Source organism: Pseudoduganella namucuonensis, from assembly GCF_900116645.1.
In the GTDB taxonomy this organism is placed as follows: Bacteria; Pseudomonadota; Gammaproteobacteria; order Burkholderiales; family Burkholderiaceae_D; genus Rugamonas; species Rugamonas namucuonensis.
In genome coordinates, this window is sequence record NZ_FPBO01000052.1 from 1 (window position 1) to 50,053 (window position 50,053).

The 50,053-nt window shown below is 69.5% G+C and carries 37 protein-coding genes; 17 read left to right on the forward strand and 20 right to left on the reverse strand.

Annotation, left to right across the window (positions count from 1 at the left end):
* The 4 genes from BM436_RS32865 to BM436_RS32880 form a co-directional block, all read right to left on the reverse strand.
* On the reverse strand, positions 1–516 hold a 516-nt coding region (locus tag BM436_RS32865), incomplete at its 3' end, for a phosphopyruvate hydratase family protein (protein WP_503826276.1).
* Positions 517–615: 99 nt separating this feature from the next.
* A complete protein-coding gene (gene pyk / locus BM436_RS32870) occupies positions 616–2,205 on the reverse strand; it encodes a pyruvate kinase (protein WP_093560812.1) in 1,590 nt (529 codons plus the stop codon).
* The gene (gene ppc, locus BM436_RS32875; protein ID WP_093560814.1) at positions 2,171–4,939 is read right to left on the reverse strand and encodes a phosphoenolpyruvate carboxylase; all 2,769 of its coding nucleotides are present in this window, start codon (positions 4,937–4,939) and stop codon (positions 2,171–2,173) included. The genes pyk and ppc overlap by 35 nt, the downstream gene beginning before the upstream one ends.
* A 330-nt stretch (positions 4,940–5,269) precedes the next feature.
* A complete protein-coding gene (locus tag BM436_RS32880; protein WP_093560816.1) occupies positions 5,270–6,544 on the reverse strand; it encodes a PepSY-associated TM helix domain-containing protein in 1,275 nt (424 codons plus the stop codon).
* Between the two features lie 78 nt (positions 6,545–6,622).
* Between BM436_RS32880 and BM436_RS32885 the strand changes: the two genes are divergently transcribed.
* The gene (locus tag BM436_RS32885; RefSeq protein WP_093560818.1) at positions 6,623–8,776 is read left to right on the forward strand and encodes a TonB-dependent receptor; all 2,154 of its coding nucleotides are present in this window, start codon (positions 6,623–6,625) and stop codon (positions 8,774–8,776) included.
* Between the two features lie 78 nt (positions 8,777–8,854).
* Here BM436_RS32885 and BM436_RS32890 read toward each other — a convergent pair whose 3' ends face one another.
* The gene (locus tag BM436_RS32890; protein ID WP_229490960.1) at positions 8,855–9,982 is read right to left on the reverse strand and encodes a mechanosensitive ion channel family protein; all 1,128 of its coding nucleotides are present in this window, start codon (positions 9,980–9,982) and stop codon (positions 8,855–8,857) included.
* A gap of 201 nt (positions 9,983–10,183) precedes the next feature.
* Between BM436_RS32890 and BM436_RS32895 the strand changes: the two genes are divergently transcribed.
* From BM436_RS32895 to BM436_RS32920, 6 genes are read left to right on the forward strand one after another with little or no spacing between them, the layout of a single operon-like run.
* The gene (locus BM436_RS32895; protein ID WP_093560820.1) at positions 10,184–11,710 is read left to right on the forward strand and encodes an iron-containing redox enzyme family protein; all 1,527 of its coding nucleotides are present in this window, start codon (positions 10,184–10,186) and stop codon (positions 11,708–11,710) included.
* On the forward strand, positions 11,703–12,719 hold the full coding sequence (locus BM436_RS32900; RefSeq protein ID WP_093560822.1) for a methyltransferase: 1,017 nt from the start codon (positions 11,703–11,705) through the stop codon (positions 12,717–12,719). Before BM436_RS32895 ends, BM436_RS32900 begins: the two co-directional genes overlap by 8 nt.
* Before the next feature lie 6 nt (positions 12,720–12,725).
* A complete protein-coding gene (locus BM436_RS32905; RefSeq protein ID WP_229490962.1) occupies positions 12,726–13,652 on the forward strand; it encodes an isoaspartyl peptidase/L-asparaginase in 927 nt (308 codons plus the stop codon).
* Positions 13,645–14,508, forward strand: coding sequence for a cyanophycinase (locus BM436_RS32910; protein ID WP_093560824.1), 864 nt, complete (start codon positions 13,645–13,647; stop codon positions 14,506–14,508). The genes BM436_RS32905 and BM436_RS32910 overlap by 8 nt, the downstream gene beginning before the upstream one ends.
* Complete coding sequence (gene cphA / locus BM436_RS32915; protein WP_093560826.1) at positions 14,505–17,138, forward strand: cyanophycin synthetase; 2,634 nt, start codon at positions 14,505–14,507, stop codon at positions 17,136–17,138. The genes BM436_RS32910 and cphA overlap by 4 nt, the downstream gene beginning before the upstream one ends.
* 16 nt (positions 17,139–17,154) lie before the next feature.
* Positions 17,155–17,556: a hypothetical protein gene (locus BM436_RS32920; RefSeq protein WP_093560828.1), complete on the forward strand. Its 402-nt coding sequence runs from the start codon at positions 17,155–17,157 to the stop codon at positions 17,554–17,556.
* A gap of 108 nt (positions 17,557–17,664) precedes the next feature.
* On the opposite strand, the gene BM436_RS32925 is transcribed toward BM436_RS32920, so the two are convergent.
* From BM436_RS32925 to BM436_RS32940, 4 genes are read right to left on the reverse strand one after another with little or no spacing between them, the layout of a single operon-like run.
* Entirely contained in the window at positions 17,665–18,288 is a 624-nt protein-coding gene (locus BM436_RS32925; protein WP_093560830.1) for a 2-dehydro-3-deoxy-6-phosphogalactonate aldolase, read from the reverse strand.
* Between the two features lie 5 nt (positions 18,289–18,293).
* Positions 18,294–19,373, reverse strand: coding sequence for a 2-dehydro-3-deoxygalactonokinase (locus BM436_RS32930; RefSeq protein ID WP_093560832.1), 1,080 nt, complete (start codon positions 19,371–19,373; stop codon positions 18,294–18,296).
* Between the two features lie 14 nt (positions 19,374–19,387).
* The gene (locus BM436_RS32935) at positions 19,388–23,221 is read right to left on the reverse strand and encodes an NAD(P)-binding protein (RefSeq protein ID WP_229490965.1); all 3,834 of its coding nucleotides are present in this window, start codon (positions 23,219–23,221) and stop codon (positions 19,388–19,390) included.
* Between the two features lie 9 nt (positions 23,222–23,230).
* A complete protein-coding gene (locus tag BM436_RS32940) occupies positions 23,231–24,991 on the reverse strand; it encodes a glycoside hydrolase family 2 protein (protein WP_093560834.1) in 1,761 nt (586 codons plus the stop codon).
* Between the two features lie 182 nt (positions 24,992–25,173).
* Here BM436_RS32940 and BM436_RS37355 point away from each other — a divergent pair, with 182 nt between their 5' ends.
* Both BM436_RS37355 and BM436_RS32945 read left to right on the forward strand, forming a co-directional pair.
* On the forward strand, positions 25,174–25,338 hold the full coding sequence (locus BM436_RS37355) for a hypothetical protein (RefSeq protein WP_177307717.1): 165 nt from the start codon (positions 25,174–25,176) through the stop codon (positions 25,336–25,338).
* Between the two features lie 80 nt (positions 25,339–25,418).
* Entirely contained in the window at positions 25,419–25,937 is a 519-nt protein-coding gene (locus tag BM436_RS32945) for an Lrp/AsnC family transcriptional regulator (RefSeq protein ID WP_093560877.1), read from the forward strand.
* A gap of 12 nt (positions 25,938–25,949) precedes the next feature.
* Here the strand turns inward: BM436_RS32945 and BM436_RS32950 are convergent, their stop codons facing one another.
* The gene (locus BM436_RS32950; protein WP_093560836.1) at positions 25,950–27,155 is read right to left on the reverse strand and encodes a serine hydrolase domain-containing protein; all 1,206 of its coding nucleotides are present in this window, start codon (positions 27,153–27,155) and stop codon (positions 25,950–25,952) included.
* Positions 27,156–27,469: 314 nt separating this feature from the next.
* Between BM436_RS32950 and BM436_RS32955 the strand changes: the two genes are divergently transcribed.
* Together BM436_RS32955 and BM436_RS32960 are read left to right on the forward strand one after the other, a co-directional pair.
* A complete protein-coding gene (locus tag BM436_RS32955) occupies positions 27,470–28,438 on the forward strand; it encodes a transporter (protein WP_093560838.1) in 969 nt (322 codons plus the stop codon).
* Positions 28,439–28,538: 100 nt separating this feature from the next.
* Complete coding sequence (locus BM436_RS32960; RefSeq protein ID WP_229490967.1) at positions 28,539–29,564, forward strand: AraC family transcriptional regulator; 1,026 nt, start codon at positions 28,539–28,541, stop codon at positions 29,562–29,564.
* A 39-nt stretch (positions 29,565–29,603) separates the two neighbouring features.
* Here BM436_RS32960 and BM436_RS32965 read toward each other — a convergent pair whose 3' ends face one another.
* The 3 genes from BM436_RS32965 to BM436_RS32975 form a co-directional block, all read right to left on the reverse strand.
* Positions 29,604–35,009 (reverse strand): beta strand repeat-containing protein, encoded by a 5,406-nt coding sequence (locus BM436_RS32965; RefSeq protein ID WP_143133416.1) that lies wholly within the window; start codon positions 35,007–35,009, stop codon positions 29,604–29,606.
* A 172-nt stretch (positions 35,010–35,181) separates the two neighbouring features.
* Positions 35,182–36,891, reverse strand: coding sequence for a methyl-accepting chemotaxis protein (locus BM436_RS32970; RefSeq protein WP_093560842.1), 1,710 nt, complete (start codon positions 36,889–36,891; stop codon positions 35,182–35,184).
* Positions 36,892–37,067: 176 nt separating this feature from the next.
* On the reverse strand, positions 37,068–37,841 hold the full coding sequence (locus BM436_RS32975; protein WP_093560844.1) for an IclR family transcriptional regulator domain-containing protein: 774 nt from the start codon (positions 37,839–37,841) through the stop codon (positions 37,068–37,070).
* Between the two features lie 153 nt (positions 37,842–37,994).
* Here BM436_RS32975 and pcaH point away from each other — a divergent pair, with 153 nt between their 5' ends.
* From pcaH to pcaCD, 4 genes are read left to right on the forward strand one after another with little or no spacing between them, the layout of a single operon-like run.
* A complete protein-coding gene (pcaH, locus tag BM436_RS32980; RefSeq protein WP_093560846.1) occupies positions 37,995–38,687 on the forward strand; it encodes a protocatechuate 3,4-dioxygenase subunit beta in 693 nt (230 codons plus the stop codon).
* An 11-nt stretch (positions 38,688–38,698) separates the two neighbouring features.
* Positions 38,699–39,217 carry a peptidase associated/transthyretin-like domain-containing protein gene (locus BM436_RS32985; RefSeq protein ID WP_093560848.1) on the forward strand — a complete coding sequence of 173 codons (519 nt, stop codon included), beginning with the start codon at positions 38,699–38,701 and terminating at the stop codon, positions 39,215–39,217.
* 9 nt (positions 39,218–39,226) lie between these two features.
* Positions 39,227–40,594: a 3-carboxy-cis,cis-muconate cycloisomerase gene (gene pcaB / locus BM436_RS32990; protein ID WP_093560850.1), complete on the forward strand. Its 1,368-nt coding sequence runs from the start codon at positions 39,227–39,229 to the stop codon at positions 40,592–40,594.
* Between the two features lie 42 nt (positions 40,595–40,636).
* Positions 40,637–41,896: a bifunctional 4-carboxymuconolactone decarboxylase/3-oxoadipate enol-lactonase PcaCD gene (gene pcaCD, locus BM436_RS32995; protein WP_093560852.1), complete on the forward strand. Its 1,260-nt coding sequence runs from the start codon at positions 40,637–40,639 to the stop codon at positions 41,894–41,896.
* Between the two features lie 46 nt (positions 41,897–41,942).
* On the opposite strand, the gene BM436_RS33000 is transcribed toward pcaCD, so the two are convergent.
* The gene (locus tag BM436_RS33000) at positions 41,943–42,905 is read right to left on the reverse strand and encodes a GlxA family transcriptional regulator (RefSeq protein WP_093560854.1); all 963 of its coding nucleotides are present in this window, start codon (positions 42,903–42,905) and stop codon (positions 41,943–41,945) included.
* A 114-nt stretch (positions 42,906–43,019) separates the two neighbouring features.
* Here BM436_RS33000 and BM436_RS33005 point away from each other — a divergent pair, with 114 nt between their 5' ends.
* Positions 43,020–43,628, forward strand: a complete 609-nt coding sequence (locus tag BM436_RS33005; RefSeq protein ID WP_093560856.1) for a cysteine hydrolase family protein — start codon at positions 43,020–43,022, stop codon at positions 43,626–43,628.
* Positions 43,629–43,632: 4 nt separating this feature from the next.
* On the opposite strand, the gene BM436_RS33010 is transcribed toward BM436_RS33005, so the two are convergent.
* The 6 genes from BM436_RS33010 to BM436_RS33035 form a co-directional block, all read right to left on the reverse strand.
* A complete protein-coding gene (locus BM436_RS33010) occupies positions 43,633–44,988 on the reverse strand; it encodes an MFS transporter (RefSeq protein WP_093560858.1) in 1,356 nt (451 codons plus the stop codon).
* Positions 44,989–45,026: 38 nt separating this feature from the next.
* A complete protein-coding gene (locus BM436_RS33015; protein ID WP_093560860.1) occupies positions 45,027–46,157 on the reverse strand; it encodes a porin in 1,131 nt (376 codons plus the stop codon).
* 65 nt (positions 46,158–46,222) lie between these two features.
* The gene (gene aroQ, locus BM436_RS33020) at positions 46,223–46,678 is read right to left on the reverse strand and encodes a type II 3-dehydroquinate dehydratase (protein ID WP_093560862.1); all 456 of its coding nucleotides are present in this window, start codon (positions 46,676–46,678) and stop codon (positions 46,223–46,225) included.
* A 22-nt stretch (positions 46,679–46,700) separates the two neighbouring features.
* Complete coding sequence (locus BM436_RS33025) at positions 46,701–47,588, reverse strand: sugar phosphate isomerase/epimerase family protein (RefSeq protein ID WP_093560864.1); 888 nt, start codon at positions 47,586–47,588, stop codon at positions 46,701–46,703.
* Entirely contained in the window at positions 47,585–48,430 is an 846-nt protein-coding gene (locus BM436_RS33030; protein WP_093560866.1) for a shikimate dehydrogenase family protein, read from the reverse strand. Before BM436_RS33030 ends, BM436_RS33025 begins: the two co-directional genes overlap by 4 nt.
* Positions 48,423–49,298: a 4-hydroxyphenylpyruvate dioxygenase gene (locus BM436_RS33035; protein ID WP_093560868.1), complete on the reverse strand. Its 876-nt coding sequence runs from the start codon at positions 49,296–49,298 to the stop codon at positions 48,423–48,425. The genes BM436_RS33030 and BM436_RS33035 overlap by 8 nt, the downstream gene beginning before the upstream one ends.
* 131 nt (positions 49,299–49,429) lie before the next feature.
* On the opposite strand from BM436_RS33035, the gene BM436_RS33040 reads away from it, so the two are divergent.
* A partial coding sequence (locus BM436_RS33040; RefSeq protein WP_093560870.1) for an IclR family transcriptional regulator domain-containing protein occupies positions 49,430–50,053 on the forward strand: 624 nt, incomplete at its 3' end.

Genomic DNA, 50,053 nt, shown 5'->3' on the forward strand with positions numbered 1-50,053 from the left:
GGCGCCGACCGGGATGATCATGAATTCCTGGATGTCCAGGTTGTTGTCGGCGTGCGCGCCGCCGTTGATGACGTTCATCATCGGCACCGGCATTTCCATGCCGCCCGAGCCGCCGAAGTAGCGGTACAGGGGCAGGCCCGCGTCCTCCGCGGCGGCGCGCGCCACGGCCATGGACACGGCCAGGGTCGCGTTGGCGCCCAGGCGGGACTTGTTCTCGGTGCCATCCAGGTCGATCAGGGTGCGGTCGATGAAGGCTTGCTCGGAAGCGTCCAGGCCGATGATGGCCTCGGCGATCTCGGTGTTGATGTTCTCGCAGGCGCGCAGCACGCCCTTGCCGAAATAGCGCTTGGCGTCCCCGTCGCGCAGCTCGATGGCCTCGCGCGAGCCGGTCGAGGCGCCGGACGGCACGGCCGCGCGGCCGGTCACGCCGGATTCCAGCAGCACATCGCATTCCACGGTCGGATTGCCGCGCGAGTCGATGATTTCACGGGCAATAACGTCAACAATAGCGGTCATGATTTAGTCTCAGATAGGTGGGAACGCCGAAGGATGAAAACCAACGGCGAAAGGCTGGGGTCAGACCTGGCGGGTCAGCCCCCGGAATTTGCATCGGGTTTAAGCCGGCGCGCCGATCTTCATGATCTTCAGCGCGTTGGTGCCGCCCACCAGCCCCATGGGCTCGCCCCAGGTCAGCACCACGGTGTCGCCGCGCTGAACGACGCCGCGCGCGATCAGCAGTTCCTCCACCGAGCGCAGCACCGTTTCGCGGTCGCGCGTCTGCTTCAGCTCCAGCGACACCACGTTGCGGTACAGCGCCAGCTTGCGCTGCGTGGCCACGCTCGGCGTCAGCGCGATGATGGGCACGTTGATGTTGTTGCGGCTCATCCACAGGCAGGTGGAGCCGGACTCGGTCAGCGCGGCGATCGCCTTCACGCGCAGGTGGTGCGCGGTGAACAGCGCGCCGTAGGCGATGGACTGGTCGATGCGGCTGAAGGTGGTGTTGATCAGGTCCACGTCCGGATTGGACGGGTTCCACTTCTCGGCGTCCAGGCAGATCGCGGCCATCGCCTCGACCGTCTCCACCGGATACTTGCCGGAGGCGGTTTCGGCCGACGTCATCACGGCGTCGGTGCCGTCCAGCACCGCGTTGGCCACGTCCGACACCTCCGCGCGGGTCGGCACGGCGTTGACGATCATCGACTCCATCATCTGCGTGGCCGTGATGGCCAGCTTGTTGGAGGCGCGCGCCATCTTGATCATGCGCTTCTGCAGCGCCGGCACGGCGGCGTTGCCCACCTCGACGGCCAGGTCGCCGCGGGCGACCATGATGCCGTCCGACGCGTCCAGGATCTCCTGCAGCGCCGGAATCGCCTCGGCGCGTTCGATCTTGGCGATCATGAACGGCTTGTGCGCCCACGGCTCGCCGGCGATGTTGGCCAGTTGGCGCGCCATCACCATGTCGGTCGCGTTTTTCGGGAACGAGACGGCGATGTAGTCGGCCTGGAAGGACATCGCGGTCTTGATGTCCTCCATGTCCTTGGCCGTCAGCGCCGGCGCCGACAGGCCGCCGCCCTGGCGGTTGATGCCCTTGTTGTTCGACAGCTCGCCGCCGATCTTCACGGTGGTGTGGATCTCGCTGCCAATGATGCGGTCCACGGTCATCACGATCAGGCCGTCGTTCAGCAGCAGCACGTCGGCCGGACGCAGGTCGCGCGGCAGGTCCTTGTAGTCCAGGCCCACGCGTTCCTGGTTGCCCAGTTCACCGTTCTCGCCCCACTTCGCGTCCAGCACGAACTTGTCGCCGTTCTCCAGGTGGATGCGGCCTTCCTCGAATTTGCCGATGCGGATCTTCGGGCCCTGCAAGTCGGCCATGATGGCCACTTCACGCCCCACGCGGGCCGCCGCCTCGCGCACCATGCGGGCGCGCTCGACGTGGTCCTGCGCCTTGCCATGCGAGAAGTTCAGGCGCACGACGTTGACGCCGGCGTTGAACATCCGGACCAGGGTTTCCAGGTCGTTCGAAGCCGGGCCGATGGTGGCCACGATCTTCGTTGCGCGGTGGGTGGTGGCTACTTGCACTGTGTCTCTCACGGGTATCTCTTTCGCAGGTTGGTGGTTATATGCCGGACGTCGCTGGGCGGGGGTTGGGAACTTCCCGGGGGGAGTCCCTTTAACCGCTGTTGCGCAAGCCGGCGGCAATGCCATTGATAGATAAATGTATGCCCTCGCGCGTCGTCGCGTCGCTGTCGCCCTCGCGGAAGCGGCGCAGCAGCTCGACCTGCACGTGGTTCAGCGGGTCGATGTAAGGGAAGCGGTTGCGGATCGAGCGTTGCAGCAGCGGATTCGCGTCCTGCAGCTCGGCCTGGCCGGTGATCTGTTTGAGCGCCTCCACGGTGCGCTCATGCTCGGCGCGGATGCGGCCGAAGATGGATTCGCGCAGCGCCGGGTCGCTGACCAGGGTGGCGTAGCGGCTGGCGATGGCCATGTCGCTCTTGGCCAGCACCATGTCCATATTGGACAGCACGGTGTTGAAGAACGGCCAGTCCCGGTACATCTTTTGCAGTTGCTGGAGGCCGTCCGGATGCGCGGCCAGGAACTTGGCCACGGCGGAGCCGAAGCCATACCAGCCCGGCAGCATCACGCGGCACTGGGCCCAGCTCAGCACCCAGGGAATGGCGCGCAGGTCCTCGATGGAGGTGGACTTCTTGCGCGAGGCGGGGCGACTGCCGATGTTCAGCGCCGCGATCTCCGCGATCACGGTCGACTCCCAGAAATAGGTCTCGAAGCCCTCGGTCTCGTAGACCAGCGAGCGGTAGGAGCGCAGCGCCTCGTCCGACAGCGCCTGCATGGCGGCCAGTTGGGCGGCGTCCGGCTCGGCCGAACGGGGCGCCAGCAGCGTCGCCTCCATGGTCGCGGCCACCATCACCTCCAGGTTGCGGCGGCCCACCTCGGGGTTCGCGTACTTGGCGGTGATGACCTCGCCCTGCTCGGTCAGGCGGATGCGGCCCTGCACCGCGCCCCGCGGCTGCGCCAGGATCGCCTCGTAGCTCGGACCGCCGCCGCGGCCGACGGAACCGCCGCGGCCATGGAACAGGCGCATCTTGATGCCGTGCTTCTTGAACACGCCCACCAGCTCGATCTCGGCCTTGTACAGTTCCCAGCCCGAGGTCAGGAAGCCGCCGTCCTTGTTGGAGTCCGAATAGCCCAGCATGACTTCCTGCAGGCTGCCGCGCGACTGCAGCAGGTCCATGTACAGCGGGATCGCGAAGGCGCGCGCCATGATGTCCGGGCCGGCGCGCAAGTCGTCGATGGTCTCGAACAGCGGGATGATGTTGACCGCCATGTGGGTCGGATCGGTCACCGAGCCGGCGCGCAGCAGGCCGTGCTCCTTCAGCAGCAGCGCCACCTCCAGCAGGTCCGACACGCTGGCCGCCTTGGAGATGATGTAGTTGGTGACGCAGTCCTGGCCGTAGGCGGCGTGGGCCTCCTTCAGCGCGCGGAAGATGGCCAGTTCGCCGGCGGTGTCCTCGGTGTAGCTGGTGTAAGGGGAAATCAGCAGGCGCGGCGTGTGCAGCTCCTCCAGCAGCAGCTTGCAGCGCGCCTCCTCGTCCAGGCCGAGGTAGTCCACGCCGGGACGCGCGGTGGCCAGCAGTTCGCCGACCACGCGCTCGTGCACGTCCGAGTTCTGGCGCAGGTCGATCGGCGCCAGGCTGAAGCCGAACACCTTCACGGCGCGGCGCAGATGGCGCAAACGGCCGCGCGCCAGCACCTGCGAGCCGTTCGCCACCAGCGAGTGGTTCACGATTTCCAGGTCCGCCAGCAGGGCCTCGGCCGAGGCGTAGGGCTCGGCGCCGGCCGCTTGCGCCGCGGCGCCGGTCTGCTGGGCGAAACGGGCGCGCGTCGCGGACAGGCGGGCGTGGATGCCGTAGATGGCGCGGCGGTAAGGCTCGTCCACGCGGTGCGGCGACAGGTCCGGCGACGCGTCGGCCAGCTGGCGCAGCTGCTCCGAGCAGCCCGTCATGTTCTGCGCCAGCGACAGCTGGGAGGCCAGCTTGTGCAGCTCGGCCAGGTAGTGTTCCAGCGCCACGTCGGACTGGCGCTGCAGGGTGCCGCGCAGAACGGACGCGGTGACGAAGGGGTTGCCGTCGCGGTCGCCGCCGATCCAGCTGCCGACCTTCATGAAGGTCGGCAGTTCCTCGGCCGTCCAGCGCTGGTCCAGCTTGGCCAGCATGTCCTGCAGGGTGCAGTACAGCTGCGGCAGGCCGCTCAGGATGGTGCGGTCGAAGAAGGACAGGCCGTTGTTCACCTCGTCCATCACGGACAGCTTGGCCCGGCGCAGCAGGCGCGTGTTCCACAGCGTGTGGATGCCGCGCGCCAGCGCGTCGTCGTTGAGTTCCCGCTCCTCCGGCGTCATTTGCACGCGGTCGCGCTCATCGAGGATGCGGGCGATCGCCATCTGGCAGTTGAGCGTGGACTTGCGCTGCACCTCGGTCGGGTGCGCGGTGAAGACGGGGCTGATGTGGGCGTCGGCGAAGAAATCGCCCAGCGCGTCGGTGCAGCCCGCGTTCACCACGTTCTGCACCGCCTTGGCCATGCTGCCCACGCGCGGCGCGGAGCCGGCGATCAGGTGGGCGCGGCCGCGGCGGGTGTGGTGCTGGTCCTCGGCGATATTGGCCAGCAGCGAGAAGTAGCTGAAGGCGCGTATCAGTTGCCGGGTTTCCTCCTGCGACAGCGCGTGCAGCGCCTGGTCCAGCTCTTCCTGCGCCTGCACGTCGGCCTCGCGGCGGAAGCGGATCGCCACCTGGCGAATGTTCTCGATGCGGTTGAACGCCTCGTCGCCATGCTGCGCGCGTATCGTATCGCCCAGCATTCGGCCCAGCTGGCGGATGTCCCGCCCCAGCAACTCGTCCTTGAACTCTACCGCTTTCGACCCGTCCATATCGCTGCACCCCGCTGATTTGTAGTAATTTTACAGATTAGAAGAAGAATTACACCAAATTGCGCATGCGGGAACCATAAGCCGCCGCATACACCTGGTATAAGGTAAATTTACTACATTATCAGTAAAAAAGCGGCAACAGGCAACTGGAAATTCAATGGAAACCTATTACGTTTTGACATAGCGCAAGCAAATGCGACGATGTATAGACAGCTTCATGAGCCCGCGCAAGAGACCTGCTATGGCGTGATGGCGATAGAGGATGGGAACGAAAAAACGGCCAACCCGCCGGGAGGCGGGTTGCGGGGGGCTTGCCGCGCAAGCCCCTCCTCAGGCGCTCCGCGCCGGCGCCAGCGCGGGCGCCTGATGATCCGGCTCGGCGGTCGCGCGCGGCGGCTGGGCCCTTGCGCCCGATTTGACGCGCGGATGGCGGCGGCGCCACCACATCAACAGGCCCGTCCACATGAACAGCAGCGGCGTCACGCCGGCGAGGGTGATCAGCACGCGGCCCGGAACCCCGAACGCCTCGCCGGTATGCAGGGGGAACTGCCAGCCCAGGAAGCGGTCTCCCGGCGCGGCCGTGAGGGGATCGCGCACCTTCAGGATGGTGCCCTGGTAGGCATCCACGCTGACACGCGTATTGCCGGAGCCCTTGCGCACCTCGCCGGGCTGGCGCATGCGTAGCTCGTATGGCGTTTTCGGTCCGGCGGGCAGGCCGACGCGCGACAGGCGCGCCTCCGGGAAGCGGGCCTGCGCCACCCGCATGGCCTGCGCCACGCCGATCGGCGCCGGCCTGGCGGCGCCTCCGGCCACCAGCGCCGGCGCGTTGGCCACCTTGTCGTTCGGCGCCATGGCCGCCACCGCGCCCACCAGCGGCGTCACCCAGGTGGGCAGGTTGAAGTACCAGCCCGAGAATCCCAGCACCGCCAGCACCGGCAGGGCGAAAATACCCACCGCCCGGTGCAGGCTGTAGTTGAAGGCGGCCGGTGATCCGCCCACGCGCACCGTGACCGCCTTGCCCAGCGAAGACCAGGTGGCCTTGGGCCACCAAAGCGCCAGCCCCACCAGCGAGGTCAGCAGCATGGCCAGCCCGCTGACGCCCATGACGGTCTTGCCGGTTTCACCCAGCAGCAGATAGCGGTGGGTGAAGAACAGCGTCGGCATCAGCAGCGGACGCGACACGCCGATCTCGCCCCAGGTGCGCTCGCCGGTCGCGCGCATCCGGTACGGGTCCCACATCACCTGGCGCGTGCGATCCAGCTCGACGAGCGAATCGGGGTCGCGCTTGACGCGGTAGCCGAACACCCAGGCGCGGTCCGCCTCCCCGCCCAGGGACAGGCTGTCGGGCCGGCCGTAGCGCGGATCGGCGCTGATCGTTTCCACGGCCCGCTGCACCAGCTCCGGCCGCCACCGTCCCGGCGTATCGCCCGCCCGGCCGTCGGGTGGCGCCACGTGGAACAAGGCCGGATTCAGGACGCCGTCCAGCTCGTCCACCCACGCCAGGGGTATGCCGGTCAAGCCGGCCAGGACGAACATCAACCCGAACACCAGGCTCGATACCAGGTGCGCCTGGCGTAAGCCCGACCGCAATCGTCCGTGAACCATGTCTGTCCTGTTCGCAATCTGGAGCGGCCGGGCAATACGGGCTTGCCTTATCGGTCCGGCTCGTGAATAATAATGAGAATGAATCTCATTATCACAAATATAGCCAGGCGCGTCAACGTCACGCTGCTGGCGGGCGCCGCCGCGAGCACGCCCCTCCTCCACGCACAAACCGCCACCCGGACTCCCGACGCCGAGCCTCTCCCGGACGTGGTGATCACGGCCACCCGCGCGCCCAAGGCCATCGACAAGATTCCCGGCGCCGTGATGGTGATCGGCCAGCGCGAACTGGAAGGCCAGTACACCCTGGCCGACGACCCGTCCCAGGCCCTGGCCATCCACGTGCCGAGCTTCTCGCCCAGCCGCCAGAAGATGTCCGCCGCCGGCGAATCGCTGCGCGGGCGCGTGCCCCTGATCTTGCTGGACGGCGTCCCGCAATCGAACCCGCTGCGCGCGGGCATGCGCGAGGGCTATTTCGCCGACACCGCCGTGATCGAGCGCGTCGAAGTGATCAACGGCGCCTCCGCCATCCAGGGCATGGGCGCCACCGGCGGCATCATCAATTACATCACCCGTTCGCCCAAGAAGAACGGCACCGAACACACGGCGCATGTCCGCATGTCCAACCAGTTCCGCTCCGACAGCCTGGATTGGAAGACCGGCTACTCGCTCGCCCACAAGTCGGACAGCTTCGACCTGTTCGGCTACGCGGGCGTGCAGCGGCGCGGCGTGGGCTATGACGGCAGGGGCCGCCGCCTGGGATTGGAAACGGTCCAGGGCGACACCAACGACGCCGGCGGCCACGACCTGTTCCTCAAGATCGGCAAGAGCTTCGGCGACCAGCGCGTGTCGGCCAGCTACAACCGCTTCAAGATGGAGGGCGACGGCGACTACCGCAACGTCAACGCGGTGCTGGCCCAGGGCATCCCGACCACCGCCGTCGAGGGCACGCCGCCCGGCGCGCCGGCGCGCAACGCGGTCGAGACGGGCAGCGTCGAATACCGCCACGACGCGTTGGCGGGCGGCCGCTTCACGGCCCAGCTGTTCAAGCAGGACTTCGCCTCGCTGTACGGGGCGACCAACACCGCCACCTTCCAGGACGCGCGCATCGCGCCGGTGGGCTCGCTGTACGACCAGTCCGAGATCATCGCCGACAAATACGGCGCCAAGCTGACCTACGTGCGTCCGGACACCCTGGTCCAAGGCCTGGAAGTCACGGCGGGCTTCGACCTGCTGCACGACAGCACGCGCCAGCAGCTGTCCGGCACCAACCGCACCTGGGTGCCCGAACTGAACTTCACGTCGCGCGCGCCGTTCGCGCAGTTCGAATACGAGGTCGGCCCCGTCACCTTGCGCACCGGCGTGCGCCGCGAGGACGCCAAGCTGGATGTGGACAGCTACACCACGCTCGCCTCGTACGGCGGCCGCCTGGTGCTCGGCGGCCAGCGCAGCTTCACCAGGAATGTCAGGAACATCGGCGCGGTGTGGCGCTTCGCCCCGCAATGGTCGATGTTCGTCAGCAGCGCGGAGGGCTTCGGCCTGCCCGACGTCGGCCTGGTGCTGCGCGCGGTGAACCGGCCGGGCCAGTCGGTCGCCTCGCTGTTCGACATGGAACCGGTCGTCACGCGCAACAACGAGATCGGGGTCAACTGGCGTGGCCGGCAAGGCAACCTCGGCGGATCCTATTACGACTCGCGCTCCAAGCTGGGCACGGCGCTGCGCATCAACTCCGCCGGCATCGGCCAGCTGGACCGCGTGCCGACCCACGTCCACGGCTGGGAACTGGTGGGCGACTGGCGCCTCGATCGCGCCTGGACCTTCACCGGCAGCCACGCGCGCGCCATCGGCAAGACCGCCACCACCGCCGGCGCACCGATCGACGTGGAACTGGGCGGGCGCCAGATCGGCCCGGCCAAGACCGTACTGGGTGCGAACTGGCGGTTGAGCCCCGACGGCCAGCTGCGCCTGCAGGCCACCCACCTGGCCGACCGCGACATCAACGCCGGACGCATGGCCGGCACCGCCATCCTCGAGGAGCACTTCAAGGGCTACACGCTGCTGGACCTGGTGGGCGGCCTCCAGACGCGCTGGGGCAAGGTGGGCGTCGGCATCGACAACCTGCTCGACCGCCAATACATCCACTACTACTCGCAGTCGGCCAATTCGCGCGAAGCCACCGCCTACTTCGCCGGCCGCGGCAGGACACTCTCGGTCAACTGGTCGCGTGGTTTCTGACCGGACGGCCAGCGCCCGTCGGCGCCCTACGCGAAACGACATCGCGCCGCGAGCCTATGGCTCGAAATCTGTCACGGCTCACTTCTTCAGATAGCGCAGGGTGCGGGCGGATTGGGCCTCCTTGTCCCGCTCCTCCGCGCTGTCCACCAGCACGCGCTGGCTGGGGCGCGAAACGCTGGCGCCCACCTCGTCCACCAGCTTCATGGCCGCCAGCAGGATGCGCTGCTGGGTGTCCATGAACACGCCGTAGGACGGATTGAGCACGAAATACACCACCTCGAACTCGAGCGCGTCCTGCGTCACGTTCTTCAGGTGGGCGCGGTCGAAGCGCACGGTGTCCTGCCGCTCCACCACGCGCCGCAGCGCGGCCGGGATGCCCTCGGCCACCGACACCGGCGTGGCCGGATCCAGGTTCAGCGAAAACTGCACGCGCCGGTTCTGCATGCGCTTGAAGTTGCGCACGGTGTTTTTCAGCAGGTCCGCGTTGGCGATGACGATCTGCTCGCCGCTGTCGGCGCGGATGCGCGTGGTCTTCAGCCCCACGTGCTCGACGCTGCCGGAGAAGCCGTTCACGCTGATCGCGTCGCCCACCTCGAAAGGCTTGTCGACCGCGATCGACAGCGACGCGAACAGGTCGCCCAGGATGTTCTGCACCGCCAGCGCCACCGCCACGCCGCCGATCCCCAGGCTGGCGACGAAGGCGGAGATGTTGATGCCGAGGTTGGACAGCATGGCCAGCAGCAACACCACCCACAGCACGGTCTTCATGCCCCAGCCCATCAAGGTGCGCGCCACCGTCGGCTGCGCCTCGGATTCGCCGTGGCGCTTGAAGTAGCGGGTCGCGCAGATGGTGATCAGCTGGTTCAGCCAGAAACCGATCTGCAGGCCCAGCGTGATGAACCACAGGTGCTTGACGCGGTCCGCCCAGGGCTGCGGCAGGTCCAGCACGGTCAGGCCGATCAGCAAGGCGGTGACGACCACGACCAGGTTGCTGGTCTTGGCCAGGGTGCCGCTCAGCAATTCGGCCACGGGGCGGCTGCTGTGCTCGTCGGATTTGATCTTCTTGAGGCGGCAGCGGCACAGCACCAGCACGCCATGGATGACGATGAAACTGAGGACGGCCACACCCACGCTGAGCAGCCAGTTGCTGGCCGCGATGCCTTCGAACACGCCGTCGAACGAGTTGATGAACTTTTTGAAATCCAAATTCCGCTCCCTGTGCGCCTGGCGGGCTCCGCCGCGCGGCAAAACCGCACCTTAGCCCAATCAGGCGGGGCCGGCCGTGCGTTGACGCACATAGGGTGTCAGCCGCCTCTTACATGCGCACGGCGCGCCCGCCGCTGGGGCGCGACGCTCCCGGCACGCATACTCGTGGCATCCCTCTTCACTCAGCAATGCAAGGACCACATGACTTCCACCCTATGCCTGGCCGGCCTGGCCCAGGCGGCCAGCACGGCAACCCAGGCGGCCCGCGCGGCCGCCGCGGCGAACGACGCGGCGGCGGACACGCGCCGCCACACGGAAACCGATGGCGCCCGCTGGATCCACCACCATCTGGCGTCGGCCGGCGACCCGGCCGCGCAGCGCGGCGTCGCGCGCGCCTGGCTGGCGTCCCGGCTGGACGAGGCCGCCGGCCTGCCATGCGACTTTCCGGACCACCCGTCCGGCGCCGCCGCGTGGATACAGGCCAACACCGACCGCGTCGGCGTGGCCTACCAGCAATACCTGACGGAACGCAGGGCCGGCGCGCCGCGCCGCTATTTCAGCAACAAGTCGCACGCGCTGCACTTCCTGCGCGGCGCCGCGCCCACCAAGCTGGTCGATGGCGCATGGCTGTACGGCATGCTGCAACGCTGGCGCGACGACGACGTGCGCCCCTTGATCGACATCTACATCGAGGAACTGGGCAACGGCGTGCCGGACAAGAACCACGTGCTGCTCTACCGCCAGTTGCTCGAGGCGCACGGCATCGCCGCCGACGCGCCGCTGCCCGACGACCACTATGTGCAGGGCGCCATCCAGCTGGCATTCGGCCATTGCGGCGATGAATTCCTGCCGGAACTGGTGGGTTTCAACCTGGGCTACGAACAGTTGCCGCTGCACCTGCTGATCACCGCCTACGAGCTGAACGAACTGGGCGTCGATCCCTATTACTTCACGCTGCACGTCACGGTGGACAACGCCGCCACCGGCCACGCGGCCGGCGCGCTGAACGCCATGCGCCGCCTGCTGGCGCGCGGCGCCTGTCCCGCCACTTTCCTGCGCCGCATGGTGGCGGGAATGCGCCTCAACGAACTGGGCGCGGGCACCCTCTCCATCATCGAAGGTTTCGACCTGGACCGGGAAGTGGCCGCCATGCTGGCCGAGAAGTCGCGCCACGGCCGCAATATGCACTCGGACTACTGCCGCGTGGGTGGACGCACCGTCAACGAATGGCTGGCCAGCCCGGACCAGGTGCCCGCCTTCCTGCGCCAGCTGGAACAGCAGGGCTGGATACGGCGCGGCGAGGAGCCGCGCAACAGCCGCTTCTGGCGCCTGATCGAAGGCGAGCGCGCCGAGATGTTCGGCGTGTTCAGCGTGGCCGAACAGCAGTTGCTGCGCGACTGGATCGGCACCGGCGCGGACGGCCGCACGGCCGGCCCGGGCCGCGCGCCCAGTTTCCGCGCCACCCTGCGCAGCATGGAGGGCGATGGCGCGGCCCAACGCGCCGCGGCCCAGGCGCCGCGCGGCGTGCTGCGCCGCCGCTCCGGTCGGGGGCGGGACGATGAACAATGGCTGGGCTGCGAGCTGCGCCAGCTGGAGGCGCAACTCGCCACGGTTGGCAAGGACGAGGCGATGGCCATGCTGATCCCGCTGATGGCCCCGTCCCGCCACCACACCGCGCCCGGCCTGATGGCGACGCGCATTTTCACGAGGATGTACAACCATGGCTGAGAGCGACCAGTATCACGCCCCGAATTGCAATCCAATTCACCATCCATTTCACGACCAGGCCACCAGCCCGCGGCCGGGCGGCTTGGACCGCTCGGCGCTGCTGGAGGCGGGCCGCATCCTGCAAGCCCTCGACTACCGCTTCACCACCGTCACCCCCGCCACGCAGGCGCGCGTGCTGGCGCGCGAACCGGACGCCTGGGCGCGCGGCTTGCGCGACGTGTTCGGCTGGAGCCGGCCCTACCACGCCGGCGTGCTGCCGCCCGAACTGGCGGCGCTGATGTCGCTCACCGGCCTGGCCAAGCCCCACGGCGACGGCTGGCGCAGCACCGTGCGCTGCTCGTCGCTGGGCGAACGCCTGTACTTCCACAGCGCCTACCCCACCGGCGACGCCGACGCCGTGTTCTTCGGTCCGGACACCAGCCGTTTCATCCGCGCCCTGAACCATGAGCTCACGATGTGGCCCTGCACCCCGCAGCGCATCGCGGACCTGGGCTGCGGCTCCGGCGCCGCCGCCATCGAGCTGGCGCGGCGCTTCCGCACCGCCGAGGTGCTGGCGGTCGACATCAACGACGCCGCGCTGGCCATCACCGAAGTGAACGCCGCGCTGGCCGGCGTGTCCAACGTCTGGCTGCTGCACAGCGACCTGCTGGCCCAGGCCGAGGGCGGCTTCGACCTCATCGTCGCCAACCCGCCCTACCTGCTGGACGCGGCCGAACGCAGCTACCGCCACGGCGGCGGCGCGCTGGGCGAGGGCCTGGCGTTGCGCATCGTGGACACTGCACTGCGGCGCCTGCGTCCCGGCGGCACGCTGATGCTCTACACCGGCGTGGCCATGGTGGACGGCGAGGATCCCTTCCTGGAGCACGTGAAGGCCCGCCTGGCGGGCGCGCCCTGCCGCTGGCGCTACCAGGAGATCGATCCCGACGTGTTCGGGGAGGAACTGGAACTGCCGGCCTACGCCGGCGCCGAGCGCATCGCCGCGGTGTGGCTGACCGTCACCCTGGATTGAGAGGAGATGATGCAACACGCAACGGATTACGCTCCGGTGATCGTCGTACATGGCGGCGCCGGCGCCAACGAACTGGATAAGGATGGCTGCCTGGCCGCCGCGCGCGCCGGTCTCGACGCGCTCGGCGATGGCGGCCTGGCGGCGGCGGTCGCCGCGGTCGCCGCGCTGGAGGACGATGGACGCTTCAACGCCGGCAGCGGCGCGGTGCTTTGCCTGGACGGCAAGACGGTTGAAATGGACGCCGCCGTCATGGACTCGCTGGGCGCGCTGGGGGCGGTGGCCTGCGTCCGCCATGTGAAGAACCCCGTGTGGCTGGCGCACGCCGTGTCGCGCACGCCGCACTGGCTGCTGGCCGGCGAAGGCGCCGACAGCCTGGCGCGCACGCTGGGTTTGCCGCCCTCCGGTCCGCCGGGGGAGCGCGCGCTGCGGCGCCACGCCAAGCTGCTCGAACGCCTGCGCGGCAAGATACCGGAACTGCCGGGCATCGACAACGGCGCTTTCGAGCGTTTCTGGAATTACGAAACGCCCGCCGGCGCCGCCGGTTCCGGTGGAGCCAACGACGGCGCCTGCGATACCGTCGGCGCCGTGGTGCGCGACGCGTCCGGCGCATTCGCGGTGGCCAGCTCCACCGGCGGCTCGGCGCCCTCGCTGCTGGGCCGCGTGGGCGACACGCCCATCATCGGCGGCGGCTTCTACGCCGGTCCGGCGGGCGCGGTGGCGGCCACCGGCCTCGGCGAACACATCGTGCGGCACCTGCTGGCGCACACGGTCTACCGCTGGATCGAGGGCGGCGTGCCGCTGGCGCAGGCGCTGGAGCGCGGCGTCGGCCTGTTCGAGCCGCGCGTCCCCATCGGCCTGATCGCCGTCGGCAAGACCGAATCCGGCTGGCGCAGCAACCGCGACATGCCCGTGGCGGAGCTGCGCCATGACTAGAGCGGCGGGCGGCTGCCTGCTCGTCATCGGCGGCCACGAGGACCGCGAGCACGGCAAGGACGTGCTGGACCGCTTCCTGGAACTCTCCGGCGGCGCCGGCGCGCCCATCGTCGTCGTCACCGCCGCCAGCACCGCTCCGGACAAGGTCTGGGCCATCTACAAGCGGGCCTTCGCCGCGCTGGGCGCCACCGACGTGCGCCCCCTGCACCTGGGCGGCCCCGGAGAGGCGGGCTACGCGGCCATGGCGCAGGCCATCCACCGCGCCGGCGGCGTGTTCCTGTCCGGCGGCGACCAGAAGCGCCTGTTGCGATGCCTGGCCGGCACGCCCGTGGAGGCGGCCCTGCACGCGGCGCTGGAACGCGGCGCCTGCATCGCCGGCACCAGCGCCGGCGCCTCGGCGCTGGCGGCGCGCATGCTGGCCGGCGGCTACACCAGCCTGCAGCCTTTGAAGGGCGCCGTCACGCTGGCGGCGGGCCTGGGCTTCGTGGGCGGCGTCGTCATCGACCAGCACTTCGCCCAGCGCCACCGGCTGGCCCGCCTGATGTCCGTGATCGCCGAGCACCCGCACTGCTACGGCGTGGGCATCGACGAGGACACGGCGCTGCTGGCCGGACCCGGTCCCGTGATCGAAGTGCTGGGCGCCGGCAGCGTCACCATCCTGGACGGGCGCGCCATGGAATCGAACGTCGAGGAAATCCGCCGGCACGCCCGGCCACGCCTGCTGGATGTGCGCGTGCACCTGCTGCCCTCCCGTTCCCGTTTCGCGCTGGAGGAAAGCGCGGACGGGAAGATCCAGGCGGCGCCCGAATCCCTGCGCCATTTCATACAAACCATGACAACCAAGAGCGAGACATGAACATCATAGAACAGCGGCTGCTGCGCGGCCCCAACCTGTACGCCCGCCGTCCCTGCCTGCTGACGGTGCTGGACCTGGGGGAACTGGGGACGGTGTCCAGCATCACGGACCCGGACTTCACCGGGCGGCTGCTGGAACTGCTGCCGGCGCTGCATGAGCACCGCTGTTCGCTGGGCCAGTACAGCGGCTTCGCGCAGAGCCTGCGGGGCGGCACCAACATGGCCCACGTGGTCGAACACGTGACCCTGGCGCTGCAATGCCTGGCCGGCCCCACCGTCAGTTTCGGCCGCACCCGCCCGGTGGCCGGCCACGACAGCCGCTACCGCGTGGTGTGCGCCTACGAGATCGAACAGCTGGCCGGCGCCGCGCTGGTGGCCGCGCTGGAACTGGTGGAGACGCTGGCGCGCGGCGGCGCGGTGGACCTGGACGCCGTGCTGGCCCCGCTGCGCGAGACGGCCTCGCGGCACGCCATCGGCACCAGCACCGCCGCCGTGCTGGCGGCGGCGCGCAAGCGCGGCATCCCCTACAGCCGCCTGACGGACGAGGCCAACCTGTTCCAGCTGGGCTGGGGCGGCAAGCAGAAACGCCTGCAGGCCACCATCACCGGCAACACCGGCCACGTGGCCGTCGGCGTGGCCGCCGACAAGCAGCTGACCAAGCTGCTGCTCAAGGAGGCCGGCGTGCCGGTGCCCAACGGCGGCATCGCCGCCACGGCGGAGGAGGCGCGGCAACTGGCGCGGCGCATGGGCGGCGTGGTCACCGTCAAGCCGCTGGACGGCAACCATGGCCGCGGCGTGAGCACCGGCTGCGCCACGACGGAAGAGGTGCTGGCCGCCTACGAGCGCGCGCGCGAACACGGGCGCCGCGTCATCGTCGAGCGCCACATCGAGGGCCACGACTACCGCGTGCTGGTCGCCGGCAAGCGCGTCGCGGCGGCGGCGCTGCGCCGCCCGCCATCGGTCACCGGCGACGGCGCCAGCACCGTGCGCGAACTGGTGGAACGGGAAAACCGCAACCCGGCGCGCGGCGAGGGCCATTCCAACATCCTCAGCATCATTCCGCTGGACGGCCACGCCGAGGGCGTGCTGGCCAAGCAGGGTTACGGCCTCGATTCCATCCCCGAGGCTGGAACCGTGGTCACGCTGCGCGGCAACGCCAACCTCTCCACCGGCGGCACGGCGGAGGACGTGACGGACCTGCTGCCGCAGGAGACGTGCGACATCTGCGTGCGCGCGGCGCGCAAGGTGGGGCTGGACATCGCCGGCATCGACGTGGTCTGCGCCGACATCTCCCGCCCCTTGCGCGAACAGGGCGGCGCCGTCATCGAGGTGAACGCGGCGCCCGGCATCCGCATGCACCACTACCCCAGCGCCGGCATGCCGCGCGACGCGGGCGCCGCCATCGTCGAGGCGCTGTACGGCGAGGGCAACGGCCGCATCCCCGTGATCGCCGTCACCGGCACCAACGGCAAGACCACCACCACGCTGATGCTGGAGCACACCGCGCGCCTGGCCGGGCTGGCCACCGGCTGCACCACCACCGAAGGCGTGTACGTGGCCGGCAAGCGCATCGTCAAGGGCGACTGCAGCGGCTACTGGTCCGCGCGCACGGTGCTGGGCGCGCCGGAGGTGGACTTCGCGGTGCTGGAGACGGCGCGCGGCGGCATCCTCAAGCGCGGCCTGGCGTTCGACAGGTGCGACGTGTCCATCGTGCTCAACGTGAGCTCGGACCACCTGGGCATGGACGGCGTGGACACGCTGGAGGAGCTGGCCGACGTGAAGGCCGTGGTGGCGCGCGCCGCCTCGCGCGCGGTGGTGCTGAACGCGGAGGACAGGCTGTGCGTGGCCATGGCGGCGCGCATCCGCACCGAGGTGGAGTTGATCTGGTTCGCGCTGAACGCCGAGAATCCGCACCTGCTGCGCCACCTGGAGCATGGCGGCCGGGGCGCCTACATGCAGGACGGCGCGCTGGTGCTGGCCGACGGCACCCGCCGGCGCCGGCTGGTGAACGTGGCGGACATGCCGTCCGCCATGGGCGGGCACGCGCGCCACAACATCGCCAACGCGCTGGCCACGGCCGCCGCGCTGATGGCCTGCGGCTTCATCGGCGCGCAGATCGCGCACGGGCTGGCCACCTTCGTCTCGGACGGCCGCCACAATCCGCTGCGCGCCAACCTGTTCGACGTGCGCGGCGTGCAGGTGGTGGTCGACTACGCCCACAACCCGGCGGCGCACCGGGCCATCGCCTCCATGGCGCGGGGGCTGAGCAAGGGACGCGTGGTGGGCGTGGTCACCACGCCGGGCGACCGCCGCAACGAGGACCTGCGCGCCGTGGGCGAGACCTGCGGCGCGCTGTACGACGACGTGGTGATCTACGAGGCGGAGCGGCGCGGGCGGGCCGAGGGCGAGACCGCCGCGCTGATCGCGGCGGGCGCGGAAGCCAACGGCAACCGCGCGGCGGTGCACATCCGCATCGCCGTGACGGAGGCCGTGCGGCACGGACTGGCGCTGTGCCGCGAGGGCGACGTGCTGGTGTTCGCCTGCGGCTCGTCGCTCAATGAACTGGTCGCCGCCCTGCGCGGCAGCGATCCCGAAACCGCCAGCCGCATCGCGGCCGAAGGCGCGTTGTAACCAAGCGGAGGACGATATGGGCAAGACCACAAACACCAACCCGGAGCGGGCGGCGGACAACACCGCCGACAACGCGGGCAACCGGCAAGGCGGCAACGCCAACGACGGCCGCCAGTACGCGCGGAACGAACAGCAGCTCGACAGCGGGAACGTGGCCAAGGGCCACCCGGCCAACAACGTGATCACGCCGCAAAGCCAGCGCAACCTGGACAGCGTGGACCGGCAGGCCGACGCCGCCACCGGCGTCGACGCGGGCAGCGGCGGCGGCACCGAACCGGTCGCGCGGCGCGCCACGCAGGCCGGTCAGGCCACGCATGGGGGCGAGGCCGGCACGCGCGGCTCGGGCAACGAGCCGATCAGCGGCGCGGGCAAGCTGGCCGACGACCGGCCCGGGCGCGACGCGCCCAAAGGCTCGTGACCCGGCCTTGCCCATCGGTCTAAAACCGGGGACAGACCGCCGCGCCACAAGCCACGACAGCGGCATGGGGCGCGGATCGCGGGTCTGTCCCCTGGGTGGCGCGCAGGACTAAGCCGCGCGCCTGGCCCGCCAGGCGGCGATGAAGGCCTCGGCCTGGCGCTGCAGCGTCGTGGGCGCCATGCCCGGGGCGTACAGCGCGCCGCCTATGCCGAAACCGTTGGCGCCGGCCGCCACCCAGCCGGCCATGTTGTCCGGCGAGATCCCGCCCACGGGCCATAGCGGCACCTCGGGCGGCAGCACCGTCTTCATGGCCTTCAGGCCCGCCGGCCCCACCATCTCGGCCGGGAACACCTTCAGCACCTGGGCGCCCGCGTCCAGCGCGTCGAAGGCCTCGGTGGGCGTCGCCACGCCGGGCGCGCACACCATCTGCAGCCCGGCCGCGTGGCTGATGACGGCGCGGTGGCAGTTGGGCGCCACCATCAGCCGTCCGCCCGCCGAGTAGACCGCGTCCACGTCCGCGTGCGTGAGCATGGTGCCGCCGCCGACGATGGCGTCGCCCGGCTTGATCGAAGCGAGGATGGCGATGCATTCGAGCGCGTTGGGACGGTTGAGCGGCACTTCCAGCATGCGGAAGCCGGCGCCGAACAGCACTTCGGCCACCTTGGGCGCCTCCGACGGCGTGAGGCCGCGCAGGATGGCCACCAGGGGCGGGTCGAACAGATTGGGATTCATGGGTATCAGCCTCCAGGAAGGAATTGCGCCAGGGCGGCGCAGTACACGACATCCGGTTCAAGCATGATTACCCGGACATTGTACATCTCCGCCACCTGCGCATACAGTTCGCCGAGCGCCGGCGAGGCGATCAGCCGCACGGCGCCGGCCTGGCAGGCTTTTTCGGCCCGGCGGTCCCCCGCGCCCTCCCCCGGCATCGCCAGCGCGGCGCTGAACTCCGCGCCGATCAGCAGCCCGCTGACGCAGGAGCGGGCCTGCGCGGCCGGCATCGCGCCCGCCACCACGCTGGCTCGGACGCCGAACAGCGCGTGCGACAGCGCCTCCCGGCGCTGCGCCCGCATGGCGCCCGCGAACAGGCCGGCGCGGGCCGCGGCCGCGGCCGCGTTGGCGCCAGCGCCAGCGCCAGCACCAGCACCAGAGTCATCGGCGTCGGCGGCGTCGGCGAGAACGCCGGCGGCTCCGGCGGCGTCATCGGCGGCGCGGGCGTGGCGGGCGCCGCCACTCGCCGCCATCACCTGCGCCAGGGTGCCGCCCGACGACAACATGGCGAACAGCTCGCCCGTCATGTAGGTCGCCAGCTTGGCCACCCGCCCGTGGCACAGCAGCACCCATTTGCTGTGGGTGCCCGGCAGCACCACCCAGCCGTCGCCGTGGCCCAGCGCCAGCGCGCCCAGCAGCTGGATTTCCTCGCCGCGCATGACGTCGATCTCGCCATGGCGGCAGCAATAGCCGGGCACGATGCGCCAGTCCCGCCCTTCCGGTGCGCCGCGCACCGGAACGGCGGCGCCGCGCAAGGCCTCCAGCGGCACCGAACAGTCCAGGTACGGCGCCTCCTGCCAGCCCTGCGCGCTGCCGACCATGCCGGACATCAGCACCTTCGGGTCCGGCCCCGCGTCCAGCTCGTCCAGCAGCGACAGCAAGGCCTCGTCGAAACGCCCGCCCAAGTGCTCGCGCACGGCCAGCAGGCCCAGCCCGTCGCCGTGGCTGCGCAGGCACGCGCCGGAACCGTCCAGCACGTAGGCGCGGCGGTTGGTCGTGCCCCAATCTATGCCGACCAGCTTGCGGCCGCCTTGATCGTTCCCCATCGCGGCGCCCTCCCTTACTGCTCGGCCCCCGCGCTGGCCACGCCGGCCTGGCGCTGCGCCTGGATCTTCTCGGCCGCCTTCTTGCCGGCCAGGAAGGCGTGGTCGGAGTTGTAGTACTCCCACTCGCTGTAGCGGCCCGCCAGCAGGATGTCGTACCGCTCCAGCCAGGCGCGCACGGTGGCCACGTTTTGCGCGCGCGCGTGGTCGTACACCACGTAGGCGTAGGGCATGTCGGCCTCGTTCGCGGTCAGCACCCGGTCGTCCGGCCGCATGATGCCGACCTTGACGCAATCGTCGATGCAGCGCTGGATCAGCGCCTGGCCGTCCAGCGGCAGCGGCTTCCACGGCGAGTAGGAAATCTCGCAGGTGATGCCGAAGCCGCCCGGCGCGTTGCATTCCGGGCTGGCGTTGCCCTGCACGAAGATGCGGTGGAAGATGGTGTCCTCCGGGTAGTAGATCCAGTGCTTGTCGGTGACGCCGGCGCGGCCGATGCCGATGTTGACGTTGCGGATGGAGATGTGGCGCAGGCCGCGCGCCGCCTCGCGCACCTCCTCGGGCGCGGCGGCGCCGATCAGCTTGATCAGTTCCGGCAGCGGCATGGTGCTGATCAGGTGCTCGTACTGGAAGCGGCGGCCGTCGGCCAGCGCCACCACGTGCTCGGCCGGCAGCAGCCGCACCACGTCCGCGTTGACCTCCAGCTGGCCGCGCAGGTGCGGCAGGAAGCCGTTCATCAGCGCCTGGAAGCCGCCCTTCTTCGGATAGCCGAAGCGCGCGTTCGGCCCCATGGGCTTGGGCACCGGCTGCAGCGCGCCGTCGATGATCTCGGCCAGGTCCGGCAGCGGCACGCGGCCGCCCAGCCACGAGGTTTCCATCTCGGTCAGCGGCACGGTCCAGATCTTGCGGTTGTAGGGGATCGCGAAATGCTTGGCGATGCCCGCGCCCCACACGTTGTAGATGAACTCCTCGAAGTTAGCCGACGGCGCCGGCACGCCGGAAGCCGGCGCCGCCGCCACGGCCGCGGCGGCCGCCGAACTCACCGAGGCGGTGGAGTTGGCCACGTCGGCGGTGCCGTCGGCGCAGCAGTCCTCCACCTGGTCGTTGGCGCACACCGCCGCCCGCGGCTTGCCGTAGCGCGCGTCGATGGCGCCGACGATGCATTCCTTGATCACCTCCGGCGGCAGGCCGTACAGCGCGCCCTGGAAGGGATAGCGGGTGAACACCTGCTTGCTGTAGATCCAGGCCTCGCGCATCTGCCAGTGCTGGTTGTCGCCCAGCAGCGTGTCGTACAGCTTGAGCACGTAGGGGTCGTTGGAGAACATGATGTGGCCGGCGTGGTCGAAGGTGAAACCCTTGTCCTGGATCGAGCGGCACCAGCCGCCCACGGTCGGGTTGCGCTCCAGCAGCAGCGTGTCCGCGCCCAGGTGGTAGGCGGCCGACAGGCCGGTGGGGCCGGCGCCGACGATGACGCAGCCGATCTTCTGCGAGGCGCCCGATTTGCGCAGCGGATTGACGTTGGCCTGCGGCTGGCCGGCGGCCTGCGCCTCCCCGGCGGATTCCCCGGCGCCGGCGGCGGCGCGCGCGCCCTTGCCGCCCGGCGGCGTGGTCTCCAGCAGTGCGCGCATGCTGTCGGTGGTGGCCTCCCACGAGGTGCGCGCCACGATGTCGCGCATGCGCGCGGCCATGGCGGCGGTCTGTTCCGGCGTCTGCGCCAGCGCGGCCTCGCAATGGGCGATGAATTCCTCGTGCGTGTGGCCGATGGCCACGATGTCGCCGTACGGTTGCTCGACGTCGGTGATGGCGGTGCTGACGATGGGCAGCCCGGCCGCCATGTACTCCAGCACCTTGGTCGGGCTGATGAAGCGGGTCGACTCGTTCAGCGCGAACGGCAGCAGGCACACGTCCCAGCCGGCCAGGAACTGCGGCAGCGCCTTGTAGGACTGCTGGCCCAGGTAGTGCACGTTCTGGCGCTGGGGCAGCGAGGCCGGGTCGATCTTGACGATGGGGCCCACCATCACCAGCTCCCAGTGCGAGTGGGCGTCGGCCAGCGCGGCGATCAGCTCGGCGTCGAAACGCTCGTCGATCACGCCGTAGAAGCCCAGCCGCGGCCGGCCCAGGTTCTGGTGCAGCGGATGGCCGTTGTTGCGGTCCAGCGCCTGTTCGAAATGGATCGCGTCGACACTGCTGGGGAAGCAGTGCACGTTGTGGTGGCGCGTGCGCTTCGCTTCGAACAGGCTGGGGCCGCCGGTAAACACCAGGTCGGCGGTGTTGAGCAGCGCCGTCTCGCGCTGCAGCAGCTGCTTGGGCGGGTTCTTGAACGCCGCCAGCTCGTCCATGCAGTCGTACACGACCAGGCTGGCGTGCAGCGGCGGCAGCAGCGGCAGCGCCATCGGCGTGTAGAACCACACGATGGGGTCCTCGCCGTCCGGCACCAGGCCGTCGACCATGGGCTGCAGCAGCGGGATCTGGTCGTCGTGGAAGCCGGTCGCGTGCACCGGCGTGTGCGGCTGGCACACGGTGAGGTTGGGCGCCGGTTGGTAGGTTTTCAGCGTGGCCGGGCCCTCGGCGTATACGGGCTCCTCCACCACGATGACCTTGTAGTGCTGCGCCAGGCGGCTCAGCAGATGTTGCGGACGCTGATAGACGAAATCCCAGCGCAAGTGGCAAAACACGATAATGGTTTGCATAGTTCTCTCCTCTGTGCAAAGTTGTTGAGTAAGACGTTGTGCCTGCCGCAAGGCCTCCGCGTACGGCGCGACCAGCACCCTGGCTTTGGGGTCGGGACCGGCGTGGTCCACCTCCCACAGGGCGCTGCGATGCCAGTGATCCGCGTCTTCCCAGTCCGGCCGGTCTATCGCCGGGTACAGACAGATGCCGCGGAAATCAACGCCGTGCTGGATCGCGAGGGCCGCCTGTTCGGCCATTTCGCGTATCCATACGCCACGTCCACTGCCGACGTGGCTGGTTTCCGCCAGCATGAAGGGGCGCTGGTAGCGCTCCTGCAGTTCCAGCAGAATCTGATACAGCGGCTCGCGCCGCGGGTGGTCAAGGTGCCACCACAGGCGTTCGTTGGTGCCGCTTTCCCATTGGTTGCTGTGGTAGTAGTTGCCTCCTATGATGTCGAGATAGCGCGGTTCCCCGCCCAGTTCCGGCTCGCGCCGGCCGGTCAGCATGTCCCAGGCCTCGAACTGCGAGGCGCGCCAGTTGCGGGCCTGCCCGATCCAGTCCGGCCGGTCCAGCGGCGCCACCACGTGGATCAGCGGGTCGCACTGCAGGATGCGCGCGGCCGGCGTCACCTTCCAGATCTCGTCGCAGCCGGCGATGGTGGCGCGCACCAGTTGGCGCTTGCCCAGGTTGCCCGCGTCCGGATGCCGCATGTTTTTGATGTTGAACATGTGCACCGACAAGCCCCAGCTCATGAACGAGATCTCGTTGATGGGCGAATACACCGGCTCCGGCCCCACCCACGGCGCCAGGAACTCGGCGGCGGCGCGGCAAAAGCGCGCGAAGCGGGGAATGAAGTCGGGCGAGTACAGGTCCACGTCGTCCGGCATGCCGTAATGGCAGAAGGTCCACGTGGTCTGGATGCCCAGTTCTTGCGCGGCGCGCAGCCGCCCCTCCAGCACGGAGAAGTCGAACTTGCCGTCCCGTTCGACCAGGCGCCAGCCGATCGACTCGCGCGCCGTGCGGATGGCGAACGGGCGCAGCAGCTCGTAATCGGCGCGGGCGCGCTCCAGGTGGCCCGTCACCAGGTTCATGTCCTGGGCCTGGCCGGCGTGGTTGATGTGGTCGGCGCCCTCGTAGCCGGCCTGCCAGAAACTGGCGAACGGCGCGATCTTCCTCTCGGTCATGGCGGCCCCCTAGAACGGCACGTTGCGGGTGGCGGCGCTGATCTGCTCCAGCGGGATCTTGGGGGAGCGGTCCGCGTTCAGCAGGCCGTTGGTCTCCTGGAAGGTGTCGGCGAACTGCGTGTAGCAGAAGCCGCTGAACATCTGCGTCTCGTTGACCACCTTCAGCAGCGCGCGGTAGTGGTCGTGGAAGGCGGTGGCGGTGTTGGCGCGCGAATAGCCCCAGGTGTGGTGCTCGGGCTGGCGCGGATCGAAGGCGATGCCGCCGAACTCGGTGAGCACGATGGGCTGGCCGCGGTGCGGGAAGCCGTCCAGCGTGAGGATGCGCCCGCCGGGACGGCGCTGGTCGAACAGCGTGCGCACCGGGTCGGCCACCTCGTAGCGCGCCCGTATCTTTTCCGGGTCGGCGTCGTAGTCGTGGATGCCGAGGATGTCGGTGGCCGAGGCCTCCCAGCCGTCGTTGCCGATCACGGGGCGGGTCGCGTCCAGCATGCGCGTGGTGTGGTACAGCGCCTCCACGGCGTTGCGGTGGGCCTGCATCGACGTCAGGTTGGGCACGCCCCAGGACTCGTTGAACGGCACCCAGACGATCAGGCAGGGATGGCTGTAGTCGCGCTCGATGGCCTCGGTCCACTCCTTGAGCAGGCGCGTCATCGAGCGCGCGCTGAAGGCGTAGGCGGACGGCATCTCCTCCCACACCAGCAGGCCCAGCCGGTCGGCCCAGTACAGGTAGCGCGGGTCCTCGATCTTCTGGTGCTTGCGCACGCCGTTGAAGCCCATGGCCTTGGCCAGTTCCACGTCGACGCGCAGCGCCTCGTCGGACGGCGCGGTCAGGTGCGACTTCTCCCAGTAGCCCTGGTCCAGCACCAGCCGCAGCTGGTAGGGCCGGCCGTTCAGCATGAAGCGGTCGCGGCTGATGGCGACCGAGCGCATCGCGGTGTAGGAGCGGATTCGGTCCAGCTCCTCGCCGCCGCTGCGCAGGATCAGCTCGGCGTCCAGCAGCGTCGGCCGTTCCGGGCTCCACAAGAGCTCGTTGCGCGAATCGTCGATGCCGGGGTCGGACAGCGCGATCTTGCGGTTGGCCTCCATGCCCACCAGCAGGTACTCGTCGTCGGCCAGCAGCTTCTCGCCGTGCCACAGCTTGACCTCGACCGACAGGTTGGGCCGCACGTCGCCGCCGGCCAGGATCTCGCAGCCGATCTCGAAGCCGTCGAAGATGGGCGTCCAGCGCAGCGACTTGATATAGGTGGGCGCCAGCTGCTCCACCCACACCGTCTGCCAGATGCCGGTGGTGCGCGGGTACCAGATCGAGTGCGGATGCAGCAGCCAGTCCTGCTTGCCGCGCGGCTTGGCCAGGTCGGACGCGTCGTCCTCGGCCTGCAGCACGATGGTCTGCATGGTGCCGCCGGCCAGCGCGTCGGTGACGTCGATCGAGAACGGCGTGTGGCCGCCCTCGTGGTCGGCCACCAGCACGTCGTTGATCCAGACGCGGGCGTGGTAGTCCACCGCGCCGAAGTGCAGGATGGTGCGCGCGCCCCGCCCCGCCATGGCGAACGTCAGCCGGTACCAGCACACGGTGTGGAATCCCTGGTCGCCGATGCCGCTGGCCTCGCTCTCGGGCGCGAACGGCACGGTGATCCCGCGGTCCCAGGCGATGGCGTCGGTCGGCACGCGGTAGCGCCGCTCGTCGTCGTAGGCGAACTCCCAGTCGCCGTTGAGGGACTGCCATTCGGCGCGCACCAGCTGCGGCCGTGGGTATTCGAACTGGCTCATCTTTTCTCCCGCTGTCGAGTGTCACGGCACCACGCCGTGAGCGGGAAATCGTAACAACGAACCCGGCCCGCCCATGGTTCAATACAATCGGGCAAGCATGGCTTCCGCCATCGGTGCGCCAGCGTACGGAGCGGGAGGGCGGCGCGGGGCAAGATGGGCGCTCACCCAATCAGGAGAGCGACATGACCAAACGCATCGGCAACAAGGACGAGGCCCAGCACCGCAGCAAGGCCGAGAAGGCGCGCACCCGCCGGTTCAACATCGCCATGGAGGCGGAGAAGCGGGCGCTGGCGCGGGCCAAGTACCGCAACGAGGTGAAGGGCCGCGGCGCGATACAGGCCGCCTGATACGGACGGCCTGATCCGGTCTTGCGCCTTGTGCGTGAATGCTACAATTCACGCACAAAACGCGCATCACCGGAGAAAGCATGACCACGCTCAGCGTAGACCGCCACGACCTCGCCTTGCTGGCAGAACTGCAGCGCGACGGCCGCGCCACCAACAGCGCCATCGGCGAAAAAATCCACATGTCCACCTCGCAGGTCAGCCGCCGCATCCAGCGGCTGGAAGAGGCGCGCGTGATCGACCACTACGCGGCCATGCTGGACCCGCTGGTGGTGGGCCTGGGGGTGATGGCCTTCATCCACGTGACGCTGGACCGCCACGGCAGCTCGTCGGCGGACACCTTCGAGCAGGCCATCAGCGACCTGCCGGAGGTGCTGGAATGCTTCTCGGTGACGGGCGAGGCGGACTACGTGGTGCGCGTGGTGTCGCACGACCTCGCCTCCTTCTCCGAATTCATGATGCACCACCTGCTGCGCATCCCGGGCGTGACCAACGTGAAGTCCAACATCTCCCTCAAGAAGGTCAAGCAGGTGACCGAGCTGCCGCTGGACCATATCGCCCAGCCGCGCCAGCCCAAGATGCGGGTGCATTTCTCCCAGTAGCGGCCGCCGTATTTAGCGGCCCCTGAATTTAACGCCGCTGTACACCGCGCTCTCGAACTCCACGAAGCTCGGGTAGGCCACGGCATCCTGGAAGGGCAGTATCTGCGTGGCCCAAAAGCCGCCGATGCCGGTCTGCCGGTCGATCCAGTAGAAGCAGTTGGCCAGCCCGGCCCACATCATCGCCCCCGCCGGACGGCCGGTCGGCGCCGTCTCTCGGTTGATCTGGAAACTGTACGACCAGCCCTTGTCCTGGCCGGCGAAGAACTCGCCGCTGTTGCTCAGGGACGGGATGCAAGTGGCCCAGCCGGCGCTTGACAGACCCATTTCCACCAGGCCGTCCTTGCCCATCAAGGCGATGGTTTCCGGTTTCAGCACCCGTCCGTTCGGCCCCATGCCGTCGTTCAGTATCATGCGGATAAACTTCATGTACTCCCCAACCGTGGCGTAAAGGCCCTGCCCGCCGCAATCCATCTCCGGCGGCTGCGGCAGGATCAGATCCGGCAGCGGCGTGAGCTGCCCATGCTCGCCGCGGTCGTGGATGGTGACGCGGCGATCCAGCATGGGCGGCGTCATCGCGAAGCCGATGTCGACCATGTCCAGCGGCGCGAACAGCCGCTCCCGCATGACCTCGCCGAGCCGCTTGCCGCGAATCTTCTCGACGACGCGGCCCAGCCAGTCGATGCCGACGCCATAGGTCCAGCCCTCGCCCGGGTCGTGCAGCAGCACCGAACGCATCGAGGCGAAAGTGCAGGACACCACGCTCGGCACGCTCTTCGCGGTCCGGTATCGCAGATCGGCGGTGCTGAAGCATTCGTACGCCATGCCGCTGGTGTGCAGGAACAGGTCGTTGACGGTGATTTTCCGTTTCGGTTCCCGGGTGAGCGGCTGGCCGGCGTCGTCGAAGCCCGTCAACACCCGCAAGTCGCCGATCTCCGGCAGGTAGCGGTCCACGGGATCGTCCAGCGACAGCAGTCCCTCCTCGATCAACTGCAGCGCGCAGGTCGCCGTCATCGCCTTGGTCGTGGAAAAGATCGCGAACACGGCGTCGACGCCCATGGGCGCCTCCGCATTGCCGAGTTCGCGCGTGCCGGCAGCCCCCTCGTAGAGGTTGCCGTCGCGGTCGGTGACCATGGCGACCACGCCGGGGATGCCGCCGCGGCGTTGGACGGATTGCCGCAGCAAGGCATCAAGCGCCTGCTGAAGTTGGGGTTGATTCATCGTTTGTCTCCTATGGCAAGCGGAATGGCCAGGCCCCCCGGTCGCGCCGCTTTTCCGCGCCGGGAAAAGCAGTCTAGGCGGCGCCCCAACGGCGGCTGATCGGAATCCGGCAAGGCGCTGTCGAATTCCGGCAACAAGTTCCCGCCATCGCCAGACAGGCGCCTGCCGGATCGCGACAGCCGCGACCGGACTTCATCCGCAAACTGCCCCGCAGGTCCGGCGGCGACAACGCCGCCGTGCCGCCGGCGGCGCCGCGTACCCAGTGGCGCGCCGGCTTCCCTATAACGAGCGCCATCGCGCCAAGGAGACCAACCATGCACCAGAACACCACCCGTGCCACGCGACCGGCCACCAGGCGGGCAGCCACCAGCCGGCTGTCCACCGGACGCCCCCCGACCAGGCGGCGGGCCATCACGCTCGGCGCCCTCGCCGCTCTCGGCGCCATCACCGCCTTCGCGGGTAGCGCCCATGGCGCCACCGTGGACGCCGGCGACTACACCCGCCTGCCCGACGGCACAAACCTCGCCGTCCTCTATTACCAGCATGTAGAGGGCAAGAGGCTGTACCGGCAGGGCGACCAACTCTCCGGCAACGCCAGGCTGACCGCCGAGGTCGGCATCCTGCGCGCCGTGCGCTTCGTCGATGTCGGGGACGTCACCGTCATCCCGCAATTCCTGCTGCCATTCGGAAGACTGCGCAGCGGCGGCGATCTGTCAGGCCTCTCCTCGGCCAACGGCATCGGCGACCTGATCTTCGCCCCCACGGTCCACCTGATGAAGGATCCCGAGCGGAAACGGGCCTTCGCCATCACGCCGTGGATCTACCTGCCCACCGGCCAGTACGACCGCGACAAGGCGCTCAACGCCTTCGGCGAGAACCGCTGGAAGCTGGACATGCAGGCCGGCTACATCACCCCGCTGTCCGACAAGTGGACGCTGGACCTGGTGGGCGACGTGGTCTGGTACGGCCGTAACAGCGACTTTGGCGGCACCGGCGCGACGATGCGGCAAGCCGTCTCCTACCAGGCCCAGGCCCACCTGCGCTACCACGTCGCCGCGGCCACCCACGTGGCCGGCATGCTCTCGCATGAATGGGGCGGCGAGACCAGGGTGGACGGCCTCGGCCAGGGCGACGACCAGCGACGGACCAAGGGCCTGCTCTCCATCGGCCACTTCGTCTCGCCCACAGTCCAGCTCCTCGGCTCCTATGGACGGGATTTCTCCGTCCGCACCGGGCTCAAGGAAGACCATCGGTTCAACCTGCGTCTCGTGAAAGTGTTTTAAGGCCGGCGGCGTCGGGCCGGCACCGCCCGACGCCCGGCATGGGCCGCCGATATGCGATGATGGGCGGCCGCCTTTCCATTGACGGCTTCAGGGGAAAAAATTGGACTTCTTGCAGAATGCTTTGCTCCGCGACGCCCAGGACCGGCCCATCGCTGACTACGAACTGATCAGATCCAAGGATTTCGACGAAATCCGCACCTGGTCCGACCAGGTGTACATGCCTTACAAGGCCGCGCCCAGCGGCGCCGTCCGGGAACCGGACGCGGTGCTGCACGCCGTTTCCATCGGCAGCATGATACTGAGCCGCTTCTCCTACGGCATCGCGATGCATTTGCGCGATTTTTCCATGGGCCCCGGCGTGGGCATGGCGGTGACCAGCGTGCGCGGCAACGCCCGCCACTGGATGGCCCCGGGCGCGTTCGCCGAAACGCCGGCCGGCCACACCTTCCTCGTCGACACAAGCCGAACCGACTACAGCGCGGACTTCGACCCCGCCCACCTGCAGGTGAACATCACCTTCCCCCACCAGTATCTGGAGGAACTCTTCGTGCGCTGGTACGGCGTGCCGGCGGAGGAGGAAATCTGGCGCCGCAAGGTGGCCTTCGGCGGGCCGAACTCGTCGTGGCTCGCGCTGCTGCACTACGTTTGCCGCTGTGTCGCCGAGACGCCCGATCTGGTCACCCGCGGCCCGCTCGGCAGCCACCTTGAGGAAATGCTGGGCATGCACATGCTGTCGGAGTGGACGCGGCGGAGCGGCGCCCGGGACGGCGACGCGGCGTCGCGAGCCGGTGTCGTTCCGCGTTGCGTGAAGATCGCCGAGGAATACATGCACAACCACGCGCGCGCATGCCCGACACTCTCACAGATAGCGGTCGCCGCCGGCGTCAGCGTTCGCACGCTGAGCAACTCCTTCAAGCACTTCCGCGGCTATACGCCGATGACTTTTCTGCGGGAGCAAAGGCTGCAAGGCGTGCGCAAGGCGCTCATGTCGGCGCCCCCCGGCTGTACGGTCGTCGCCATCGCCAACCTGTTCGGCTACTCCAGCCTTGGCGTCTTCGCCGCCGTCTATTTCAAACGCTTCGGCGAATATCCGTCGATGACATTGAACCGCTTGCGGACACATTGAGACGTGTGGCGAAGGCCACACGCCACCTTCGGCCTGAGGCTAGTTCACCGCCGCCAGCCAGCCCCGCGTGCCGTCGTCCAGCAGGCCCCGCACACGCAGCTGTTCGGCCGGGCTCAGCGACTGGCCCAAGGCCGGCGCGGCGCCGCCGAAATTGGCCATCGCCTGCACCAGCTGGCCGACGTTGGCGCTCAGGCCCGCGGCCGCTCCCGGAGTCGCTCCCGAAGCCCCGCCCGATCCCGCTCCCGCCCCTGCCCCGGCGCCCGCGAACCACACGTCCGCGGCCGCGTGCGTGCCGCCGTCCTCGGTCCGATAGCTCGACAGCAGCCCCACGATATTGCCGTTGCTGACGGTCTGCCCCTGTTCCGTCTCGAGCGACAGGCTGGCGATGCGCAGTTGCGGCAGTGTCCGCAGCTCGCCGGCCTGGCTGACGCCATCGCGGTTCCCGTCCGTCCACACCTGGAGCTGGCCGAAGGCGTCGTCCGCCGCGCTCAGCGCGCCGTCGCCGTTGCTGTCCAGTTCGGCCAGCGCCTGGTAGCCGTCGGACGCCTTGCCGCCGGCCGCCAGCGTGGTGCCCGAGCCGAACAGCTCCGCGCCGCTTTCGATGCGGCCGTCGCCGTCGCGGTCCAGCGCCAGCAGGCCGTCCGCGCCGCCCACCCAGCCGGTGGCGACGGCCGTGCCGCTGTCCAGCATGTCGAAGCGCACGCCGGCCTCCACGCCCACGGTGTCGATGCCGTTGCCGTCCAGGTCCAGCACCACCGGCGTGTAGAACGGCTGGGCGAAGGCGGCGATCTGCTGCGCCGTCAGCGCCAGCACCTGGCCGATGTGCAGCGCGCAGACCTGGGCGCTGGTCATCTGGCTGATCTGGTCCGGGGTCAGCGCGCGGATCTGCGCGGTCGAGAACGCGCGGATCACGGACGCGTTCAGCGCCGCCAGGTCGGCCGTCTCCAGCGCGGCCACCTGGCTGGCGGACCAGCCGGCGATCTGCGCCGAGCGCAACACGGCGAACTGGCCCGTGCCCATGGCCGCCAGCTGCGCCGTGCCCAGCGCCGCCAACTGGGCGCTGGACAGCGCGGCCACCGCCGCCACCTTGACCGCGCCGATGTCGGCCGTTTCCACGGCGGCCAGCGCGGCGGTGGACAGCGCGGCGAACTGCGCGGTGCTGAGCGCGCCGGCCTGCGCGGACGTCAGCGCCGCGATCTGCGCGGTTCGCAAGCCAAGCATCTGGGCCGTCTGCAGCGCCGCGATCTGGCGCGTGGTCAACGCCGCGACCTGCTCCGTGCCCAACGCGGCCAACTGGTTCGTGGTCAGCGCGGCGAGCGCCGCCTCCTTCATCCCCGCCACGGCGGCGGTGCCCAGGGCCGGCAGCGAACTGCCCGCCAGTACGGCGGCCTGAGCCGCGCTCAGCGCTCCCAGTTGGGCCGGCTGCAGCGCCGCCACTTGCGCGCTGCTCAAACCCGACGCCAGTTGCGCCGTGGTCAACGCGGCCATTTGCGCAGTGCTCAGCGCCGCCACCTGCCTTGGCGTCAGCGCCGCCAATTGCGCTATCGACCATGCCGCCACGGCGGCCGGTTTCAGCGCCGCCAGGTCCGCCGTTTCCAGCGCCGCCACGGCGGCCGTGCCCAGCGCGGTCACCTGCGGCGCGCTGAGCGCCGCCGCTTGCGCGATGCTCAGCGCCGCGACCTGCGCGGTGGACAGCCCGGCCATCTGCTCCGTGCGCAGGCCGGCCAGCGCCGCCGCCCGCAAGGCGGCGAACTGTCCGGTGTGCAAGCCTTGCAGCGAAGACACCGGCAACGCCGCCAGTTGCGGCGCGCCGAGGGCGGCCATCTGCGCCGTCCCCAGCCCGGTCAGGTGCGAGGCGCCCAACACAGCCATCTGGGCGGTTTGCAGGGCGCCCAGTTGCGACGGCGTCAGCGCCGCCAGGCCTCCGTTCGCCAGCATCGCCAACTGCGCGCTGGACAGGCCGGCGACGGTGGCGGGCCGCAGCGCCGCCAGATCCACCGTTTCCAGCGCGGCCAGGCCCTCGGCTCCCAACGCCAACGCCTGCACGCCGTTCAGCACGCCCGCCTGGGCGGTGGTCAGCGCCGCCAGTTGCTCCTCGCTGAGCGCATCGATCTGCGCGGTGCCCAGACCGGCGACGGCGGCCGGCTTCAACGCGGCGATGTGCTGCCCGCCCAGGCCGGCCAGGGCCTGGGTCGTCACCGCGCCCAGTTGCGCGGCCGACAGCGCGCCCAATTGCGCGCTGTCCAGCGCAGCCAACTGCTCGCCGCGCAGCGCGGACACGCTGGCGGTACGCAGCACGGACAGTTGCAGCGTTCCCAGCCCCGCCATCTGCGCGGTGGAAAGGCTGGCGATCTGCGCCGTCGTCAGCGCCGCGAACAGCGCCGGTTTCAAGCCCCGGATCGCGTCGGGGGCCAGCGCCAGCAACGCGCCGTCGCGCAGCGCCGTGAACTGCGGCGCGCTGAGCGCGGCCACCTGGCTCTCGCTCAGCGCGGCGATCTGGGCGGTGCCCAGGCCCGCCGCCAGTTGCGCCGTGGTCAAGGCCGCCACTTGGGCGGCGGTCAGCGCACGCGCGCCCGCCGTTCCCAGCGCGCCCAGCTGCGCCCCGGACAGTCCGGCCAGCGCGACGCTCCGCAGCGCGGCCAGGTCGGCCGATTCCAGCGCGGCGACCCCGGCGGTGCCCAGCGCCGCCACCTGGTGGCTGCCCAGCACCGCCGCCTGCGCGGTGGTGAGCGCCCCCAGTTGGGCCGTGGTCAGCGCGGCCACCTGCGCGGCGCGCAACGCGGCGATCAGGTTGGGTTTCAGTTGCGCGAACTGCGCCGCGGGCAGAATCGTCAGCAGGCTGATCGGCAAAGCGCCGAACTGGTCCGCCGTGAACGCGCCCAGTTGCGCGGCCGCCAGCGCGGCCAGTTGCGCCGAACTCAGCCCCTGGGTAAGTTGCGCCGTCGACAGCGCGGCGATCTGGGCCGAGCCCAGCTGCGCCAGCCGGTCGGCCGGGATGGCGGCGAACTGGCGCGTCGTCAGCGCGGCGAGCGTGGCGGGACGCAGCGCCGCTAGGTCGGCGGTTTCCAGCGCGGCGATCGCGGCGGTGTCCAGCGCCGCGAGCTGAACGCTGCCCAGCACGGCGGCCTGCGTGGTGGTCAGCGCCACGATCTGGGCCGTGCCCAGCGCGGCGACCTGCTCTGGACGCAGGCCGGCGATGGCGGCCGGGGTCAGTTGCGCGAACCGCGCCGTCGGCAACGCCGCCAGCGCCGCGGTGGACAAGGCGCCGAACTGGGCCGGGCTGAACGCGCCCAGCTGGGCGCTACCCAGCGCGGCCAACTGGTCCGCGCCCAAGCCGTACGCCAGTTGCGCCGTGGTCAGCGCGGCGAGCTGGGCGTTTGTCAGCGCGGCCAGCCGCGCCGGCGCCAGCGCCGCCAGCTGCCGCGTGCCCAGGCCGGCCAGGGCCGCCGCCCGCAGCGCGGCCAGGTCGGCGGTTTCCAGCGCCGCCAGTTGATCGTCGGCCAACGCCGCCAGTTGGGCGCTGCCCAGCGCGGCCGCCTGCGCCGTGCCCAGCGCCACGATTTGGGCCGTGCCCAGCGCCGCGATCTGCGCGCTGCCCAGCGCGGCGATGACGGAGGTTCTCAACTGCGCGAACTTGGCCGTCGTCAGTCCCGCCAGCATCGCGGCCGGCAAGGCGCCGAACTGCGCCGTGGTCAGCGCGGCAAGTTGCGCGCTGCCCAGCGCGGCGAACTGATCCGTGCCGAGGCCGTGCGCCAGTTGCGCCGTGGTCAGCGCGGCGAGCTGGGCGTTTGTCAGCGCGGCCAGCCGCGCCGGCGCCAGCGCCGCGAACTGCCGCGTGCCCAGGCCGGCCAGGGCCGCCGGTTGCAGGGCGGCCAGGTCGGCGATTTCCAGCGCCGCCAGTTGCTCCGCGCTCAGGGCCGCCAGTTGGGCGCTGCCCAGCGCGGCCGCCTGCGCCGCGGTCAGCGCCACGACCTGGGCCGTGCCCAGCGCGGCGACCTGCGCGCCGCGCAACGCGGCGATGACGGCGGGTTTCAGCTGCGCGAACTGGGCCGTCGTCAAGACGGCCAGTGCCGCTGCCGGCAAGGCGCCGAATTGCGCCGGGCTCAGCGTGGCCAATTGCGTGCTGAACAGCGCGGCGGACTGCGCCGTGTCCAGGCCCTGGGCCAGTTGCGCGGTCGTCAGCGCGGCGATCTGGGCGGCTCCCAGCAAGGCCAGGCGTCCGGGCGCGATGGCGGCAAGCTGGTTCGTCGTCAAGCCGGCCAGCGCGGCCGGCCGCAGCGCCAGCAAGTCGGCCGTCTCCAGGGCGGCGATGCCATCCGTGCCCAGCGCCGCCAATTGCGCGCCGTCCAGGGTGGCGGCCTGCGCGGCGGTCAGCGCCACCACCTGCGCCGTCGTCATCGCCGCCATCTGTGCCGTGCGCAGCGCGGCGATGGCGGACGTTTTCAGCCGCGCCAATTGCTGGGGGGACAGCGCCACCCACGCGGCCGTCGACAAGGCGCCCAACTGGGCCGGTGCCAGGAAGGCGAACTGCATACTGTTCAGCGCCAGCAGTTGCGCCGCGCCCAGCCCGTGAGCCAGTTGCGCGCTCGTCAGCGCGGCGATCTGGGCCGTACCCAGCTGCGCCACCCGTTCCGTCGCCATCGCGGCGATCTGCGCGGTCGTCAGGCCACCAATGGCGGCCGAACGCAGCGCCGCGAAATCGGCCGCCTCCATCGCCGCCAGCGCGGCGGCGCCGAGCGCCCCCGCCTGGGCGCCGGTCAGGGCCGCCGCCTGCGCCGTGTCCAGCGCCACCACCTGCGCCGTGCTCAGCGCGGCGACCTGCCACGTGCCAAGCGCGGCCACCACATTGGTCTTGAGCGCCGCCACCCCGTCGGTGCGCAAGCCGGCCAGCGCGGCGGTCGACAGCGCGACCGCCTGCGCCGTGCGTAGCGCGGCCACCTGCACTGTGCGCAGCGCGCCGATCTGGCCGCTCGTCAAGCCCTGCGCCAGCACCGACGTGCCCAACGCCGCAACCTGCTGCGGGGACAACTGGGCCACCTGGCTGGTGGTCAGCGCGGCGGCCTGGCTGGCCTGCAGCCCCGTCAGCGTCGCGGTCTTCAGCGCCGCCAGCCGCTCGGGCGACAAGGCGGCGACGGCCGCGTCCCGCAACGCGCCGAATTGCCGGCTGTTGAGCACATCGAGCTGGGCGTTCGTCAGGGCCGCGGCCTGTTCCGGCAGCAGGCCCTCTGCCAGTTGCGCGGTACTCAGTTGGGCGATCTGCGCCGTGCCCACCGCGAACAGACCGGCGGTCGGCAGCGCGCCGATTTGCGCGGCGGACAGCGCGCGGATGTGCGCCGTGTTCAGCGCGGCGCACTGACCGGTGGTGAAGGCCGCGATCTCACTGAGTGGCAGGGCCGCGACTTGGGCGGTGGAAAGGTTGGCGATAGCCTTGATGATCACTGCCACGTATCTTCCTGATAACTTTATTGAAGGTCATATTGTAAACAAGAAACAAAAATGTTGGCAAAAAAAAAGGCGGTCCCTCTCACGGACCGCCTCCCTCCTTATTTCCCAGCGCAATCCAGCGTCGCGGCGGCCGGCTCAGGCCGCCTTTGACACTATCATTTCGCAAGCAGCATCAGAATTCCTCCCACTCGCCATCGCCGGCCGGCGCATTGACGGTCTTCTTGGCGGCGGCGGGCGCCTGGCGCGCCTTCGGCTGGGGCGGACGCACCACCAGCGCCGACACCGGCGCGCTGGTGGCCGCCGGACGGGCCGCGCGGGCCGGCGCGGCGCTGGCGTAACCGGCGCCCAGCTTGAACGCGCTGACCACGGCGGCCAGGCCGGCCGCCTCGTTCTGCATGGCCTGCGACGCGGCGGCGGTCTGCTCCACCAGCGCGGCGTTCTGCTGCGTGCTCTGGTCCATCTGCGCGATGGCCTGGTGCACCTGCGCGATGCCGGCGTTCTGCTCCTCGGTCGCGGCGCTGATCTCGGCCACGATGTCGGTCACCTGCTTGATGCTGGCCACCACCTGGTCCATGGTCATGCCGGCCTGCTCCACCAGCTTGGTGCCCGAACCGACCTTCTCCACCGAGTCGCCGATCAGCACCTTGATCTCCTTGGCCGCCGCCGCCGAGCGCTGCGCCAGGTTGCGCACCTCGGTCGCCACGACCGCGAAGCCGCGGCCCTGCTCGCCCGCGCGGGCCGCTTCCACGGCCGCGTTCAGCGCCAGGATGTTGGTCTGGAAGGCGATGCCGTCGATGACGGAAATGATGTCCACGATCTTGCGCGACGATTCGTTGATCGAACCCATGGTGTGGATCACCTGCTCGACCACGCTGCCGCCCTGGATCGCCACTTCGGACGCCGAGCGCGCCAGCTGGTTGGCCTGGCGCGCGTTGTCCGAGTTCTGGCTGACGGTGGAGGTCAGTTCCTCCATGCTGGAGGCGGTCTCCTCCAGCGCCGCGGCCTGTTCGGAGGTGCGCGACGACAGGTCGCCGGTGCCGGCCGCGATCTGCTGCGAGGCCGAGCTGACCGAGTCGGCCGACGAGCGGGCCGCGCCGATGGCGCCGGCGATGTCGGTCAGCAGCTTGTTGAAGGCGACGGCGGTGTGGCCGATCTCGTCCATGCGCTCGATCTGCACCTGCTTGGTCAGGTCCAGCGACTGGCTCACGTCCTCCAGCGTGCCGCGGATGTTGCTCAGGCTGCCGCTGATGCTGCGGAACAGCTGGTAGCCCAGCGCGGCGGTCACGGCCACGGCCAGCACCACCACGCCCACCAGCAGGCGCATGGCGGAGTCGTAGGCCGCCACGGAGGCGACGCGCACTTCCTCGATCAGCTTGTTGTTGTACTCGATGTGGTCGTCCAGGCCCTTTTTCAGGGCGGCGGCGGACAGCGCCAGCGGCGTGCCGGCCAGCAGCGTGCCGCGGATGGCGTCCATGTCGCCGGCGTGCGAGGCGGCCAGGAACGGCACCAGCGCGGCGCGGTAGGCGGCCATGTTGGCCTTGTCCTGCTCCAGCATCTTGCGGTCGGTGTCGTCGTAGATGCGCTCCTTCTCGTAGTTCGCGATCACCTCGTCGAACTTCGCGTGCGCGTCGTTGTAGGCCTTGTCCAGCGCGGTCTTGTCCGGCAGGTTGGAGAACACGGACAGGCGGTAGCCCGCCAGGCGGCTGTCGCCCAGGGCGCCCTTGGCGGCGTTCAGGCCGTGGATGCTGGGGATCAGACGGGATTGCACGGTCTCGAAGCGCTGCTGCGAGCTCTTCAGTTGTATCAGCCCGTTCGCGCCAACGAACATCAGCGCCAGCAACGCCACGGCGAGCGTCAACATCAAGCGTTTGGTAATAGTCATGGAGGTTGATTCTTTTTTGATAGTTAATCGATTTGGCGACGGACGGCACACCCCGCCCTGGTTCCTCTGCGAGTATCGCGGAATGGCATTCTTATCGCAAGGGCGGGGGGCTTTATTTTGAGAAATATCAAGGCGTGAATGTCGCATCGATGCTAATCCGTCGCGCCGCACGGCGCTCAGAGCAGCGCGCCCAGCTCCACCTGTATCTTCAGCATCGCGGGCAGGCAGCGCTCCACCATCTGCCCGGCCGAGATGCGGCCCGCGTGCACGCTGATGTTCATCGCCGCCACCGTCTCGCCGCGGAAATTGCGCAGGGGGACGGCGATGGTGCGCAGGCCCAGCTCCAGTTCCTGGTCCACCAGCGCGTAGCCCTGCTCGCCCGCGCGCGCGATCTCCAGCGCCAGCCGCTCCTTGTTGACGATGGTGTGCGAGGTGATCTGTTCCGGCTCCGCGCGGGCCAGAAAATTATCCACTTTCGCGCGCGGCAGGCTGGCCAGCAGGATGCGGCCGTTCGCCGTGCAATAGGCCGGCACCCGCGTGCCCGGCTGCAGCGTGGTGGACACCAGCCGCCCCGCGCTCACCGCCGCCACGCACACCAGCTGGTCGTCGTCGAGCACGCCGCAGGACGCGGCCTCCTCCAGCGAATACGCCAGCCGGTACAGCAAGGGCTGCACGATGCGCGGCAAGCGCGCCGAATGCAGGTAGGATTGGCCCAGGCGCAGCACGGCCGGCGTCAGCGAGAACTGCTTGTTTTCATGGCGCATATAACCCAGGTGGGTCAGCGTGATCAGGTAGCGCCGCGCGGCCGCGCGCGTGAGGCCGGTGCGCTCGGCCACCTCGGCGATGGTCAGCCGCGAGCGCTCCTGGTCGAAGGCCTCGATGACTTGCAGGCCCTTTTCCAGGCCGGCGATCAGGTCGCGGGGGTGCGGTTCGGGTTCCAGTTGGTCCATTTTCGCGGAAAATTGGTGATTTGTGCGAGTATCGCACAAATTGGGCGCATAGCGGATATCGCACGCGTTTCTCGTCTTGTCCGGTCCGGCGCGCCTGCCTAGTATGGGGACACCCGATAGGCAACCGCGCGCCAAGCGCACAAGGAGACCGCGTTGAACTTTGACATCATCGAGCCCGGCATCTACCCGGAGCTGATCTACCCGCCCTACAAATCGACCGTGAAGCGCGGCCCGACCCGGCCGGCGCTGCGCCTGGACGCGCGCGCGCCGGTGACGGGCAACATCGCCGCCACGCCATCGCTGATCCTGCCGCACGACATGGACCTGACCGCGCAGGGCGACGCCGCGCCGCTGGGCGAAAAAATAGTCGTCACGGGCCGCGTGCTCGACGAGGACGGCAAGCCCGTGCGCAACTCGCTGCTGGAGATCTGGCAGTGCAACGCCGCCGGCCGCTACCGCCACAAGAAGGACCAGCACGACGCGCCGCTGGACCCGAACTTCAACGGCTGGGGCAAGATGCTGACCGACGACGACGGCCGCTACCGCTTCGTCACCATCAAGCCCGGCCCCTACCCCTGGGGCAACCACGACAAGGCCTGGCGTCCCGCCCACATCCACTTCTCCCTGTTCGGCAACGTGTACGCGCAGCGCCTGGTCACGCAGATGTACTTCCCCAGCGACCCGCTGTTCGACTACGATCCCATCTTCCAGAGCATCCCGGACCTGGCCGCGCGCCAGCGCCTGGTCTCCCGTTTCAGCCTGGAGCAGACCGTCAGCGACCAGATGCTGGGCTACGAATTCGATATCGTCCTGCGCGGACGCAACGCCACCCCGATGGGCCTTTGAGGAGCACGACCATGAGCATCACCACATCGCAAACCATCGGCCCGTTCTCGCACGAGGCCTGGGACTGGGCCGTTCAGGCCAGCGCGCCGGCCACGCTGGAGAGCAGCGCCGCCACCGTCATCGTGCAAGGCGTGATCCGCGACGGCGACGGCGTTCCGATCAACGACGCCATGATCGAGGCCTGGCTGCCGCAGGGCGCGGCCAACGAGGCGCAGCAGGCCATACCCGGCTTCCGCCGCGCGCCCAGCGATGAACAGGGCCGCTTCGCGTTCCGCCTGTCCATCCCCGCCGCGCCCACGCCGGGCGAGCCGGCCGCCTGGGTCACCGTGTTCGCCCGCGGCCTGGTCAAGCACCAGTTCACCGCCATCTTCCTGGAGGACGGCGCCGGCGTGGACGGTTCCGCCGTCCTGGCCCAGGTGCCGGCCGAGCGCCGCGGCACACTGATCGCCCGCAAGCAGGCCGACGGCGGCTACGCCTGGGACATCGCCATGCAGGGCGCGAGCGAAACCGTGTTCTTCGACTACACCTGAGGAGCCGCCGTGAGCGTGTCCATTTTCGACAGTTTCCTCACCACGCCGGACATGATAGCCGTGTTCGACGACCAGGCCATCGTCCAGGGCATGTTCCGCTTCGAGGAAGCGCTGGCGCGCTCGCAGGCGGCCGAGGGCCTGATCCCGGAGGCGGCGGCGCGCGCCATCGCCTCCGTCTGCAACGCGCAGCTGTACGACATCCCCGCCCTCATCGTCGCCGGGCGGCGCGCCGGCAGCCTGGCCATCCCGCTGGTGAAGGAACTCACCCGCACCGTGGCGCTATACGACAAGGACAGCGCCACCCACGTGCACTGGGGCAGCACCAGCCAGGACGTGATCGACACGGCCATGGTCCTGGCGACGAGGGAAGCCATGCGGTTGCTGGACACCGGCCTCGAATCGCTGGCCGCGCAGCTGCTGGAGCTGGCCTCGCGGCACCTGGACACGCCGGTGCTGGCGCGCACGCTGATGCAGCCCGCGCAGGTCACCAGCTTCGGCTTCAAGCTCGCCGGCTGGGCCGCGCCGCTGGTCCGCGCCCGCGCGCGCCTGCGGGAGGCCGGCGCCCGCGCGCTGCAGCTGCAGCTGGGCGGCGCGGTCGGCACGCTGGCGGTCATGGGCGGGCAAGGCCAGGCCGTCGCCCAGCGCATGGCCGGCCAGCTCGGCCTGCGCGCGCCGGACGCCGCCTGGCACACCCAGCGCGACGAATGGGTGCGGCTGGGGATGGAGGTCGCCGTGCTGACCGGTAGCCTGGGCAAGCTCGCCACGGACCTGAGCCTGATGGCGCAAGGCGAGATCGGCGAACTGGCCGAGCCCTCGGGCGGCGGCCGCGGCGGCTCGTCCGCCATGCCGCACAAGCGCAACCCCGTGTCGGCGATGATCGCGCTGGCCGCCGCCACGCGCGCGCCGCAGCACGGCGCCACGCTGCTCGCGGCCATGGGCCAGCAGCACGAGCGCGGCCTGGGCAACTGGCAGGCCGAACTCGCCGCGTGGCCGCAGCTGTTCCTGTCCGCGCACGGCGCGCTGCACGCCCTGAACGAGGCGTTCGGCGGCCTGCACATCGACAGCGCCCGCATGCTGCGCAACATCGACGCCCTGCACGGCCTGGTGTTCGCCGAGGCGGCCAGCATCCACCTCGCCGCCGCCATCGGCCGTCCGGCCGCGCACGAGCTGCTCGAAACGCTGACGCGGGAAGCCGCGCAATCGGAGCGCGATCTCGCCGGCCTGCTGCAAGAGGCGGTCTCCGCCGACAAACAGCTCGCCGCCAGGATCGACCTGGACGAACTGGCCGCGCTGTTCGCCCCCGTGCAAGCCGCGGCCCCCGCGCGCAGGCTGGCGCAGGAGCAACTACCAGCGCTGCGCCGCGCGCTGGCGTCCTGACTCCCCACGGTTGACGCCGCTTACGATTGTTAAGGAAATGACATGAGCTTCGATCCCCTCGATCACGATTACGAACGCGGCATGGGCAACCGCCGCGCCGTCCTGGGCGACGCCTGGGTCGACCGTTCGGTGGCCAACGCCACCAGCTTCAACGCCGAATTCCAGAACATGATCACGCGCTTCGCGTGGAACGAGATCTGGGGCCGCCCCGGCCTGGAACGCAAGACCCGCCGCGCCATCGTGCTCGCGATCACCATCGCGCTGGGCCGCTGGGAGGAATACGAACTGCACGTGCGCGCCGCCCTGCTGGGCGAGGCCGGCGACAAGCTGACGCCGGACGAACTGAAGGAAGTGCTGATGCAGTCCGCCATCTACGCCGGCGTCCCCGCCGCCAACACCGCGTTCGCGCACGCACAGCAGATCCTGCGCGAAGTCGGCCCGCAAATCGGCTACGCGCTCGAACCGCTGGCGCCCTCCTCCACCCCGCATCCGGGCATCGGCCGCGAGGGACGCACCGCCAGCAAGCCCGCGCTGCACTACAGCGTGCGCGAACCACGCGGCGGCGGCGCGCGCCAGACCATCGTGCTGAGCCACGCGCTCGGCTGCGACCTCACCATGTGGGACGGTCTCGCCAACCTGCTGTCCGCCGACTGCCGCGTGATCGCCTACGACCACCGCGGCCATGGCAGTTCGGACGCGCCCGCAGGCCCGTACGGCATCGCCGACCTGGCCGACGACGCCGCGCGCATGCTGGAGGAACTGGGCATCGGCCCGGTGGTGTGGATAGGCTTGTCGATGGGCGGCATGGTGGGCCAGGAACTGGCGCTGCGCCATCCGTCGCTGGTGAAGGCGCTGGTGATCGCCAACTCCACCTCGGGCTATCCGGACGAGGCCCGCGCGCAATGGCGCCAGCGCATCGTGACTGTGACCGAAGGCGGCATCGAAGCCATCGCCGACGCGGTGATGGGACGCTATTTCCACGAAGGCTACCGCGCCACCAGCGCGGCGACGGTCGCCCGCTTCCGCCAGCGCCTGACGACGACCGACCGCGAAGGCTACCTGGGATGCTGCGCCGCCGTCGGCGCGATGGACACCACCGCGCGCCTGGGCGGCATCGCCGCGCCCACGCTGGTGATCGCCGGGGAGCTGGACCAGGGCACGCCGCTGGCCATGTCGCAAACCATGGCCGACGCCATCCCCGGCGCCAAACTGTCCGTGCTGGCCGACGCCTCCCACCTCAGCGCCATCGAGCAGCCCACCGCGTTCGCGCGGGCGGTGCGGCAGTTCCTCGCACTCGTCTGAACCAATCCCCGGGCCGAGCACCGGTCGGGGGAGTGATGTAGGCGTCCTACTGCCGCCGGAACTGCTTGCGGTACGCCGCCGGCGAAACCGAAAACGCGGCCGTGAAATGCTGGCGCAGCGACACAGTGGAGCCGAATCCCACCATTTCCGCGATGCGGTCGACCGCGTTGTCGCTGGTCTCCAAGAGGCGCTGCGCGGCCGCCAGCCGGTAGTTCACCAGCCAGGTCGTCACCGTGGTTCCGGTCTTCATCTTGAAGCGGCGCGTGAAATTGCGGCGGCTCATGGCCGAGCGCGACGCCAGCATATCCACGCTCAGTGGCTGATCCAGATGCTCGATGGCCCAATCCAAGGTCACGCTGAGCGGGTCGCCGCCATGCGTCTTGGGCAAAGGCTGCTCGATGTATTGCGCCTGTCCGCCATGCCGCACCGGCGCCACCACCATGCGGCGTGCGACGCGGCTCGCCACCTCGGCGCCGTGGTCGCTGCGCAGCAGATGCAGGCAGCAGTCGATGGCCGCCGCCGTGCCGGCCGAGGTCACGATATTGCCCTCATCCACATACAAGACCTTGGGGTCTAGCTTGACCTCGCGATATTTGCGCGCGAAGTCGTCGGCCCAGACCCAGTGCGTGGACGCGGTGCGGCCGTCCAGCAGGCCCGCCTCCGCCAGCACGAACGCGCCCAGGCACAAGCCGACCACCCGCGCCCCGCGCGCGTGCGCGGTGCGCAAGGCATGCAACAAGGCCTCGGATGGGCGCTCCTCGGGATCGGGCCAGGCCGGAACGATCACCGTGTCCGCCCGTTCCAGCATCGACAGGTTGTGCTCCACCACGATGCCGAAGCCCGACATGGTGGCGATCTGGCCGGGGCGCTCACCGCATATCAGCAGCTCGTAGCGCGGAACGCCCAGCCTCGACAGGTCGTCGCCGAACACCATGCAAGGGACGGAAAGATGGAAGGGACTGATGCCCTCGAAGGCGATCACCGCGACGGTATGGCTGGAACTCAACATGGCCCGATCCTAGCACATCTTGTCTTTCGGGACACTTCCGTCTCCGCCCGCCACGCCCGATACTGGCGCCTGTTTCCGCTACTTATTTCACAACCGGGCAACGAGGAGAACACGATGAGCCACCCCACCATCCGCACCATCGCCGGCGCCGACGCGCCGCAATCGATAGACGCCGCCAGCACCGCCCTGCTGGTGATCGACTTCCAGAACGAATACTTCAGCGGCAAGATGCCCATCCCGGACGGCATGCGCGCCCTGCGCAACGCCCAGCGCCTGGTCGCCCACGCCGACCGGACCGGCCTCCCGGTGTTCCACGTCCAGCACCTGGCGCCTCCCGGCGGCCCGGTCTTCGCGGAAGGCAGCGACGCGGCCGAGTTCCACAGCGAGCTGCAACCGGCGCCGCGCCACACGGTCGTGAAGAAATCGGAGGTCAGCGCGTTCAGGGGCACCGATCTCGACGCGCTTCTAAAGGCCGCCGGCGTGAAAACGGTGCTCATCGCGGGCCTGATGACCCACGCCTGCGTCAGCGGCGCCGCCCGCGACGCCGTGCCCCTGGGTTACGCGGCGATCGTCTTGGAGGACGCCTGCGCCACGCGCGACCTGGACACCGCGGATGGCGTCCTGCCGCACGCCACGCTGCACCGCGCCGCCCTCGCCACCATCGACGACACCTTCGGCGACATCATGAAGACCGGGCGGCTGCTGGAGCTGCCCGTGGTCTGATACCTCAGGAACCCAGCTCGTTCATCGGCGTGCGGTACGTCTCCTTCGCCGACGCCACGGAGATCGCGGAGATGACGCTGGTGGCCGTCACGAACGCGGCCACCGGCATCCAGCCCGTCGGTCCCGGCTGCAGGATGGCGGCGCTGATGGTGGGCGCGAAGCCGCCCAGCGCGAAGCCGATCTGCGTGCCGATCGCCATGCCGGACAGGCGGACGCGGGTGTCGAACATCTCGCCGTACATCGCCGGCCACACGCCGTTCGCGGCGCTGTAGACCACGCCCGACAGCAGCAAGCCGAAGGTGAAGATCAGCGGCACACTGCCGGTGCCGATCGCCCACATGTAGGGCCACACCAGCGCGGCCGAGCCCAGCGCGCCGAAGATGAACACCGGCTTGCGCCCGACCCGGTCCGACAACGCCGCGAACAGCGGGATGGCGGCCAGCGCGATCACGTTCGCCAGGATCAGCACCGTCAGCATGGTGGAGCGCGGAATGTGGACGGTGTTGACGGCGTAGGACAGCGTGAACACGCTGAAGATGGTGCTCACCACCGACACCAGCGCCGCGAAGATCACGCGCAGCAGGTTGGCCTTGTGCTCCGTGAACAGCTGCACGATGGGCATGCGCTCGGGCTTGCCGGCGGTCTCCTCCTGGAAGGCCGGGGTCTCGGGCAGCGTGCGGCGCACCCACATGCCCACCGCGACCACGATGGCGCTCAGGTAGAAGGGTATGCGCCAGCCCCAGGCCAGCAGGTCCGCCTCCGGCAGCGCGGACAGCGGCAGGAACACCAGCGTGGCCAGGATCAGGCCCGCCTGCGTGCCGCTCAGCGTGAAGCTGGTGAAGAAGGCGCGGCGGTGCGGCGGCGCGTGCTCCAGCGTCATCGAGTTGGCGCCGGCCTGCTCGCCGGCGGCGGACACGCCCTGCAGCATGCGCAGGATGACCAGCATGATCGGGGCGGCGATGCCGACCTGGCCGTAGGTGGGCAGCAGCCCGACCAGGAAGGTGGACACGCCCATCAGCAGCAGCGTGAAGGTGAGCACCTTCTTGCGACCGTACTTGTCGCCGATGTGTCCCAGCATGACGGCGCCCAGCGGACGGGTGACGTAGGCCACGCCGAAGGTGGCGAAGGCGGCGACGTTGGCGACCGCCGGGTCGAAGGCGGGGAAGAATATCTTCCCGAACACCAGCGCGGCGGCGGTGCCGTAGATGAAGAAGTCGTAGTATTCGACGGCGCTGCCGATCCAACTGGCGAACGCGGCCTTGCGCGGCGAGCGCTTGACGGCCGCCGGCTCGGCGCCGGCCGGGGCGGTATGGCTGGTGTCCATCGCCTGTGTCTTGCGGATTGTAGTAGTTGTTGTCATGTCGTCCTCCAAAGTTATAACAGAAAATCGCCCGGAAATCAGAAGCGGTGCAGGATGCCGAGCTGCAGCCCGGCGAGGCGCTGGCCGTTGACGTCCGCGTTGGCGAGATTGGCCGATGGCGCGGCCGAACCGCTGAAGCGGAAGCCGGCGTTGGCCTGGTTCTTCATCACGCTGGCGAAGCCGTAGAGCAGCGTGCGTTTGGAAAGGTCGTAATAGGCGCCGGCGTTGGCGCTGCGCGCGCCGGCCTCGCCGCCCGTCGTGTCGCGCACGCCGCCCAGCATGGCCCCCACCTTCAGCGCGGGGCTGACGCGGTAGTCGGCCGAGAACTCCCAAAGGTTGTAATAGCGGCCCGCGTTCAGGTCCGTGCCGGCGAAGTGGTTGTTCGGGCTTCCCACGAGGCTCAGGATGGCCCCGGTGTTGCGGCCGTTGCCGTTGGCCGTGGAGTTGTTGGAACGGCCGGCCGCGAGGTAGACGGTGCCGGGGCCGTACTTGTAGTTCAGGTAGAGGTTGTGGTAGTGGATGCGCTCGCGCACCGTGGCCGTGGCCGCGTTCGGGCTGGCCACCAGGCCGGCGTAGCCGGCGCGCCACGGGCCGGACTGGTAGTCCAGCGCCAGCTGCCAGATGCCCTTGTTGGACGTGGCGGCGGTGTTTTCGGGCAGCGCGTAGTGCAGGTCCATCTGCAGTCCGGCCACGCGGGGCGATTTCCAGGACAGGTCGTTGTCGTAGCGCGACGGCACGCCGAAGGTGTTGAAGATGGAGCCGAAGGTGGTGCGTTCGGTGTAGTCGATGGCGCCGCCTATATAGAACACCTGCGTGTTCTGCCGGCCCATGCGGAATTCGCCCACCGGCGTGTTCAGGCCTATCCAGGCCTGGCGGTCGAACAGGCGGCTGCCGTCGGCGGCCGCGCCGGTGTCGGCCCCTATGCCCTGCTCCAGCGTGAACTTCAACTGGTAGCCCTGGCCCAGCTCCTCGGTGCCGCGCACGCCCAGGCGGCTGCGCAGGATGGCGCCGTCGTTCAGCCCCGTGATGTCGTTGCCGGTGCCGCTGCGGATATAGCCTATGTATTCGTCGATGGTGCCGTACAGCGTGACGTTGTTCTGGGCGTGGGCGAAGGACGCGGCGGACCATGCGGCCGCCAGCAGGCAGGCCGCGCTTACTTGTTTGTTCATTGTTTTGTCTCGGTGGTTGTAATATTTTTATGGGTGCTTCGATGCCTGGAACCGTCCCTCCGGGGTCAGGCGGGGGCGATCATCTCCGCCAGGCCGGCGATGGCCATGGCGTAGCCCCGCACGCCGAAGCCGAGCAGCACGCCCGCCGCCACCGGCGAGATGTGGGATTGGTGGCGGAACGCCTCCCGGGCATGCGTGTTCGAGATGTGCAGCTCGACCACCCTTACCTGCGCCCCCTTGATCGCGTCGTGCAGCGCCACCGAGGTGTGCGTGTACGCGCCGGCGTTCAGCACCACGCCGGCCAGCGTACCCGCCGCCTGCGCGGCGCCCGCCTCGTGGATGGCGTCGATCAGCGCGCCCTCGTGGTTGGACTGGCGGAAGTCCAGCCGCAGCCCGTGCGCCTCGCACGCCGCGTCGCACAGCTGGCGGACATCGTCCAGCGTCTGCGCGCCGTACACGCCGGGCTCGCGCTGGCCCAGCAGGTTCAAGTTCGGGCCGTTCAGCACCAGTACCGTTTTCATCGCTGATTTCATCGACTCCCCCTCAAGCCATGACCGGATGGCCGGCCGTCGCCTGCAGCACGGTCAGGCTGCGGCGCAGCACCTGGTCCGTCACCCACTTGGCGGAGCGGTGCGCGCGCCGCGCCACCACCTCCGGCGTGAACTGCAGATAGTCGTCGTTGAAGACCTCGAAGCTGAAATCGCCCCGGTAGCCATTGCGCTCCAGGCGGCGCAGCATGTCCGACAGCTCCTTGGCGTGCATGCCCTCGCCGGGGAACACGCGCAGGTGGCGTGCCGTCTCCAGCCGCTCCTCCGCGCTGCGCAGCTCGCGCCACATGTAGTCGGACAGCTGCACCAGCGCGATCTTGTGCGCGGGGATGTCGTCCAGTTCCTCGAAGGTGGCCTGGTTGGCCAGCATGTGGAAGGAGTCCAGCACCACGCCGAGGTTCGCGTGGCCGGCCCGGTCCACCGCTTCCCACGATTGCTGGTACTGGTTCACATGGCGGCCCCAGGACAGCGCCTCGTAGCCCACCTTCACGCCCAACGGCAACGCCAGCGTGGCCAGCTTGGCCAGGTCGCGCGCGATGTGGGCGAGGTCGCCGCTCGCGTGGCTGGAGGTGCTGGAGCACACCATCAGCAGCGGCGCGCCAACCGCCTTGCAGACCATCAGCATCTGCTTGGCGATATCGAGCTTGTAGTCGTGCAGCGCGCCGCCCAGGCCCTCGTAGTCGCGCATCACCTGGATGCCCGTGACCCGCACGCCGCTGGCGCGCACCACCCGCACCGCCTCGTCCAGGCCGCCCGGATGCGCGGCCAGGTCCTTCGCCCACAGCATCAATTGCGAGAAGCCGGACGCCTTCGATGCGCGCAGCTTGGCTTCCAGCGGCCCCGCCAGGGTGACGCTGTCCATGCCGAAGTTGGAGAGATTCACAGGGCCCCCATGTCGCGGAAAGCGTCCGACGACACGCCGGGCCAGCCGAAGCGCTCCAGGTACAGGGGCGCCTGCTCGATCAGCATCTCCTTGCCCTTCTGGATTCGGCAACCACGCGCCCGCGCCTCCACCAGCAGCTTCGTCATTTCTATCTTCATGCCGCAGTCGGCCACCACGCACTCGGGCGACACGCCGCGCAGGTCGATCGGCATCGGATCGTCCTCGTGCATGCCCAGCGGCGTGCAGTTGACCACCAGGTCGTAGCCCTCGGCCACCGGCCGGCCCAGGCCCACCCGGCACGCCGGGAAGGCCGCCCGCAGGCGCGCCGCCAGCGCCTCCGCCTGGGCGGCGCGGGTATCGCAGATATCCACCGCGGCGATGCCGCGCGCGGCCAGCGCCTCGGCCACCGCGCAGCCCACGCCGCCGCTGCCGACCACCAGGGCCTTCGCCCCGGCCCAGCCGAAAGGCGCGCCGGCCAGCGTGCGGTCGAAGGCCCGCACAAAGCCCTCGCCGTCGATCAGGTCGCCGACGATGGCGCCGTCCGCGCCCTTGTAGATGGCGTTGCAGGAACCGGCCAGCAGCGCGCGGCCGCTGGGCTCATCCACCGCGTCCACGCTCATGGGCTTGTGCGGAATGGAGACGAAAATCCCGCCCACGTTCTCGATCGCCATCAGGGTCCGCACCACGCCGATATAGTTCTCCGGCGGCACCTTGAACGGCACCACGCGGGCGTCGATGCCGTTGCGCTGGAAGTAGGCGTTGAACAGCGTGGGCGCCTTGACCTGCTCGACCGGCCAGCCGATCACGGCGAAAATGCGCGTCGTGCCCGTAATCTCAAGCATGCTGGCCTCCCGGGGTGCTGACGACCAGTTCGAAACTGACGCCGCCCTTGTATAGTTGGGTGAGCGCGCCCTTCTCGCTCGACTGCGCGGCTTCCCTGTCGACGAAGACAATGCCGCGCTGTTTCAGCTCGCGCACCGCGCCCAGCACGTCCGGCGCGCCGAAGCCCACGCGGATCAGCTGTTCTTCCCATTGCAGGCCGCCGGCGCCGGCGGGCGGTTCCACCAGCTGCAAATAGAAGCCGTGGCAGGGGCTTTCCAGCAACATGCCCTTGGGGACCACGCCGAAATAGCGCCCCTCCGGCAGCGGACGGAAGTCCATCAGTTGCTGGTAGAAGTCCACCCACTCGGCGGTGCGTCCCTCGCCGATCGCCTGCACCACGCCGAAGAAGTGCATGCCCGCCAGCGCCGGGGGCTGGGACGGCGCGTGCGGAATCGGCTTGAAATCCACGTCGTAGATGGAGAAATCGCGGAAGCGGTCCACGAAATACAGGATGGAGTCGCCGGCGCCATGCACGCCGGGGATGTTCAGCTCCATCACGCCGGCGCGGGTCTGGATCGCCCACGCCCCCATGGCGATGGCGTGGCGGTAGGCCGCGTCCGCGTCGCGCACCCGCAGCGCGATGGCGCTGATCACGGTCGATTGCGGCGCGTCGCCGGCCTGCGGCAGCGCGCGCGGATCGGCGTTGACGATCACGTTCATCGCGCCCTGCCGGTACAGCGTCACCTCGCGGGAACGGTGGCGCGCGGTGGCGGCGAAGCCCATCCGCTCCAGCAGCGCGCCCAGCGCCAGCGGCTGCGACGTGGCGTACTCCACAAACTCGATGCCGTCTATGCCCAGCGGGTTGTGCGGCGTTTCGTTGATATCCATTTCATCCTCCTGCTCAAATCGTGGAGGAAGTATAGAAAGCGCGGCAGCGCAAAAATAGCCGTCAAAACCGGCTATACTGCGCTTATCGCCCAGCTTGCGCGATTAGCGCACAGAATTCACTGAAAAACCCGATGAAAAAGCCCCAACTGATGAACGTGCAGGTCGCCGAACGCGACCTGATCGACGGCTTGGTCACCGGCATCAACGTGATCACCGCCTTCAATGAAGACAGCGCCCGCCTCACCGCCACCGAGCTGGCGGAAAAGGTGGGCATCAGCCGCAGCGCCGCGCGGCGCTACCTGCTCACGCTGGTGCACACCGGCATGGCGGCGACGGACGGGCGCATCTTCTGGCTCACGCCCAAGGTGCTGACCCTGGGCCGCTCCTACCTGGACTCGGCCCGCCTGCCACGCGCCATCGTGCCCTACCTGCAAAAGCTCACGGCGGAGCTGCAGGAGTCCACCAACTACTCGGTGCTGGAGGGGGACGACGTGGTCTACGTGAGCCGGGTGAACGCGCCGCGCGTGCTCACCACCGGTTTCGAGCCGGGCACCCGCCTGCCCGCCTACGCGTCCACGGCGGGACGGGTGCTGCTGTCCGGCCTGCCGGACGAGGAGCTGGACGCCTACCTGGAACGGCTGGAGCTGATCGCCTACACCCACCTCACCATCACGGACAAGGCCCAGCTGCGGCGCGAACTGGCGGCGATCCGCGAATCCGGCTTCGCCGTCACCGAGAACCAGTACGAGATCGGC

What these genes read in the sequence shown, in the direction of transcription:
- BM436_RS33005 (WP_093560856.1), top strand. Translation starts at nt 43,020, where the DNA reads ATGAGCCACCCCACCATCCGCACCATCGCCGGCGCCGACGCGCCGCAA.
- BM436_RS32925 (WP_093560830.1), bottom strand. Translation starts at nt 18,288, where the DNA reads ATGAATCCCAATCTGTTCGACCCGCCCCTGGTGGCCATCCTGCGCGGC.
- BM436_RS32935 (WP_229490965.1), bottom strand. Translation starts at nt 23,221, where the DNA reads ATGACCGAGAGGAAGATCGCGCCGTTCGCCAGTTTCTGGCAGGCCGGC.
- BM436_RS32985 (WP_093560848.1), top strand. Translation starts at nt 38,699, where the DNA reads ATGAGCATCACCACATCGCAAACCATCGGCCCGTTCTCGCACGAGGCC.
- BM436_RS37355 (WP_177307717.1), top strand. Translation starts at nt 25,174, where the DNA reads ATGACCAAACGCATCGGCAACAAGGACGAGGCCCAGCACCGCAGCAAG.
- BM436_RS33030 (WP_093560866.1), bottom strand. Translation starts at nt 48,430, where the DNA reads ATGCTTGAGATTACGGGCACGACGCGCATTTTCGCCGTGATCGGCTGG.
- cphA (WP_093560826.1), top strand. Translation starts at nt 14,505, where the DNA reads ATGAACATCATAGAACAGCGGCTGCTGCGCGGCCCCAACCTGTACGCC.
- BM436_RS32950 (WP_093560836.1), bottom strand. Translation starts at nt 27,155, where the DNA reads ATGAATCAACCCCAACTTCAGCAGGCGCTTGATGCCTTGCTGCGGCAA.
- BM436_RS32920 (WP_093560828.1), top strand. Translation starts at nt 17,155, where the DNA reads ATGGGCAAGACCACAAACACCAACCCGGAGCGGGCGGCGGACAACACC.
- BM436_RS32955 (WP_093560838.1), top strand. Translation starts at nt 27,470, where the DNA reads ATGCACCAGAACACCACCCGTGCCACGCGACCGGCCACCAGGCGGGCA.
- BM436_RS32940 (WP_093560834.1), bottom strand. Translation starts at nt 24,991, where the DNA reads ATGAGCCAGTTCGAATACCCACGGCCGCAGCTGGTGCGCGCCGAATGG.
- BM436_RS33035 (WP_093560868.1), bottom strand. Translation starts at nt 49,298, where the DNA reads ATGGATATCAACGAAACGCCGCACAACCCGCTGGGCATAGACGGCATC.
- ppc (WP_093560814.1), bottom strand. Translation starts at nt 4,939, where the DNA reads ATGGACGGGTCGAAAGCGGTAGAGTTCAAGGACGAGTTGCTGGGGCGG.
- BM436_RS32975 (WP_093560844.1), bottom strand. Translation starts at nt 37,841, where the DNA reads ATGGACCAACTGGAACCCGAACCGCACCCCCGCGACCTGATCGCCGGC.
- BM436_RS32930 (WP_093560832.1), bottom strand. Translation starts at nt 19,373, where the DNA reads ATGGGGAACGATCAAGGCGGCCGCAAGCTGGTCGGCATAGATTGGGGC.
- BM436_RS33000 (WP_093560854.1), bottom strand. Translation starts at nt 42,905, where the DNA reads ATGTTGAGTTCCAGCCATACCGTCGCGGTGATCGCCTTCGAGGGCATC.
- pyk (WP_093560812.1), bottom strand. Translation starts at nt 2,205, where the DNA reads ATGGCATTGCCGCCGGCTTGCGCAACAGCGGTTAAAGGGACTCCCCCC.
- BM436_RS32910 (WP_093560824.1), top strand. Translation starts at nt 13,645, where the DNA reads ATGACTAGAGCGGCGGGCGGCTGCCTGCTCGTCATCGGCGGCCACGAG.
- BM436_RS32945 (WP_093560877.1), top strand. Translation starts at nt 25,419, where the DNA reads ATGACCACGCTCAGCGTAGACCGCCACGACCTCGCCTTGCTGGCAGAA.
- BM436_RS32895 (WP_093560820.1), top strand. Translation starts at nt 10,184, where the DNA reads ATGACTTCCACCCTATGCCTGGCCGGCCTGGCCCAGGCGGCCAGCACG.
- BM436_RS33015 (WP_093560860.1), bottom strand. Translation starts at nt 46,157, where the DNA reads ATGAACAAACAAGTAAGCGCGGCCTGCCTGCTGGCGGCCGCATGGTCC.
- BM436_RS32885 (WP_093560818.1), top strand. Translation starts at nt 6,623, where the DNA reads ATGAATCTCATTATCACAAATATAGCCAGGCGCGTCAACGTCACGCTG.
- BM436_RS33010 (WP_093560858.1), bottom strand. Translation starts at nt 44,988, where the DNA reads ATGACAACAACTACTACAATCCGCAAGACACAGGCGATGGACACCAGC.
- BM436_RS32900 (WP_093560822.1), top strand. Translation starts at nt 11,703, where the DNA reads ATGGCTGAGAGCGACCAGTATCACGCCCCGAATTGCAATCCAATTCAC.
- BM436_RS32970 (WP_093560842.1), bottom strand. Translation starts at nt 36,891, where the DNA reads ATGACTATTACCAAACGCTTGATGTTGACGCTCGCCGTGGCGTTGCTG.
- BM436_RS32880 (WP_093560816.1), bottom strand. Translation starts at nt 6,544, where the DNA reads ATGGTTCACGGACGATTGCGGTCGGGCTTACGCCAGGCGCACCTGGTA.
- aroQ (WP_093560862.1), bottom strand. Translation starts at nt 46,678, where the DNA reads ATGAAAACGGTACTGGTGCTGAACGGCCCGAACTTGAACCTGCTGGGC.
- pcaCD (WP_093560852.1), top strand. Translation starts at nt 40,637, where the DNA reads ATGAGCTTCGATCCCCTCGATCACGATTACGAACGCGGCATGGGCAAC.
- BM436_RS32905 (WP_229490962.1), top strand. Translation starts at nt 12,726, where the DNA reads ATGATGCAACACGCAACGGATTACGCTCCGGTGATCGTCGTACATGGC.